Origin of the sequence: Streptomyces sp. NPDC004629, from assembly GCF_042873595.1 — a bacterium.
Classification (GTDB): domain Bacteria; phylum Actinomycetota; class Actinomycetes; order Streptomycetales; family Streptomycetaceae; genus Streptomyces.
This window is the reverse complement of sequence record NZ_JBIALO010000001.1, coordinates 171287-228017: the sequence shown is the minus strand read 5'-3', so window position 1 is coordinate 228017 and position 56731 is coordinate 171287. Positions and strand designations below refer to the sequence as shown.

52 protein-coding genes (1 of these 52 only partly in view) are annotated in these 56731 nt (G+C 72.4%); 24 read left to right on the top strand and 28 right to left on the bottom strand.

Features of this window, described 5'->3' with window-relative positions; genetic code table 11:
* Positions 1-1318: the 5' portion of a DUF6716 putative glycosyltransferase gene (locus ACFYTE_RS01035; protein ID WP_388703106.1), read on the bottom strand. The gene continues 56 nt to the left of window position 1, outside the view; the window shows 1318 of its 1374 coding nt (coding positions 1-1318); the start codon lies at positions 1316-1318; its stop codon lies off the left edge, out of view.
* Positions 1319-1516: 198 nt separating this feature from the next.
* Between ACFYTE_RS01035 and ACFYTE_RS01030 the strand changes: the two genes are divergently transcribed.
* Entirely contained in the window at positions 1517-2494 is a 978-nt protein-coding gene (locus ACFYTE_RS01030) for a glycosyltransferase family 2 protein (protein ID WP_388703103.1), read from the top strand.
* Positions 2491-3825: a polysialyltransferase family glycosyltransferase gene (locus ACFYTE_RS01025; protein WP_388703100.1), complete on the top strand. Its 1335-nt coding sequence runs from the start codon at positions 2491-2493 to the stop codon at positions 3823-3825. The genes ACFYTE_RS01030 and ACFYTE_RS01025 overlap by 4 nt, the downstream gene beginning before the upstream one ends.
* Positions 3826-3905: 80 nt before the next feature.
* On the opposite strand, the gene ACFYTE_RS01020 is transcribed toward ACFYTE_RS01025, so the two are convergent.
* Together ACFYTE_RS01020 and ACFYTE_RS01015 are read right to left on the bottom strand one after the other, a co-directional pair.
* The gene (locus ACFYTE_RS01020) at positions 3906-6239 is read right to left on the bottom strand and encodes a glycosyltransferase (RefSeq protein ID WP_388703098.1); all 2334 of its coding nucleotides are present in this window, start codon (positions 6237-6239) and stop codon (positions 3906-3908) included.
* Entirely contained in the window at positions 6236-7699 is a 1464-nt protein-coding gene (locus ACFYTE_RS01015) for a glycosyltransferase family 29 protein (protein ID WP_388703095.1), read from the bottom strand. The genes ACFYTE_RS01020 and ACFYTE_RS01015 overlap by 4 nt, the downstream gene beginning before the upstream one ends.
* 269 nt (positions 7700-7968) lie before the next feature.
* Between ACFYTE_RS01015 and ACFYTE_RS01010 the strand changes: the two genes are divergently transcribed.
* Positions 7969-9138: an acyltransferase family protein gene (locus tag ACFYTE_RS01010; protein WP_388703092.1), complete on the top strand. Its 1170-nt coding sequence runs from the start codon at positions 7969-7971 to the stop codon at positions 9136-9138.
* Between the two features lie 455 nt (positions 9139-9593).
* Here ACFYTE_RS01010 and ACFYTE_RS01005 read toward each other — a convergent pair whose 3' ends face one another.
* From ACFYTE_RS01005 to ACFYTE_RS00995, 3 genes are all read right to left on the bottom strand, one after another.
* A complete protein-coding gene (locus ACFYTE_RS01005; protein WP_388703089.1) occupies positions 9594-9779 on the bottom strand; it encodes a hypothetical protein in 186 nt (61 codons plus the stop codon).
* Between the two features lie 127 nt (positions 9780-9906).
* Entirely contained in the window at positions 9907-10557 is a 651-nt protein-coding gene (gene leuE / locus ACFYTE_RS01000) for a leucine efflux protein LeuE (protein WP_388703086.1), read from the bottom strand.
* Between the two features lie 58 nt (positions 10558-10615).
* Complete coding sequence (locus ACFYTE_RS00995; RefSeq protein WP_388703084.1) at positions 10616-12196, bottom strand: methylmalonyl-CoA mutase; 1581 nt, start codon at positions 12194-12196, stop codon at positions 10616-10618.
* A 79-nt stretch (positions 12197-12275) separates the two neighbouring features.
* On the opposite strand from ACFYTE_RS00995, the gene ACFYTE_RS00990 reads away from it, so the two are divergent.
* Entirely contained in the window at positions 12276-13130 is an 855-nt protein-coding gene (locus ACFYTE_RS00990; protein ID WP_388703082.1) for a L,D-transpeptidase family protein, read from the top strand.
* A gap of 243 nt (positions 13131-13373) precedes the next feature.
* Here ACFYTE_RS00990 and ACFYTE_RS00985 read toward each other — a convergent pair whose 3' ends face one another.
* The 7 genes from ACFYTE_RS00985 to ACFYTE_RS00955 form a co-directional block, all read right to left on the bottom strand.
* Positions 13374-14489: a hypothetical protein gene (locus ACFYTE_RS00985; RefSeq protein ID WP_388703080.1), complete on the bottom strand. Its 1116-nt coding sequence runs from the start codon at positions 14487-14489 to the stop codon at positions 13374-13376.
* Positions 14489-15151, bottom strand: a complete 663-nt coding sequence (locus tag ACFYTE_RS00980) for an RNA polymerase sigma factor (protein WP_388703077.1) — start codon at positions 15149-15151, stop codon at positions 14489-14491. The genes ACFYTE_RS00985 and ACFYTE_RS00980 overlap by 1 nt, the downstream gene beginning before the upstream one ends.
* 514 nt (positions 15152-15665) lie before the next feature.
* Positions 15666-16391, bottom strand: coding sequence for a hypothetical protein (locus ACFYTE_RS00975; protein WP_388703074.1), 726 nt, complete (start codon positions 16389-16391; stop codon positions 15666-15668).
* 139 nt (positions 16392-16530) lie between these two features.
* Positions 16531-17175, bottom strand: a complete 645-nt coding sequence (locus ACFYTE_RS00970) for an RNA polymerase sigma factor (protein ID WP_388703071.1) — start codon at positions 17173-17175, stop codon at positions 16531-16533.
* Positions 17176-17376: 201 nt separating this feature from the next.
* Entirely contained in the window at positions 17377-17766 is a 390-nt protein-coding gene (locus tag ACFYTE_RS00965) for a hypothetical protein (protein ID WP_388703993.1), read from the bottom strand.
* Between the two features lie 654 nt (positions 17767-18420).
* Positions 18421-18924, bottom strand: a complete 504-nt coding sequence (locus tag ACFYTE_RS00960; protein ID WP_388703068.1) for a hypothetical protein — start codon at positions 18922-18924, stop codon at positions 18421-18423.
* Between the two features lie 99 nt (positions 18925-19023).
* Positions 19024-20691: a family 20 glycosylhydrolase gene (locus tag ACFYTE_RS00955; RefSeq protein WP_388703066.1), complete on the bottom strand. Its 1668-nt coding sequence runs from the start codon at positions 20689-20691 to the stop codon at positions 19024-19026.
* A gap of 155 nt (positions 20692-20846) precedes the next feature.
* Here ACFYTE_RS00955 and ACFYTE_RS00950 point away from each other — a divergent pair, with 155 nt between their 5' ends.
* From ACFYTE_RS00950 to ACFYTE_RS00920, 7 genes are all read left to right on the top strand, one after another.
* Positions 20847-21485 carry a 2-oxo-4-hydroxy-4-carboxy-5-ureidoimidazoline decarboxylase gene (locus ACFYTE_RS00950; RefSeq protein ID WP_388703990.1) on the top strand — a complete coding sequence of 213 codons (639 nt, stop codon included), beginning with the start codon at positions 20847-20849 and terminating at the stop codon, positions 21483-21485.
* Between the two features lie 288 nt (positions 21486-21773).
* Positions 21774-22154, top strand: coding sequence for a succinate dehydrogenase, cytochrome b556 subunit (gene sdhC, locus ACFYTE_RS00945; RefSeq protein ID WP_351745517.1), 381 nt, complete (start codon positions 21774-21776; stop codon positions 22152-22154).
* Positions 22155-22159: 5 nt separating this feature from the next.
* Positions 22160-22642: a succinate dehydrogenase hydrophobic membrane anchor subunit gene (locus ACFYTE_RS00940; protein WP_388703062.1), complete on the top strand. Its 483-nt coding sequence runs from the start codon at positions 22160-22162 to the stop codon at positions 22640-22642.
* A gap of 24 nt (positions 22643-22666) precedes the next feature.
* Entirely contained in the window at positions 22667-24421 is a 1755-nt protein-coding gene (gene sdhA / locus ACFYTE_RS00935) for a succinate dehydrogenase flavoprotein subunit (protein ID WP_388703060.1), read from the top strand.
* On the top strand, positions 24421-25182 hold the full coding sequence (locus ACFYTE_RS00930; RefSeq protein WP_351745525.1) for a succinate dehydrogenase iron-sulfur subunit: 762 nt from the start codon (positions 24421-24423) through the stop codon (positions 25180-25182). Before sdhA ends, ACFYTE_RS00930 begins: the two co-directional genes overlap by 1 nt.
* A 144-nt stretch (positions 25183-25326) precedes the next feature.
* Positions 25327-25701: a hypothetical protein gene (locus tag ACFYTE_RS00925; protein WP_388703057.1), complete on the top strand. Its 375-nt coding sequence runs from the start codon at positions 25327-25329 to the stop codon at positions 25699-25701.
* 12 nt (positions 25702-25713) lie between these two features.
* Complete coding sequence (locus tag ACFYTE_RS00920; protein WP_388703056.1) at positions 25714-26817, top strand: hypothetical protein; 1104 nt, start codon at positions 25714-25716, stop codon at positions 26815-26817.
* Here ACFYTE_RS00920 and ACFYTE_RS00915 read toward each other — a convergent pair.
* Positions 26809-27552: a hypothetical protein gene (locus ACFYTE_RS00915; RefSeq protein ID WP_388703054.1), complete on the bottom strand. Its 744-nt coding sequence runs from the start codon at positions 27550-27552 to the stop codon at positions 26809-26811. The two genes, ACFYTE_RS00920 and ACFYTE_RS00915, sit on opposite strands and share 9 nt — an antisense overlap.
* A gap of 150 nt (positions 27553-27702) precedes the next feature.
* Here ACFYTE_RS00915 and ACFYTE_RS00910 point away from each other — a divergent pair, with 150 nt between their 5' ends.
* Positions 27703-28113: a VOC family protein gene (locus tag ACFYTE_RS00910; protein WP_388703051.1), complete on the top strand. Its 411-nt coding sequence runs from the start codon at positions 27703-27705 to the stop codon at positions 28111-28113.
* Between the two features lie 106 nt (positions 28114-28219).
* On the opposite strand, the gene ACFYTE_RS00905 is transcribed toward ACFYTE_RS00910, so the two are convergent.
* A complete protein-coding gene (locus ACFYTE_RS00905; protein WP_388703987.1) occupies positions 28220-30634 on the bottom strand; it encodes an MMPL family transporter in 2415 nt (804 codons plus the stop codon).
* A gap of 169 nt (positions 30635-30803) precedes the next feature.
* Between ACFYTE_RS00905 and ACFYTE_RS00900 the strand changes: the two genes are divergently transcribed.
* Entirely contained in the window at positions 30804-31511 is a 708-nt protein-coding gene (locus ACFYTE_RS00900) for a response regulator transcription factor (RefSeq protein WP_388703049.1), read from the top strand.
* A 143-nt stretch (positions 31512-31654) separates the two neighbouring features.
* A complete protein-coding gene (locus ACFYTE_RS00895) occupies positions 31655-33076 on the top strand; it encodes a sensor histidine kinase (protein WP_388703047.1) in 1422 nt (473 codons plus the stop codon).
* Between the two features lie 3 nt (positions 33077-33079).
* On the opposite strand, the gene ACFYTE_RS00890 is transcribed toward ACFYTE_RS00895, so the two are convergent.
* From ACFYTE_RS00890 to ACFYTE_RS00880, 3 genes are all read right to left on the bottom strand, one after another.
* A complete protein-coding gene (locus ACFYTE_RS00890) occupies positions 33080-34624 on the bottom strand; it encodes an ABC transporter substrate-binding protein (RefSeq protein ID WP_388703044.1) in 1545 nt (514 codons plus the stop codon).
* 299 nt (positions 34625-34923) lie between these two features.
* Entirely contained in the window at positions 34924-36201 is a 1278-nt protein-coding gene (locus tag ACFYTE_RS00885) for a metallophosphoesterase (RefSeq protein ID WP_388703042.1), read from the bottom strand.
* A gap of 63 nt (positions 36202-36264) precedes the next feature.
* Entirely contained in the window at positions 36265-36504 is a 240-nt protein-coding gene (locus ACFYTE_RS00880) for an SCO4848 family membrane protein (protein ID WP_388703039.1), read from the bottom strand.
* A gap of 91 nt (positions 36505-36595) precedes the next feature.
* On the opposite strand from ACFYTE_RS00880, the gene ACFYTE_RS00875 reads away from it, so the two are divergent.
* The gene (locus ACFYTE_RS00875; protein ID WP_388703036.1) at positions 36596-37939 is read left to right on the top strand and encodes a D-alanyl-D-alanine carboxypeptidase family protein; all 1344 of its coding nucleotides are present in this window, start codon (positions 36596-36598) and stop codon (positions 37937-37939) included.
* Here ACFYTE_RS00875 and ACFYTE_RS00870 read toward each other — a convergent pair.
* From ACFYTE_RS00870 to ACFYTE_RS00855, 4 genes are read right to left on the bottom strand one after another with little or no spacing between them, the layout of a single operon-like run.
* Complete coding sequence (locus ACFYTE_RS00870) at positions 37884-38795, bottom strand: YihY/virulence factor BrkB family protein (protein ID WP_388703034.1); 912 nt, start codon at positions 38793-38795, stop codon at positions 37884-37886. The genes ACFYTE_RS00875 and ACFYTE_RS00870 overlap by 56 nt on opposite strands.
* Positions 38783-39208 carry a GtrA family protein gene (locus tag ACFYTE_RS00865; RefSeq protein ID WP_388703032.1) on the bottom strand — a complete coding sequence of 142 codons (426 nt, stop codon included), beginning with the start codon at positions 39206-39208 and terminating at the stop codon, positions 38783-38785. The genes ACFYTE_RS00870 and ACFYTE_RS00865 overlap by 13 nt, the downstream gene beginning before the upstream one ends.
* Positions 39205-40134, bottom strand: coding sequence for a decaprenyl-phosphate phosphoribosyltransferase (locus ACFYTE_RS00860; RefSeq protein ID WP_388703984.1), 930 nt, complete (start codon positions 40132-40134; stop codon positions 39205-39207). The genes ACFYTE_RS00865 and ACFYTE_RS00860 overlap by 4 nt, the downstream gene beginning before the upstream one ends.
* 43 nt (positions 40135-40177) lie before the next feature.
* A complete protein-coding gene (locus tag ACFYTE_RS00855; RefSeq protein WP_388703029.1) occupies positions 40178-40678 on the bottom strand; it encodes a phosphatase PAP2 family protein in 501 nt (166 codons plus the stop codon).
* A gap of 133 nt (positions 40679-40811) precedes the next feature.
* Between ACFYTE_RS00855 and ACFYTE_RS00850 the strand changes: the two genes are divergently transcribed.
* The gene (locus ACFYTE_RS00850; protein WP_388703026.1) at positions 40812-42167 is read left to right on the top strand and encodes an FAD-binding protein; all 1356 of its coding nucleotides are present in this window, start codon (positions 40812-40814) and stop codon (positions 42165-42167) included.
* A gap of 26 nt (positions 42168-42193) precedes the next feature.
* Positions 42194-42949 carry a decaprenylphospho-beta-D-erythro-pentofuranosid-2-ulose 2-reductase gene (locus tag ACFYTE_RS00845; protein WP_388703023.1) on the top strand — a complete coding sequence of 252 codons (756 nt, stop codon included), beginning with the start codon at positions 42194-42196 and terminating at the stop codon, positions 42947-42949.
* Positions 42950-43124: 175 nt separating this feature from the next.
* On the opposite strand, the gene ACFYTE_RS00840 is transcribed toward ACFYTE_RS00845, so the two are convergent.
* On the bottom strand, positions 43125-43697 hold the full coding sequence (locus ACFYTE_RS00840) for a 2'-5' RNA ligase family protein (RefSeq protein WP_388703021.1): 573 nt from the start codon (positions 43695-43697) through the stop codon (positions 43125-43127).
* 148 nt (positions 43698-43845) lie between these two features.
* Positions 43846-44859, bottom strand: coding sequence for a tryptophan--tRNA ligase (gene trpS, locus ACFYTE_RS00835; protein WP_388703019.1), 1014 nt, complete (start codon positions 44857-44859; stop codon positions 43846-43848).
* Positions 44860-44948: 89 nt separating this feature from the next.
* Between trpS and ACFYTE_RS00830 the strand changes: the two genes are divergently transcribed.
* From ACFYTE_RS00830 to ACFYTE_RS00820, 3 genes are all read left to right on the top strand, one after another.
* The gene (locus tag ACFYTE_RS00830; RefSeq protein WP_388703017.1) at positions 44949-45551 is read left to right on the top strand and encodes an RNA polymerase sigma factor; all 603 of its coding nucleotides are present in this window, start codon (positions 44949-44951) and stop codon (positions 45549-45551) included.
* Positions 45552-45597: 46 nt separating this feature from the next.
* Positions 45598-46662, top strand: coding sequence for a hypothetical protein (locus tag ACFYTE_RS00825; protein ID WP_388703982.1), 1065 nt, complete (start codon positions 45598-45600; stop codon positions 46660-46662).
* Positions 46663-46760: 98 nt separating this feature from the next.
* A complete protein-coding gene (locus ACFYTE_RS00820) occupies positions 46761-47480 on the top strand; it encodes a hypothetical protein (RefSeq protein ID WP_388703013.1) in 720 nt (239 codons plus the stop codon).
* 183 nt (positions 47481-47663) lie between these two features.
* Here ACFYTE_RS00820 and ACFYTE_RS00815 read toward each other — a convergent pair whose 3' ends face one another.
* Positions 47664-49133, bottom strand: a complete 1470-nt coding sequence (locus ACFYTE_RS00815; protein WP_388703010.1) for a glycine hydroxymethyltransferase — start codon at positions 49131-49133, stop codon at positions 47664-47666.
* Between the two features lie 252 nt (positions 49134-49385).
* Here ACFYTE_RS00815 and rocD point away from each other — a divergent pair, with 252 nt between their 5' ends.
* Together rocD and ACFYTE_RS00805 are read left to right on the top strand one after the other, a co-directional pair.
* Positions 49386-50591, top strand: a complete 1206-nt coding sequence (gene rocD / locus ACFYTE_RS00810) for an ornithine--oxo-acid transaminase (RefSeq protein WP_388703007.1) — start codon at positions 49386-49388, stop codon at positions 50589-50591.
* A 106-nt stretch (positions 50592-50697) separates the two neighbouring features.
* Positions 50698-51537 carry a DMT family transporter gene (locus ACFYTE_RS00805; RefSeq protein WP_388703979.1) on the top strand — a complete coding sequence of 280 codons (840 nt, stop codon included), beginning with the start codon at positions 50698-50700 and terminating at the stop codon, positions 51535-51537.
* A gap of 76 nt (positions 51538-51613) precedes the next feature.
* On the opposite strand, the gene ACFYTE_RS00800 is transcribed toward ACFYTE_RS00805, so the two are convergent.
* Positions 51614-53020: a PLP-dependent aminotransferase family protein gene (locus ACFYTE_RS00800; RefSeq protein WP_388703006.1), complete on the bottom strand. Its 1407-nt coding sequence runs from the start codon at positions 53018-53020 to the stop codon at positions 51614-51616.
* Between the two features lie 47 nt (positions 53021-53067).
* On the opposite strand from ACFYTE_RS00800, the gene ACFYTE_RS00795 reads away from it, so the two are divergent.
* Entirely contained in the window at positions 53068-53565 is a 498-nt protein-coding gene (locus ACFYTE_RS00795; RefSeq protein ID WP_388703003.1) for a carboxymuconolactone decarboxylase family protein, read from the top strand.
* Positions 53562-53723 carry a hypothetical protein gene (locus tag ACFYTE_RS00790; protein WP_388703000.1) on the top strand — a complete coding sequence of 54 codons (162 nt, stop codon included), beginning with the start codon at positions 53562-53564 and terminating at the stop codon, positions 53721-53723. Before ACFYTE_RS00795 ends, ACFYTE_RS00790 begins: the two co-directional genes overlap by 4 nt.
* Positions 53724-53962: 239 nt before the next feature.
* On the opposite strand, the gene ACFYTE_RS00785 is transcribed toward ACFYTE_RS00790, so the two are convergent.
* Both ACFYTE_RS00785 and ACFYTE_RS00780 read right to left on the bottom strand, forming a co-directional pair.
* Positions 53963-54952: a malate dehydrogenase gene (locus ACFYTE_RS00785; RefSeq protein ID WP_388702998.1), complete on the bottom strand. Its 990-nt coding sequence runs from the start codon at positions 54950-54952 to the stop codon at positions 53963-53965.
* A 400-nt stretch (positions 54953-55352) separates the two neighbouring features.
* On the bottom strand, positions 55353-56588 hold the full coding sequence (locus ACFYTE_RS00780) for a helix-turn-helix domain-containing protein (RefSeq protein WP_388702995.1): 1236 nt from the start codon (positions 56586-56588) through the stop codon (positions 55353-55355).
* Between the last annotated feature and the right edge of the window lie 143 nt (positions 56589-56731).

Genomic DNA, 56731 nt, shown 5'->3' with positions numbered 1-56731 from the left:
AGGCGCCGCGCGCCGCCCGGCGCACGATCTGCCGGACCGGGCCCGGCGCCCTGTCGGCGGCGGGCGCGCCGGGCAGCGGGGAGCCGTCCGGGCCGAGGTGGTGGCGGGCGAGGATCCCCGGCAGATAGCCGGGCGCGGTCTCGGTCGTGTAGTAGGGGTTCAGGGGCGGCAGCCCGCCGGGCCGGCCCAGCAGCCGGGTGATGCGGTGCCGGGCGGCGTCGAAGGCCGTGCCGTACGTGCCGTCGGCGGCGACGCCCTGCCGGGCCACCCACTCGGGCTCGGGCTCGGGGCGGTGACCGGCGTCCAGCTGGTCCCAGGAGGCGAGGCAGCCGGAGCCGACGAAGTGGTGGTTGCCGAGTACCTCGCGGACCCCGAGGTCGGTCAGGACGACCGTGGGGATGCGGCGGTGCAGCGATTCGAGGGCGGCCGTCGAACTGATGGTGACCAGCAGGTCGGTGCGGTCCAGGACCTCGCCCATGTGTCCGTACACCAGGCGGAGGTTGGCGGGCAGCTCGCGGCTCTGCGCCAGCTTCTGGTAGGGCAGCTCCTCGATGTGCGTGGTGTGCTCGCCCGGCCGGGAGCGCAGCTTCAGCAGCACCTCGCGGTCGGGGAACGCCTGCGCGTGCCGGATCAGCCGGTCCAGCAGGTACGTACGGTCCTTACGGCTCTCCGGGACCGAGGGCTGGGCCGCGAACACGACCGTGTAGGGCCTGCCCTCCGGCTGCGTGGCGGGCGCGGGCTCGCCGGAGTAGGGGGCGCCGCCGAGGAACGGCAGTGCCACCTCGGTCACGCCGGAGGCGTCGGCGCCCACGCCCTCGTAGACGGCGCGGAAACGGTCAGCGTCCTGGCGGGAGTTGGCGAGGACGAGGTCCGCTCCGTGCCGCAGCAGCAGGCCGTCGGCGAGCTTCTCGTAGACGACGCCGACATAGCCGGTGACGACGACGGGCCGCTCGGTGCGGTCCTCCCAGACCCGCTTCAGGCCGTGCAGCATGGCCTGGACGCCACCGCCCACGAGGGCGAGGACGAGGACGTCGTACGACTCGTCATTCATGGCGTTCATGGCGTTCATGGCGCGCAGGAACTCGACGGCGGTCACCTCGCGCAGGGAGTCGGCGTGCACGCCGACCTCGCGCAGCTGACGGGCGGTGGGGGTGGCGCGGCCCCGCAGCAGATAGCCGTCGAGCCGGATACCCGACTCGACGGGCTCGGCCCGGCCGCCGCCCGCGATGCGGCTCGCGGTGAGGGCGCCCCACTTCCACCGGGTGTCGGAATCCGCGAGCACGGCGACCCGTAGGGACTTCGTTGCACTTACTGGCACGCCGAAGACGCTAGGAAGCCTTTCCTAGGATCCGCCCAACCCGAATACAACAAACGGTTAACAGCACATCGACGGATGGCGAATCAGCCCGGGAACCAGCGGGAAAAGACCCTGGTTCACGGCTTCGCCACACGTCGTTCACCTGATATCAAGGTGGCGGTCAAGACGAATGACGGGCCCCGTCCTAACGTCCACTGTGTGGTCAAGCTCTCCGTCATCGTGCCGTTCTACAACGTGCAGCAATACGCGCCAGACACGCTCAGAAGCCTGCGTGCGAACGCCCGTGAGGACTTCGAATTCATTCTCGTCGACGACTGCTCGAACGACGGGACGCCAGAGATCCTTGCGCGCGCCGAGCGCGAGCTGCCAGGCGCGGTACATGTCAGACACGAGAAGAACGGGGGGCTGGCGACCGCGCGCAACACCGGAATCGACCGGGCCCGCGGCGAGTACCTGACGTTCCTGGACGGCGACGACTGGCTCGCCCCCGGCTACTACCCCCGGCTCGTCGCCGCCATGGACGACCTGGGCTGCGACTTCCTGCGCACCGACCATGTGCAGTGCACGGGGCGGGCGCGCACGGTGCATCTGGTGCCGCACGGCCGGCGCAATGTGGTGATGCGCCCCCGCGACGCCATCCTGCCCACCCACCGGACCACGTCCGTCGACTACGCCTACGCCTGGGCCGGGATCTACCACCGGCGGCTGGTGGACCGCGGGCTGCTGCACTTCACCGACGGGCTGCGCACGGCCGAGGACCGGCCGTGGATCTGGAAGCTGCACCGGGAGGCTGAGTCGTTCGCCGCGGTGAACCTGCTCGGTGTCTTCTACCGGCGCGGGGTGGCCTCGTCCCTCACCCAGATCGGTGACGTCCGGCAGCTCGACTTCATTCGCGCGTTCGATCAGGTCATCGAGGAAACCGCCCAGGACCCGGAGGCGGACGCGCTGCTGCCGAAGGCCGTTCGCACCTACTGCGCCATCATTTCCCATCATCTGGGATCCATCGAAAGGTTCGAGCCCGCGGTGGCGAAGAAGCTGAAGACACTGAGCGCCGCCGCGTTGCGGCGCATGCCGCAGGGCGTCCTGGACGACGCCCTGGACTCCATGGACCTGCAACGCGCCACGAAGCTGCGCCGGTTGCGCCGCCGCCCCGCCGCCTCGGGGGCCGCCGCGTGACCACGCAGATCTTCCAGGTGTCGACGCTGTACGGCACCGCCACGCTGGCCGCCGCCCTGGACTCCGGCTCCTTCCGCCCCGCCGACCGGCGCATCCTGCTGGTCTGCAACAACGCCGCGACGCCCGAGACGACGCCGGGCCCGGACGGGATGCCGGGCTTCGAGCGGCTGCGGGAGCGGTTCGACGACGTGATCTCGTACAACGAGACGATCTTCCCGTTCCACCCGGGCGGCTGGGCCCCGCGGCCCGAGGACCTGCCGCTGTGGGAACGCCACCTGCGGCTCGCCTGGGACCTCGGCGACGACGACGTCGAACTCGCCGTCGAGTCGATCCAGGTCAACCCGTCGCTCAGCCTCGCGCAGATGTTCACCGGCGCGCCCGTGACGGTCTACGCGGACGGCCTGATGAGCTACGGCCCCACCCGCAACAAGATCGACCCGCTGGTCGGCACCCGGGTGGACCGGCTGCTCCACCTCGACCTGGTGCCGGGGCTCAGGCCGCTGCTGCTCACCGAGTTCGACGTGCCGGCCCAGATCGTGCCGACGGCCGCGTTCACCAAGGTGCTGGCCGAACTCGCCGGCGGCGGTGCGGGACTGCCGGACATCGAGGAGCCCGCGCTGCTGCTCGGGCAGTACCTGTCGGCGCTCGGCATCCTCAGCGCGGAGCAGGAGGAGGACCTTCATGTGCGGATGCTGAAGGGCGCCGTCGAACTCGGCCACGAGCGGGTCGTGTTCAAGCCGCACCCGTCGGCCCCGGCGCGCTTCACGAGCACGCTGGAGCGGGCGGCCGAGCGGCTCGGCGTCGACCTCACGGTCCTCGACACGCCGATCCTCGCGGAGGTGCTGTACCAGCGGATGCGCCCGGCGCTGGTCGTCGGCTGCTTCTCCACGGCGCTGCTGACCGCGTCCGCGCTGTACGGCCTGCCCACCGCCCGGGTGGGCACGGACACCCTGCTGGACCGGCTGTCCCCGTTCGAGAACAGCAACCGCATCCCGGTCACCGTCGTCGACGCGCTGCTGCCCGATCTGACGGACCGCGCCGCGGTCACCGAGCAGCGGCCCGGCATGGACGTGTCGGCGCTCGGCGAACTCGTCCGGGCGGTCGGCTTCACCATGCAGCCGAAGATCTACCCGGAGCTGCGTACCGCGGCCGAGGGCTATCTGACGGAGCATCTGAACCCGCACACGCTGCGCTACTTCAAGCGCAAGCGGCTGACCTCGCTGGCACTGCCCGGCGGGGTCCCGGCGCAGCTGTCGTTCATCCCGCGCAACGCGACCGTACGCCGCGTGGCCCGCAAGGCCCGCAACCTGCGCCGGGCGGTACGCCGCTGAACAGGCCGGCCGCGCTGCGCGTGGGCGTCTTCCGGGCGTGGGGCGGGGTCCTTGACGGGCCCCGCCCCACGCCCTTCGGGTCAGCGGGCCAGGATCTGCTGGATCCGGGCCGCGTTCTCCTGCGTGACCTTCCACAGCAGTTCCTGCCGGTCGTGCACGTCGGCGACGGTGCGGCTGTGGTTGTCCAGCATGTGCAGGGCCCGCTCGGTGAGCACCGCGCCCAGCTCCCGCTCGTGGACCGAGACACCCCACTCGGGGCGCTCGATGTCGTTGAGGAAGTACGCCATCTTCGGGTGCGAGATCAGGCTGATGATGGGCGTGCCGACCCCGAAGGGGATCATCCCGGCGTGCCCGCGCATCCCGATGACCAGCCGGGTCTTGGCGTAGGTCTCGCGGATCTCGTCGTTGGAGAAGTCGTACATCGGGATCACCGGCAGTGAGATCCCGTGCTCGCGGCGCAGGTCGAAGGCGATCCGCTCGTCGTCCAGGGAGTGCGCGACGCACTTGACCTCGGTGTGCGCGCCGATCTTGCGGACCGCCTCGGCCATCTGGCCGAGGAAGTGCCCGTAGTCGTGTCCGAACCGCAGCCCGGCCCGGTCGTAGGCGGCGTTCAGCATCACCGTGTCGTCGCGGTACAGCGGGTCGCTCCAGCCGGCGATCAGCTGGCGGCTGACCGTGGTCGGACAGGGCTGGAAGACCACCTTGTCGCGCAGCTCCGGCGGGAGCAGCGCGCGGACCTTCGCGATGGAGCCGTGGTTGCGCAGCCCGAAGAAGGCGGCCTTCTCCACCAGCAGGCGCAGGCTCTCGTTGAACCGGGTGGCCCGGTAGGACTGGCCGTCGAAGGCGTTGAAGCCCACCGCGTAGACCATGATCGGCACGTCGATGGCGCGCAGGTGCTCGTCCGGGACGTTCCACTGCCAGGCGCTGTTGCCGTTGGGCATGGTGTCCGGGATGAACAGCCCGCCGCCGCCGATGACCAGTCCGCGCCGGGCGTTGACCCGCTCCAGGGCGGCGGCGTCGAACAGCCGGTGGGCGTGCACGGAGTGCCAGCGGCGCGAGGTGGTGTCGGGGCCGAAGCCGAGCCGGACGGTCTCCGGCAGCAGCTTGTCACCGGCGTTGCCCTGCCGGTCCATGTAGAAGGCGACGTGCGCGAGCTGGTCGTCGGGCGCGCCCTGGTCCTGCGGGGGCACGGTGGTGGCGCGCTGCGCCCACAGCCGGTTGGAGCGGTGGGTGGGGTCGACGGACAGACCGGCGGTGGCGTACCGCAGCGACTCGGCGTTGTCGCCGTGCACCCAGGCCATCTGGGCGAGCCGGGCGTAGGCGGTGGCGGCCCGGTTGGGGGCGGCCGTGGCCATCAGCAGCTGAGTCTTCGCCTCCGGGTAGCGGGAGACGCTCATCAGGGCGTGGCCCAGCACCTCGTGCGGCCAGGCCGCGTCCAGCGGTATCCGCACCGAGGACAGGATGTCCACGGCCTCCTGGTACTCGCCGGCCGCGATGTGGGTGGCGGCCAGCTTGCGGGCGATCTCCACATCGCCGGTGCGCCGGACGTGCGGGGTGCCGAAGTGCACGAGCAGGTCGTGGTGGGCGCCGCCGAGCGCCACGTACGCGGCGTGGAACTCCGCGTCGTTCATCTCGAACTCGCGCCAGCGCTCCTCCGCCAGGGAGTACCCGGACTCGCCGCCCTGCCACGGCTTGTGGCGGCCGGTGAAGTGCAGGATCGCGGTGTCCTCGGGCACCGGCAGATCGCCGGACAGCCGCCGCTTGACGAAGTTGTAGCGGGCGTCGAGGCGGACGAAGTCGCCGTCGAGGACGGCGTTCAGGATGCCCTGGTCGTGCTTGTCCAGCTCGTACTCGCCGCTGCGCCCGGTCTGGTCGATCTTCGCGCAGAACTCGTCGGACAGGTACTCGCGCTGGATGACCAGCAGCCCGGAGTTGAGCTTGTGCTGCCCGTAGAAGAACTGCGGGACGGCGGCCAGCCCCTCGCGCAGTTTGAGCAGTTCGCCGAGGTCACCGAGGACGACCATGTCGGTGTCCAGGGTGATGACCGTGTCGTAGTCGCGCAGCCGGAAGATGTCGAGGATGAAGTACGCCTTGCGCACCAGGTAGTTGTCCTGGTCGCCCTTGACGTAGGAGTCGTAGCGCTCGTCCTCGACCCGGCGCAGCACGATGCGCGGGTGCAGGGCGCGGATCCGGGCGATGGAGGAGGGTCGCAGATCGTCGTAGAGGACGACGAAGTCCTCGCAGACACCCGGGTTGGACAGGGCGAGGCTGCGCAGCAGGACGAGGAACCCGGGCAGGTAGTTCTCGTCGACGTAGCTCGCGAAGGCGATGCGCCGCTTGCCGGTGAGGGCGTGGGCGGACGCCGAGGCCGCCGGGCTGACGGCGGCGGCGCCGGTGGGGGAGGTCGTGGTCATCGCAGGGATATCCTCATGTCGGTCACGCTCTGGGCCCGCTGCATGACCCATGCCTTCTCGCTGGTGTACTCGTGCACGGACGTGATCGCGAGCTTCATGGCCTCCTGGACGCGGTAGGCGCCGCTCTCGTAGAAGTCGAAGCCGATCAGGTCGAGGGTGGGGCTGACGTCCAGGAAGTCCAGCAGCCACAGCATGTTGAAGCCGGTGGTCGGGATGCCGGACCAGGCGTCGGCGCCGATGTGCCCGATGTTGCGCAGCGGCCAGCGCAGCGACTCGTCGCCGAGGTACTGCTGGGCGCCGGGCACCAGGCGGTTGCGCAGCGAGTGCTTCCAGTCGCCGGAGATGCCGCCGAAGACCAGCCGCGTGGTCACCGGCTTGTCCCAGTTGAAACCGTGCTTGTGGATGGTGGCGTGGATGTCGGTCCGGGTGCCGGTGTGCTTCGGGTCGATCTTGTACGAGTTGAAGCGCACCACCAGGTCGTAGTCGTCGATCTCCTTGCCCAGCGAACTGGCTCCGACCCGGCCGGAGTTGGCGATCAGGCAGATGGACTTGCCGGCGACCAGGTTGCGGAACTCGCCGAGGGTGATCCACTGCACGCCGCCGATCGTCGGATCGGCGACCGGACCGCGCATCCGGATGCGGCGCTGCTCGGCGTAGAGCGCGACGGCCTCGCCGAGGGCGGCGGGGTCGGCGTCGGCCAGGCCGGTACGCAGGTCGAGGTACTGGCCGAGCAGTTCCTGCCGGTCGGCGACCGGGGCCTCGTCGGCGGCGAGCACGAGCAGGGCGCCGACCAGCCGGGGCTCGGCCTCGGCCCAGTCGCCGAGGGCGTGCAGGGCCAGGCCCTCGGCCCAGATGTCGGTGGCGGGGCCGCGGGTGTGGTCGGCGGCGCGCGGGCACTGCCGCTTCAGCAGGTCGAGCAGTTCACGCTCGCGCTCCCCGGCCCGGCGCATCCCGGCGATCCGGGCCGCCACGCCGAAGCCGTCCTCGTTGGTCAGCTCCAGGTAGCGCTCGTAGGCCTCGATGGCCTCGCGCTCCTCGCCGGCCGCCTCCAGGGCGCGGGCGCGCAGCCGCCAGCCGGCGCGGGAGTTCTTCCGCTGGGCGAGGACGGTCTCGCTGATCACCAGGGCGAGGTTCAGCTCGTCGTCGTAGCCGCATTCGAGCGCCTTGTTGGCCACGGCCAGCAGGGCGTCCAGCAGCTCGTTGCCGATGCCGCCGGCGGGGGCGGTGGCGCCCTTGACGGCGCGCTTGAGCAGGGCGGTGGCGCCGCCTGCCGGGGCGGGTGCGGGGGCCGTGTCGACCATGGTGTGGACCACGAGCAGCTTGCGCAGCTGCTCGGCGAGTTCCGTGCGGCGACGGTCGAGGCTGCCGACGAGTTTGCCGCTGTGCACCGCACAGGCGCGCAGGCAGTCGTCCAGCTCCCCTCCGCGTGCTGGTGCCCGCCTGTTCTGGACCCTCGTCATAACTCTCCTGTTTTGCCAAGCAAAGACTGAATTTACCGCCGCATGCCGCGCGTTTGCCGACGCGTGGGGATGGATGGAGAAACTAGGAAGTAAAAACGACGTGCGGGTTAACGCACTGGGGACTGCGGAAGAATCGTTGGGCGGTGGACCGCGCTGGACCGCGGTGATCCTGTGATTCCCCCAGCTGCCGGTGGGAGCGCTCCTTCGTCCTGGGGACATCCGGACCCGAACCCGCGACGGACCCCCGGCACAGGGTAGGCGTGCCGCACGTGGCAGCTACATCCTCCACCCTCGTCTCCGTTCCCTCTCCCCCCGCCCCGGCCCCCGCCGCGGATCCGGCTCCCGCCCCCGGTCCCGCCGGCCGCCGGGAGCGGCTGCCCGCCCTGGACGGGCTGCGCCTGCTGGCCGCGCTGATGGTCTGCCTGTACCACTTCGCCGGACGCGGCGGCGACATCTCCCGCTCCTGGGGGCAGTCGCCGGCCCGGGTCTTCCCCGACCTCGCCACGGCGGCCGTCTACGGCTGTCTCGGCGTGCAGTTCTTCTTCGTCATCAGCGGCTTCGTCATCTGCATGAGCAGCTGGGGCCGCAGTCCGGGCGACTTCTTCCGGTCCCGCGTCGCCCGTCTCTACCCGGCGTACTGGGCGGCCGTGCTCCTGGTCACCGGCGCCGCCTTCGTCGTGCCCGCGGCCCTCCATCCGCTGCGCCTCGACCAGGTCCTGGTGAACCTGACGATGTTCCAGATGCCGACGGGCGTGCCCCGGGTGCTGGGCGTGTGCTGGACGCTGTGGGCCGAGGTCCGCTTCTACGCCCTGTTCGCGGTGTGCGTGGTGCTGCGGGGCGTCACCTACCGGCGGGTGGTGCTGTTCTGCTGCGTGTGGACGCTCGCCGCGGTGATCTGCAAGGGCGCCGGCAACGAGCTGACCGCGCAGCTGGTCATGCCCGAGCACGCGCCGTTCTTCGTGGGCGGGCTCGCGCTGTATCTGATCCACCGGTGCGGCGGGAACCCGACCCTGTGGGGCATCGTGGGCGTCTCCTGGCTGCTCGGCCAGGAGACCGTGACGACGGGGCTGTGGCGTCCGGGTGCCGCCGGCGACTTCCACCGCAGCCCGTATGTGATCCTGCTGGTGCTGACGCTCGGCTTCGCCGCGGTCGCGGCCGTCGCGCTGGGCTGGACACGGTGGGCCTCGTGGCCCTGGCTGACCACGGCAGGCGTGCTGACGTACCCCTTCTACCTGGTCCATGAGCACCTGGGCTGGTGCGTCATCCGGGTGCTGCACCGCGGCCTCGGCCTGCCGCCGTGGCCGACGCTCACGGTCACGGTGCTCGGCATGCTGGGCCTCGCCTGGCTGATCCACCGCCATGTGGAGCGCCCCCTCGGCCCCCGCCTCAAGAAGGCGGGCACCGCCCGGAACGACACCTCGATCCCCGCCCCCTCCTAGAAGTGCCGCGCGGCGGTCTACGACGCGGGGTCCTGGAACCGGGGGCGCGCGCCGGGGCCGTGGGCGGCGTAAGGCTCGTCGCGGCGGACCGCACTGGGTCCCGCGCACGGCGAAAGCGGACGCCCCACCGCCACCACTCACCGCACCCACCGGCGTACGACACCGGTGCCCGCCCCGCCCGCCTGGGCGCCCCGGACGACGGCCTTACGCGTACGCGGCCCGGGGCCGGCGGCGAGGGGCGCGGGTCGGTGTCACCCTCCGCCGCGACGGGACCCCTGTCCGAGCCAAGCCGAAGACGCGCGGACCCCGATCGCCCACGACGCCGTCGCAGCCGACCGGACCCTCGCATTCCCGCCCGCCCCGGCGAGATCCCGACCCCTGCACGCAGCCACAGGGTGGGCCGGCGGTGAAGGGCACGATGTCGTCGCAGTCGGCGGGGCTCACGCGCGGAGCGCTCAGCCGCTTGCCAGGGAGAGCTTCGCTGCGAAGCCGGAGAACGGCGGGTCCGCCGCCGCGGTCGCCCCCATCGCCTGGGGCAGCAGGCAGCCGGGGAAGCGGGCGACGGCAGTCTTCCCGTCCACCCCGGCGGGGCCCGCGCGCACCTGGACCGGGTCGGCGCCGTGGCCCGGGGTCAGCCGCACGGCCGGCACGCGGCCGGGCCCGCGGCGAAGAGCGCGGGGCGCTACCGCCCCGCGGCTCCGCCATGACGGGTTCCCCTTGGCGGCGCAGCCGGCCGACGATGCGGCAACGGGCTCACACGCGGAGCGCTCAGCCGCTTGCCAGGGACAGCTTCGCTGCGAAGCCGAAGAACAGGGCGCCTGCTGCCGAGGTCGCCGTCGCCGACAGGCGCTTGCGGCGGCGGAAGGCGGCCGACAGCTTCGTGCCGCCGAATATCAGCGCGCTGAGGTAGAGGACGCTGGCCACCTGGGCGAAGGCACCGAGGACGACGAAGGACAGGGCCGGGTAGGCGTAGCCCGGGTCGACGAACTGCACGAAGAAGGCGACGAAGAACAGGATCGCCTTCGGGTTGAAGAGGCTGACGATCAGGGCGCGGCGGAACGGCCGCTCCCCGGCGGCCGGAGCCGGGGCCGCCTCCCCCGCGGTCTGTTCCCGCCGGGTCCGCCACATGCCCCACGCGGCCCGCAGCATCCCGACGGCCAGCCAGGTCAGATAGCCGGCGCCCGCGTACTTCACGATGCCGAAGAGCACGGCGTTCGCCTTGAGCAGCGAGGCGACCCCCGCGGCGGACAGCGTCATCAGCGCGGCGTCCCCGCACCAGACCCCGGCCGCGGCGGTGTACCCCGCCCGGATCCCGCGGCGGGCGGCCACCGAGAGCACGTACAGGGAGTTGGGGCCGGGCAGCAGGATGATCAGGACGAGCCCTGCCAGATAGGTGGGGAGATCGATGACACCGAACACGGAAGGGAGTGTCGCACAGGGGTACGACAACGCCGCACGCCCCCTGATCCGGTGGGTCTCAGAAGGTGTCCGACGGGACGTGGGTGCCCCACACCTCCCGCAGCGCGTCGCACACCTCGCCGACCGTCGCCCGAGCCCGCAGCGCCTCTTTCATCGGGTACAGGACGTTGTCCTCGCCCACGGCCGCCTTCCGCAGCGCGGCCAGCGCCGAGTCCACCGCGCCCCGGTCCCGCCCGGCCCGCAGCGCCGCAAGCCGCTCGGCCTGTCGTGTCTCGATGGCGGGGTCGACGCGGAGCGGTGCGTAGGGTTCTTCCTCGTCGAGCCGGAACCGGTTGACGCCGACGACGGTCCGGGTGCCGGTGTCGGTCTCCTGGGCGATGCGGTAGGCGTTGCGTTCGATCTCGCGTTTCTGGAAGCCGGTTTCGATCGCCGCGACCGCGCCGCCCAGCTCCTCGACCTTGCGCATCAGTTCCACGGCGGCGGCCTCCAGGTCGTCGGTCATGCGCTCGATGGCGTACGAGCCGGCGAAGGGGTCCACGGTCGCGGTCACGTCCGTCTCGTGGGCGAGTACCTGCTGGGTACGCAGGGCCAGCCGCGCGGACTTGTCGGTGGGCAGCGCGATCGCCTCGTCGAAGGCGTTGGTGTGCAGCGACTGGGTGCCGCCCAGCACCGCGGCCAGCGCCTGGACGGCGACCCGGACCAGGTTCACCTCCGGCTGCTGCGCCGTCAGCTGCACCCCCGCGGTCTGGGTGTGGAACCGCAGCATCATCGACCGCGGGTCGCGCGCCCCGAACTCCTGACGCATCACCCGCGCCCAGATCCGGCGCGCGGCACGGAACTTGGCGACCTCCTCCAGCAGGGTGGTCCGGGCGACGAAGAAGAACGACAGGCGGGGCGCGAAGTCGTCGACGTCCATGCCGGCCGCCACCGCGGCCCGCACATAGGCGACGGCGTCGGCCAGCGTGAAGGCGATCTCCTGCACGGGGGAGGCGCCCGCCTCGGCCATGTGATAACCGGAGACCGAGATGGTGTTCCACCGGGGCAGCTCGGCCCGGCAGTAGCGGAAGATGTCCGCGGTCAGCCGCAGCGACGGCCGCGGCGGGAAGATGTACGTGCCCCGCGCGATGTACTCCTTGAGGACGTCGTTCTGGACGGTGCCGGCGAGCCGGCCGGCCGCCACGCCCTGTTCCTCGGCGACCAGTTGGTACAGCAGCAACAGCAGCGCGGCGGGGGCGTTGATCGTCATGGAGGTGGAGACCTCGCCGAGCGGGATCCCGCCGAACAGGACCCGCATGTCGTCGATCGAGTCGATCGCCACGCCGACCCGGCCGACCTCGCCGTGCGCGAGGGGCGCGTCGGAGTCGTGGCCCATCTGGGTGGGCAGGTCGAAGGCGACGGACAGGCCCGTGGTGCCGTGGGCGATCAGCTGCCGGTAGCGGGCATTGGACTCGGCGGCCGTACCGAAGCCCGCGTACTGGCGCATCGTCCAGGGACGGCCGGTGTACATCGTCGGGTACACGCCCCGGGTGAAGGGGTACGCCCCGGGTTCGCCCAGCCGCTCGGCCGGGTCCCAGCCCGCCAACGCGGCGGGCCCGTAGACCGGCTCCACGGGCAGTCCGGACTCCGACTCACGCGTCATGGGGTGCCTCCGCAGTACGTCGACTACTCCCCACCATGCCTCCTAGTTCGGCGGCGGTCACCCGGGGAAACATCCCGGCATGGGGTTCAGGGGGATCGAACGGATCGCGGGGCGGCCCGCCGCGCTCGCCTCGGCCGCCGCGCTCACCGTGCTCGCCGTGCTCTGCGGGTGCACCGTGCAGCCCGCGGACACGGACGGGAAGAACCGATCGCCGGTGCACATCCGGCTGCCGAGCACCCGGCCACCGGACCGGCCCGCTCCCGGCGGCGGTCCCACGACGGCCCGGCCGGCGCCAGCGCCGCCCCGCGTCCTGTGGTCCCGCGGCGACACCGGCCCGAGCGTGCGCGAACTGCAGGCCCGGCTGCGCCAGGTCGCCTGGCTGTTCGACGGGCCGACGGGGACGTACGACGACCTGACGGAGGAGGCGGTCAGCGGCTTCCAGGGCAAGCGCGGGCTGCCGCGGACCGGGCGGACGGACACGGTCACCTGGCGGCGGCTGCTCGGCATGACGCACCGGCCGGGCACGTGGGACCTGTATCTGATGGGCGGTCAGCCGGTCGCCGCGCCCGACCCGCGCTGTCTGACCGGCCGGGTGCTGTGCATCGACAAGACAAGCCGGACGCTGCGCTGGATGATCGACGGACGCACGGTGTCGACGATGGCGGTGCGGTTCGGCACGCAGTACACCCCGACCCGTGAGGGTGTGTTCCGCATCTACTGGAAGTCACGGCACCATGTGTCGACGCTCTACGACTCCCCGATGCCGTACGCCCTGTTCTTCAGTGGCGGTCAAGCGGTGCACTACTCGTACGACTTCGCGGCGCGGGGTTACGCGGGCGGCTCGCACGGCTGTGTCAACGTGCGCGACGAGGCGGCGATCGCGGCGCTGTTCGCACAGGTGCGGACGGGCGACAAGGTCGTCGTCTCCTGGTGAGGCGCCGCTCGCCGGGGCGCTCCGCTCGCCGGGACGGGGCGCGGGCGGGACCGGGGGAACGGATCCCGCCCGCGCCAAGGTGCACGAGCCCTGGGTACGGGGGGAACCCCGGCTCGGTGCGACGGCCGATGACCAGTCGGCTCACTCTGTACTGCGCCACCGTCGCCGAAAACGTCACACCCTACGTGCGCGACCGCTCCCGCGCCGTGAAGCCGCAGGTCAAAGCCTTGGCTCGGGGCAGCGTCAGAGCGCGGTGTACGTCGGGCTCGGTGCGGGGTCCGGGGACTGCGCGGGGCTGTCGGGCCGCTGCGGGGCGACAGCGGAGGGGACGGACGTGGTCCCGCCGTCCCGGCGGTGGTCGTTGCCGCGGCCCTCGCGAGAGGTGCGGCCATGGCCGCCGTGGCCACCGCCTCGGTCGTCCCGGTCGCCGTGGCCGCCTCGACCGGCAGGGTCGTCCTGGTCGTCCTGATCGCCCTGATCGCCCTGGCCGGACTGCTCGTTATTGCCGTCGCCGGACTTCCCGTGCTCGTGGCCCTGGGTGCTCCCGGTGCTCCCGGTGCTTTCCAGGATGCCTTTGCAGTACGTCCACACGCGCGCGGGGCCGCCCGCCGTCTGCTCCAGACGGTACTCGCGGCCAGGACCGAGTTCCTTGCCGTCACGGAGGTCACGGCAGGCCGCGGGCGCGCCCGCCCACGGCCCATGGGCCCGCCCGGCGGAGTCAGCGGACCCGGTGGCGCCGCCCCGGTCCGTATCGGGACCTGAGTTCTCCCGCGCGGAGCCGGTGGCGGGGGCGCTCGGCGCCGGCGGGCCCGACGTACCGCCCTGTGTGGCCTCCGCGGACGGCGAGGCGAGCGGCTGGTCGGGCGTACCGGCGGCGGTGACGGAGGCGGCGGGCCCCGGATCGTCGTCGCCGAAGGGCACCGGCAGGACTCCGGTTCCGGCGGCCACCGCGACCCCGCCGACGGTGCCCACGGCCAGTGCGGCGGCGAGCGCCAGGCGCACGGGGCGGGCCCGGCGGGGACGGCCGCGGGCGGGGGCGGGACGGCCGCCGATGCGGATGAGACCCGCGTCGGACGGCCGGGCCGCCGCGCCGGTGCGTCGCGCCTGCGAACCGTCGCCGTGCGCAGCGGCGGCCTGTTCTGCGGCGGCCTCGCGGGCCTTCCGGAAGGCCGCGAGCGCACCCTCCTCACCGGGGAGTTCGACCCCGGCCGGGGTGGCCTCGACGGCGAGCGCGCCCAGTGCCCCGGCGAGTCGTTCGGCCTGTCCGCGGGCGGACGCGTCGACGGCTTCGAGTGGCTCACCGCGCAGCAGACGTTCCGCCGTTTCCCGGTTCAGCCACTTGTCCTGCTCGTCGGCCATCACATGTCCTTCTGCGTCCGCGAACGCGTATGCGTCACAGTGGCGGACGTCACCGCGCTGCCGCGCGGTTCTCGCTGGGTCGGCAGGGCGCCGGGCCGGCCGGCTGATTCCGGATCCTCGGCGAGCAGTTCGGCGAGCCGTTTCAGACCACGGTGCGCGGCGGTGCGGACGGCGCCCGCGCGTTTGCCGAGGGTCTCGGCGGCGGTCTTGGCGTCGAGGCCGACGACCACGCGCAGGACGACCGCCTCGGCCTGGTCCTGCGGGAGCCGCGCGATCAGGGAGAGGGCGCGGTCGGTGGCCAGAGCCTCGATGGCCTCGCCCGCGGTATCCGACTCGGCGGCCCTGGCGGTCAGTTCGGTCTCGTCTCCGCCGATCACGGGGCGGCGGCCGCGCATGCGTATGTGGTCGAGGGCGCGGTTGCGGGCGATACGGGCCGCCCAGCCGCGGAAGCGGTCCGCGTCACCGCTGAAGCGTTCCAGGTCACGGGCTATCTGCAGCCACGCCTCGGATGCGACGTCCTCGGCGTCCGGATCGCCGACCAGTGTCCGTACGTACCCCAGCAGCCGCGGGTGCACCGCGCGGTAGACGGTCCGGAACGCGGTCTCGTCCCCGTCCTGTGCCGCGCGCACCGCGGCGGTCAGCTCCGCATCGTCCCCCAGCACCCGTGGTGTCCCTACTTTGCGCCTAAACCGGCGCCGCTCTCGCGGACGTGGTCCTCGCCGTCGTGGTTCCTCAATTGATGGTTGCGGTGTTCGAGGTCACAGGTGGTTGCCCTGGTCGTGCGTCCCCCGCGCCTCGGCGCGAAAGGCACGTTACGGCCTGAATCCGCTCCCGTCCACGTCCGTACAAGATGCAACCAGCTCGTGACGCGGGCGGGTGTGACAGAAAACGCACCCCTGACGCTGAAGGAAGTACGGGCCGCCGCGCGGCCCGTGCCGCGCGACGGCCGGGGCCTCTCCTGTGGGGGGTGGCGGCCCCGGCCGTCTCCGCGGTTCCCCGTCCGCCGCTGCGACTTCGCCGGTTCTGGGGCGACGTCCCATTCGACAGCGAGACCACGCCGGTCAGCACCGCGCGGGCAGCCGTGGCGTCCCGCCGGGCTCGGCAAACGCGAAGGCGGGGAGACCGTACAGCTCCTCAAGGTGGCGTTCCTTGTTTCTCACCCAGGCTGCTCCGGCCTCAGTCGGGCGGGGCGGGCTTTTCGGATGGTGGCGGTAGTCGGGCGGCGCAGTACGCGGCCACCTTGTCCGCTCCGCCCGCGGCCGCGACGAGCCGCTGCCAGGCCGTCGCGTCCAGCGCCTTGCCCCGGTCCTTGACCTGCTCGTACGCACGGCAGTGGGCGAGGGTGTCCGTGGCCGGGCGGTCCGGGCGGGCCGCCGCGGGCCCGGTGGCCGCCGGGTCCGCGGGAGCGGGGCTCGCGGGCGCGGGCCTCGTGGCGCCGGGGCTGGTGACGGGCCGGCGGGCGGACGGGGCCGGTCGGGAGGCCGGCCGTTCGTGGGTCTCCGTCGTCGGGTGCGGGGTGCCTGGGCCTGGCTCGCCGTGGGGCGCCGGGGACCCGGCCGAGGCGATCGCCGCGACGGCGAGGCCGCCCAGCGCGACGCTCGCGAGGAACACGGACAGCGTTGCCTTCACCGAGAACCGGGCGCGCCGCGGCGCGCCCGGCCGCCAGTCGTCCCGGCGCCGCGTCCGCGCCCGGTGCGCCCCGGTGTCCCGCGCGGCGCGGAACGCGGCCACGGCCCGCCGCTCGGCCTCCGGGTCCAGGCCGGCGCCCTCCGGCCGGAGGGCCGTGCCGAACCGCGCCTCCAGCGCCGCGTCCTGATCGGCCGGCCGCGGGCCGGGCACGGCGCCGACGGGGTGCGCGCGCCGACGGCCGGGCGGCCCGTCGTCGCTGTGCCGTTCACCCATGTCCGTTCCCCGTCCTAGCCCGGTCCGCCCGGTCCGCCCGATCCACCGGAGCCGTCCGCTCCGTCACGCCGCGGGGCCGCCGGGCTCTGCTCGAACCGCCCGCCCCGCCGACTCCGTACGTGCCGCGCCCGGCCGCCGTTCATGTCGCATCCCCCAGCGTGCCAGGGCCCTCTTCCGTCACACCGTCGTGCGCGTCGCCGTCCGCCGACGACCGGCCGCCCAGTTGCCGGGCGAGACGTTTCAGCCCGCGGTACGCGGCCGTGCGCACCGCGCCGGGGCGCTTGTCGAGGACGCGCGCGGCGGCGGGGCCGTCGAGACCGACGACGACCCGCAGCAGCACGGCCTCGGCCTGGTCGCGCGGCAGCCCCCGGACCAGAGCGAGGGCGCGTTCCGTGGAGATGGACTCCAGCGCCTGGTCGTGCGTGCTGTGCGGTCCGGGCAGTTCCAGTACGTCCTGTTCCAGTGCCGTGGCCCGGGGCCGCACCCGCTGCCTGCGCAGATGGTCGAGGGCCCGGTGCCGGGCGATGGTCGCGGTCCAGCCGCGGAACCCGGCGCCGTCGCCCTTGAACCGGCCCAGGTCCCGGGCGATCTCCAGCCAGGCGTCGGATGCCACGTCCTCCGCGTCGTCGCCGACGAGGCCGCGGAGATAGCCGAGCAGGCCCGGCTGCACCATCCGGTAGGCCGCGGCGAAGGCGGTCTCGTCGCCGTCCTGGGCCCGCGCGACGGCCGCGCCCAGCTCGCCGTCGTACGCCTCAAGGCGGCGACGTTCCCCTCCCTGGCCCAAGAACCGTCCTCGTCCGTACGAGCCGTGCCCGTGCTCGTGCCGCTGCTCGTCCGCGCAGCGCATCGGCATCGAGCGACACGGCGACCCGCATCCCCACGATGATCAGCGCCGCGGTTCACAGATTTGTCACAGGGCACGGCCGGGCCCGGCCGCGGCGGGCGCCCCGCCGGGCGTCCGCGCGGGCCGCGTCCGGGGCGGCGGTCAGGGCACCGACACCGTCGCGTCCCGGCACAGCAGCCGCAGCGAGCCGTGCCCGGTGAAGCAGCGCCGGGCCTCGTCGACGGGATCCCACAGCCGGCCGTCGGGCGTGCGGATCCAGTGGTCGCCGCCGCTCGCCCACCACTCGGCGCCGGTCTGCCGGACGATCACCTCGCCGGCGTAGGCACCGAAGCCACGCAGTACGTCCTGTACGGCGGCGTACGGCGCACCTTCGCGGCGTATGTCGTCGATCATCCGGTCCACCCGCCACAGGCTCTGCGCCGAGTAGTCGAGCCGTACCCGCGCGCCCTCGCGCATCGTCGCCACGACGTCCGCCGCCCATCGCACGGGCTTGGTCGCGGCCTGCGGCCTGGTCTGCTGCTGTGCTGTCACCTGCTGCGCTGTCACATACTCAAGAGCGAGACGGGCGTGGCTTTCGTCACCCGGATCCGGGCCGGATCCGCATCCGGCGCAGGACCGCCCCACCTCCCCCGCACGACGACCACAGCACCGCCCCGGCAGCCCGCCCCACCCGCTCCCGCCACCGAACGGGCTGAGCCCGGCCGCGGCCGGGCTCAGCCCGGCCGCGGCCCGGCCCGAGGCCACCGCGCCCAGCACCAGGCGCCCCTCGCTCGTCATCCAGCGCCCACCGCAACCCACCCGTCCCGGGCCGGCGAGCAGTTCCAGGACGCTGACCTGGCGCCGCAGTTCGGCGGCGACCAGCGGCGACATGACCTCCGTACGGCCCTCGCCCGCCGTTCCCGCGGCGCGCACGGCAGCCGGGGGCCGAGGGCCGGGGGCGGGGGCGGCGGACGACCGGAGCACCGCCCGCGCCGGGGCCGGACTTCGGCGGGTTCGAGGAGCCGTGGGCGCGCAGCGCGGCGACCGAGCAGGCGTCGGCCCACGCCCGTACGGCGGCCCCGGCGCGCTCGGCCGGGGTCGCGTCGAGCGTCTGGTGGGCGAGTCGCGCGGCCGGGGCCTGCGGCCGAGGGCGGCGCGCCTGCTCCTGTCGCACACCCCTTTACTGCGCGGCGGGACGGCGGGGTGTCACAGGGGTGGCGTGCCCAGCAGGTCGAGCAGGCGGAAGAGCAGTGTCTCGGCCGTGCCGTCGGGGTCGGCGGTCAGCACCTCGAACACCGCGTCCGCGGTGACCGTGTGCCCGGCCTCGGCGGCCCAGGCGACCGCGCGTTCGGCGGCGTCGCGGGGGTCGAGGAAGTAGTCCTCCAGGGTCAGGCCCTGCCGGTCGGCGCCGAGCCGAGCGGCCATCGCGGTGCGGGCCAGACACGTGGTCCAGCCGCCGCTGTCCGGCGCCGCCCCCTCGACGACCACGCAGGCGCTGTCCATCACGTAACCGAACAGCGCGGGCGCGCCGGTCTGCTCGGCGAGGGCGTTCATGCTCCCGATCTCGCCCTCGGGGCCCGGGTACTCCCACACCTGCCAGCCCTCGGGTCCGGCCGCCCGCCGGGTCAGGCCCTCGGCACCGGCCAGCGCGTCCAGTTCGGCGAGCGGCCGCGCGGCCCGGCCCACGACGAAATACCCCCAGTAGCCCATGTCCGTCCCCCCTGACTGTTCGGCTCGGCTCCGGGCGAATACACCACAGCCGCAGGGGAGTTCGCAGCCGTATCCGCAAACGGACACCAGGGGCGCGGGTCAGCCCAGCCGGTCGGCCAGCTTCTCGAAGTCGGCCCAGGGCAGGGCAGGCGGGCCCGGGTCCCACAGCTTCTGCACGGTGGCCCGCAGCGGCATCCGGATCCCGGCCGCCACCTGGTCCTGGGTCTGGGCGTTCGGCACATCGCCCCAGACGGCGAAGGAGCCGCCGAGGATCTGCCCGTCGTAGCGGGCGGGCACGGCCGTGGTGCCGCGCAGCACCCGCGGGTTCCACTGTTCGTAGATCCGCTGCCCGGTGGGGTAGACGAAGGTCTGCGGCTGGCCGAGGACGTAGTACAGGAACTCGTCGTTGTAGTTGATGACCTTGCGTCCCGCGCCCAGGTACTCGGCCGGCGGCCGGGCGCCGATCTCCTTGCCCGTCCAGTAGGCGACCTCCAGGTCCTTGGCGGGCTGTACGGAGGTCCCCCGGTAGAAGCCGTCGTTCCAGGCCCGCATCGTGCGGGCGTGGGCGCGGACGGTGTCGGCGCGGGCGTTGAGCCAGCCGGTCGCCAGGTCGGCGACGGTACCGCCGGAGCCGTACGCCTTCTGGGCGGCGGCGGCCAGCTGCGGGTAGGAGGCGGCCGGATCGGAGACCGCGAGCGCACGGTACTCGTCGCCGCCCAGGTGCCAGTACGAGCCCGGGAACACACCGGTGAACTCGCCCAGCAGGTCGTCGACGATGCGGGCCGCCGCGGGCTTGGAGATGTCGACGGCACCGCGCGTGGCGACGCCCTGGGCGTTGCGCAGCTGAAGATCGGGGTGGGCGGCGATGACCGCGCCTAGGTGTCCGGGCGAGTCGATCTCGGGGACGACGGCGATGTGCCGGCCGGCCGCGAGGTCGACGATCCGCTTGACCTGCGCCTGGGTGAGATGGTCCTTGGAGACGATCTCGGGGTGGGTCCTGGACTCGATCCGGAACCCCTGGTCGTCGGAGAAGTGCAGGCCCAGCTCGTTGTACTTCAGGTCCGCCAGCTCGCGGATCCGGTCCTCTATCCAGGTCTCGCTGAACGGCTTGCGCGCTATGTCCAGCATGAAGCCGCGCCGCGGCTTGGCGGGCTCGTCGCGCACGACGCCCTCCGGGGCGGTGCCGCCGCCGTGGACCTCCTGCTTGAGGGTGCGGGTGCCGTAGAAGACGCCGGTGTCGGCGGGCCCGCTGATGGTCACGGCGCCGCCGCGCACGGTCATGGTGTACGACTCCGGGTTCGCGGCCTTGTCGCCGTTCAGCTCCAGCCGCAGGTCACCGGCGCGCCGGTCGCGTTGCTCGCCCGCGTAGGTGAGGCCAAGCTCGCCGGCTATCAGGCGGCCCTCGTCGGCCAGGGCCGGGGCGCCCACCACGACCCGCTCGCCGCCGGCCGGGTGCCAGCCGGGGCCGCGCTCGGGGGTGTGCGAGCGCACGGCGGGAATGGTGCGGGGTGCCTGGGACAGCGGGTAGGAACGGCTGGGTGACGGGCTCGCCGTGCTCGGGGTGGCCGAACCGGGGGCCGCGCCCACCGCGGTGTTGCCCGCGGACTGCCGCGCGGTCGCGGTGGGCCGCGCTCCGCTGCCGCCGTCCGCGGCGGCCCAGACGCCCAGTCCGACACCGAGGGCGATCGTGCCGACGAACGCGCCGCCGACCGCCGCGCGCCGCCGCCTGACCTGCTGCGCCGGCGTGCGGCGCCTGTGCTGGCTCACACCGCCAAGCTAAGGCCAATGCCGAAGCCGTGCGTCCACGAACGGTTCCGAAACTCTGCCGTCCGGGTGAAATTCGGGCATCCGTCGGACGCGCCGTGACCACTCTCGATAACGTGACGGCACATCTCTCACAGCATCCGCTGCCGCCCCACCATGTGACGCGAGGACCCACGCTGCCTGCGCACCGTCTCCCGTACCCGTCCGGGTCCCTGGACCGAGTGACCATACCGGCGCTCCCCGAGCAGACCCGCGTCCCGCCCGTCTCCGGCCGACTGGCGGGATTCAACGCCGCGACCGCCGACGAGGCCCGCGCGGCACTCCTCGCCTGCCTGCACAGCCCGCGCTGGGCCCAGCGCGTCGCCGCCCACCGCCCCTACCCCGACCTGGACGCCCTGCTGGCCGCGGCGGACGAGGCGGCGTACGACCTGACCCCGGCCGAGCTGGCCGAGGCCCTGGCCGGCGAGACCCTGCCGCCCCTGCCGGAGGACACGTACTCCGCGGCCCACACCGCCCTCAGCGCCGCGCACGCCGCCTACGAGGCCCGCTTCGGCCATGTATTCGTCATCCACCTCGGCGGCACCCCACCCGGAGAGGCCCTGGACCGCACCCTCGAAGGCATCCGCTCCCGCCTGACGAACGACCCCGACGAGGAACGCGCGGTAACAGCGGACGAACTCCGCCGCCTGGCAAGAGCCCGCTTGACAACCCACCTGACCAGCACAACGCCCCAAAGGGGCGCGGGGAACGGCGCGCCCAGCCACACCCAACCCACACCCGGCACCCCACCCCTCTAGCCGCCAGACAGTCCGCGATAATCAGGCCGTGCCCCAAAGGGGCGCGGGGAACGGCGCACCCAGCCACACCCAACCCGCACCCGGCACCTTCCCAGAACCCCCCACCCCCCTGGCCGCCCCCGCCCAGCTAATCCGTCCGGTGCCAGTTTGATCACACAGTCAAGACCCCCCGCTGAGCGCCGCAGGCACCCCGCTACGATGCTGGGGGCCGGTGGACCGTACCCGGCCGGGCCCGACCGACACCGAAGCCGGCGCGGCCCTCAGTCCCCGCTCCCGGAGGGTTCTTCCGTGCCGGCTGGAACGCTGTACCGCGGCCGGGAAGGAATGTGGTCCTGGGTGGCTCACCGAGTCACCGGCGTCCTCATCTTCTTCTTCCTGTTCGTTCACGTGCTGGACACCGCTCTCGTGCGTGTCTCCCCCGAGGACTACGACAAGGTCGTAGCCACGTACAAGACGCCGATCGTCGCGCTGCTGGAGTACGGCCTCGTCGCCGCCATCCTCTTCCACGCGCTCAACGGCCTGCGCGTCATCGCCGTCGACTTCTGGTCGAAGGGCCCGCGCTACCAGAAGCAGATGCTGTGGACCGTCGTCGGCGTCTGGGTCGTCCTGATGGCCGGCTCGATCTACCCGGTCCTCGGCCACGCCGCTCGTGTCCTGTTCGGGAGCTGACGCCGATGTCCACCACTGAAACCACCGCTTCCGGGATCGGCCCCGTCGAGGGCGAGGCCCTGTACGACGTCGACAACCCCGCGCCGCTCATCGAGGCGCCGCGCCGGCGCACCAAGAAGACCCCGCGCAGCACCCGGGGCAACTTCGAGATGGCCGCCTGGCTGTTCATGCGCCTGTCCGGCATCGTGCTGGTCGTCCTGGTCCTCGGCCACCTGCTGATCCAGCTGTTCCTGGACGGCGGCGTCTCCAAGATCGGCTTCGCCTTCGTGGCCGGCCGCTGGGCCAACCCGTTCTGGCAGGTCTGGGACCTCGCCATGCTGTGGCTCGCGATGCTGCACGGCGCGAACGGTCTGCGCACGATCATCAACGACTACGCGGAACGCGCGAACACCCGGCTGTGGCTCAAGGGCCTGCTCTACACCGCCACGGTGTTCACCATCCTGCTGGGCACGCTGGTGATCTTCACCTTCGACCCGAACATCCGCTAGGCCCGGGACCGAGGTATTCCCCTGATGAAGATCCACAAGTACGACACCGTCATCGTCGGCGCCGGTGGCGCCGGCATGCGCGCGGCCATCGAGGCGACGAAGCGCAGCCGCACCGCGGTCCTGACCAAGCTCTACCCCACCCGCTCCCACACGGGCGCCGCGCAGGGCGGCATGGCCGCCGCGCTCGCCAACGTGGAGGAGGACAACTGGGAGTGGCACACCTTCGACACGGTCAAGGGCGGTGACTACCTCGTCGACCAGGACGCCGCGGAGATCCTGGCGAAGGAGGCCATCGACTCCGTCCTCGACCTGGAGAAGATGGGCCTGCCGTTCAACCGCACCCCGAACGGCACCATCGACCAGCGCCGCTTCGGCGGTCACTCCCGCAACCACGGCGAGGCCCCGGTCCGCCGCTCCTGCTACGCGGCCGACCGCACCGGCCACATGATCCTCCAGACGCTGTACCAGAACTGCGTCAAGGAGGGCGTGGAGTTCTTCAACGAGTTCTACGTCCTGGACCAGTTGATCACCGAGGTCGACGGCATCAAGAGGTCGTCCGGCGTGGTCGCGTACGAGCTGGCGACCGGCGAGATCCACATCTTCCAGGCGAAGGCCGTGATCTACGCGTCCGGCGGCTGCGGCAAGTTCTTCAAGGTGACGTCGAACGCGCACACCCTGACCGGTGACGGCCAGGCGGCGGTCTACCGGCGCGGTCTGCCGCTGGAGGACATGGAGTTCTTCCAGTTCCACCCGACGGGCATCTGGCGCATGGGCATCCTGCTCACCGAGGGCGCCCGCGGTGAGGGCGGCATCCTGCGCAACAAGGACGGCGAGCGCTTCATGGAGAAGTACGCGCCGGTGATGAAGGACCTGGCGTCCCGTGACGTCGTCTCCCGCTCCATCTACACGGAGATCCGCGAGGGCCGCGGCTGCGGCCCCGAGGGCGACCACGTCTACCTGGACCTGACGCACCTGCCGCCGGAGCAGCTGGACGCCAAGCTGCCCGACATCACGGAGTTCGCCCGCACCTACCTGGGCATCGAGCCGTACACCGACCCGATCCCGATCCAGCCGACCGCGCACTACGCGATGGGCGGCATCCCGACGAACGTCGAGGGCGAGGTCCTGTCGGACAACACCACCGTCGTGCCGGGTCTGTACGCGGCCGGCGAGGTGGCCTGCGTGTCGGTGCACGGCGCCAACCGCCTGGGCACCAACTCACTGCTGGACATCAACGTGTTCGGCCGCCGGGCGGGCATCGCGGCGGCGGAGTACAGCCAGCGGGCGGACTTCGTCGAGCTGCCGGAGAACCCGGAGTCCGTCGTCATCGAGCAGATCGAGCGGCTGCGCACGTCCACGGGCACCGAGCGGGTGGCGACCCTGCGCCGCGAGCTGCAGGAGACCATGGACGCCAACGTCATGGTGTTCCGCACCGAGCAGACCATCAAGACGGCGGTCGAGAAGATCGCGGAGCTGCGCGAGCGCTACAAGAACGTGGCGATCCAGGACAAGGGCAAGCGGTTCAACACGGACCTGCTGGAGGCCGTCGAGCTGGGCAACCTGCTGGACCTCGCCGAGGTCATGGCGGTGTCCGCGCTGGCCCGCAAGGAGTCCCGCGGCGGTCACTACCGCGAGGACTACCCGAACCGCGACGACGTCAACTTCATGCGCCACACCATGGCGTACCGCGAGGTGGGCGACGACGGCACCGAGTCCGTCCGTCTCGACTACAAGCCGGTCGTCCAGACCCGCTACCAGCCGATGGAGCGTAAGTACTGATGGCAACCCCTGTTCTGGACAAGGTGGAGGCGGAGGCCGCGTCCTCTCCCTACATCACGGTCACCTTCCGCATCCGCCGCTTCAACCCGGAGGTCTCGGCGGAGCCCACGTGGGAGGACTTCCAGCTGGAGATCGACCCGAAGGAACGGGTCCTCGACGGTCTCCACAAGATCAAGTGGGACGTGGACGGCACGCTCACCTTCCGCCGCTCCTGCGCCCACGGCATCTGCGGCTCGGACGCGATGCGGATCAACGGCAGGAACCGCCTCGCCTGCAAGACGCTGATCAAGGACATCAACCCCGAGAAGCCGATCACGGTCGAGCCCATCAAGGGCCTCACGGTCCTCAAGGACCTGGTCGTGGACATGGAGCCGTTCTTCCAGGCGTACCGGGACGTCATGCCGTTCCTCGTGACGAAGGACACGAACGAGCCGACGCGCGAGCGGCTGCAGTCCGCCGAGGACCGCGCCCGCTTCGACGACACCACGAAGTGCATCCTGTGCGCCGCGTGCACGTCCTCCTGCCCGGTGTTCTGGAACGACGGCCAGTACTTCGGCCCGGCGGCGATCGTCAACGCGCACCGCTTCATCTTCGACTCGCGTGACGAGGCCGGCGAGCAGCGGCTGGAGATCCTCAACGACCGCGACGGCGTCTGGCGCTGCCGCACCACCTTCAACTGCACGGACGCCTGCCCGCGCGGCATCGAGGTGACGAAGGCGATCCAGGAGGTGAAGCGAGCGCTGATCACGCGCCGCTTCTGACGTTCCGCACCCCGCACCGCCGAAGACCCCGTTCCCCTCCGGGAGCGGGGTCTTCCTCGCGGACACGCTGTGCAGGCAAGGGAGTTCGCTGCATACTCGGGGGACGGCCCGACCGGGGGAGGCGAGGTGACGGGCGGACGGAGGATGCGCGTCGGCCTACTGGGCCTGTGGGGCGCGGTGTGGGCAGTGCGCCGGGTGCTGCTGCTCAGCGACCAGATCCTCGGGCCGTACGGCAGGAGCCGCGCAGCCGCGTACTACCACGTGTGCGAGGAGGAGCGCTGCACGGCGGCGGCCTTCCGCTCCCGGTCGTCCACCGCGCAGACCTGCCGCCACGGGCACCGCACGGTCGCGGCGGCGGTGCGCGAGGGCGCCCCGAGTCCCGCGCACGCGACCGGCGGGCGGTACGTGTACGTCTGCCTGGACTGTCTGGGCCCGCCCGTTCGGCAGGGCTCGGAGGGGGCCCCACCGTGCGACCGCCACCGTCCGCCGCGGGCCATGACGCTGCTGGCGAAGCCGTGAGGACGGACTGCCGTGTTCGGTGACCTGGTCAAGGCCGGTACGAAGGCCATGGGCGGCGCCCGCTTCGGCCTCCTGAACGTGCTGCCGGGCGCCCTGGTGGTGACCGTGACCACGGTGCTGGCGCGCGCCCACGCCTACGACCTGGACCGCCCGGTGGACCTCGGCGCGGTGCTCGCCGGAACCGGTACGGCGACGGTGGTCGTCTTCGCGCTGGCCGCCCTGGTGGGCGGCATCCTGCTGCGTCCCTTCGAACGGGTCCTGGTGCAGCAGCTCGAAGGGTACTGGGACCCGCCGTCCCCCTTGGCCCGCCTGCGCGGGGCCGCCATGGAACTGCACCGGCGACGCCGGGACAACGCGGCGGCCCGGCTGCTGCACGCCGACCAGTCGCTGCTCAGGTACGAGCCCGGGGCGACCGACCTGGCATCGCTGGTCGACCTTGAGCGGCGCATGGACCGGCAGACCCGCGGCATGGAACGGGACGAGCGGATCCGCAGCGGCTATCCCGACGACAGATACGTCGCGACACCGCCGCGGGAGCGCCGGGTCACCGATCTGATGCCCACCCGGCTGGGCAACGTGCTGCGCCGCGCCGAGCGCACGGCCGGCGGCCGCTACGGTCTGGAATCACTGCTCGTGTACCCGCGCATCTACCCCTACCTCTCCGAGCGGCTGGCGGACGCGATGGCCCGGCAGCTGGAACTCCTGGCCGCCACCGCCTCGTTGAGCGTCTGCTTCGGTCTGCTGTCCGCGATCACGCTGCCGCTGCTGGGCCGGCTCGACCTCTGGTCGCTGACGCCCCTGGCCGCCGCGGTCCTGTCGGTGCTGGCCTACCGGGGCGCCGTCGTCACCGCCGGCTACACCGGGGTGGTGTTCAGCACGGTCTTCGATCTGCACCGGTTCGACCTCACCGCCGCCCTGCGCTACAAGCTGCCGGAGAATCCCGCCGAGGAGTACGCGCTGAACCAGCAGCTGTCGGACTATCTGCGCGACCGGGACGCCCGACCGCTGGTGGAGGACCCCGACCTCGGCGGCCGGGCCTTCTCGCATCCGGAGGCCGCACCCCCGGCGGCCGGGCCGCCCGTCGCTCCGGCCGGGGACGACGGCGGGTCAGCGTGAGCGTATGGCGACGGTGCCGCCGACGCCGATCACATTCAGCTGGATCCTGCGGGGCAGTTCGCTCCGGGCCTCGTCGGCATAGATGTCCGTGGTGGCGTAGACCCGTACCTGGTCGGCGAAGTGCACCGCCAGTGCGTTGGCGACGTCTCCCTTCACCACGGCACAGCGGTGGTCGAGTTCGATGGTCACGCTGCCGAAGAGCAGGGTGACGTCGAGTTCGAGCACTTCGACGGCCGTGTCCAGCACGGTCTCCGGCTGGAAGGGCACGTCGGCCAGGCGCAGCCGGACATCCCCGAGGTAGGAGGCGACGGTGACCCGGCGCAGCCGGGTGTCCGGCCCCGTGACGAGTTCGGGGCGCACGGGCAGCACGACGCTGCGGTAGTGCCGCAGCGGCCCGTCGTTCCCGGTGCCGGTCGCCACGGGTACGCCGCCCAGGGCGATCGCCGCGCCCAGCAGCACGATGAGCGCCGGCCAGAACCTCGCCACACCGCCCAGGTAGCCGGCCGCGTGCGCCGCCCACAGCGCGCCGCCCAGGATGAGCGCCAGGGGCGCGGCCAGCAGGCCGCGGGGCACCGCGGCCCGCAGCAGGAGCAGCAGCCCCAGGCCGAGCAGCACATAGGGCAGCAGTGTCAGCGTCCAGCGCCCGCCCGAGCGTACGGCGGCCGGGCCGCCGAGCAGCCATGCCGTGCCCACGGCCACGACCAGCAGCCCGAACGCGACCCGCACCCGGCCCATGGACTCCCCCCTACGGCGACCTGGCCGGAAGGGTAACCGACGCCCCCGACCCACCGGAGGCCCGGCCGCCTCGCCTCATCGAGTGATCGCGGTGCGGTCCCCCGGGCCGGTCCCCGCAGGCGTCGGATCCGGGGCGGCTAATCTGACGACATGTCAGACGAAGAGTCGTACGAACTGCTCGGTTTTGACAACGTACTGGTGCCCGTCGGGGATCTCGGCGAGGCCGTCGGGTTCTACGAGCGGGCCGGGTTCGCCGTCGGGTTCCGGTTCGACGAGGGCGGGATCGCGCTGCTGAACGTCGGCGGCGAGACGCCGGGCATCCTGCTGCGGGCCGAGGAGGGGTTCGGTCACCGGCCACCGCCGTGGCCCTCGCCACGGATCTGGCTGGAGGTGCCGAACGCGCGCGTGGCGGCGCGCGCGCTCGCCGACGCCGGGATCGGGACGCTCGACGAGCCGTTCGCCGTGGCCACCGGGTGGACCGTGGAGTTCGCCGACCCGTGGGGGAACGTCCTCGGGTTCACGGACTACTCGAAACGGCCGGAACTCGCCCGACGAACCTGAGGACGGACACCACCTGCGGCCGGGTCCAGGGCGCTGCCCGGCCCCGCGAGAGGACCGGACCCTCAGGGTTCGGACTCCGCGCGCGGGGCCGGGCAAGGGCCGGTGGTCAGCTGACCGCGTCCACCTCGTCGTCCGCCAGTTCCAGGTCGTACACGAGCGGGCCGCCGTCGACGACGACATGCCGTGCGCGGGTGCCGTACGAGGCGGAGGTCGCCGCGAGGAGGTAGGTGCCGGGACCGGGGACCGCCACGATGTACGAGCCGTCGGCCAGGGAGTCGACGCGGTCGAGCTGACGGCCGCCCTTGGACATCAGCGTCACGGTCGCGCCCTGCACCGGGTCGCCGTCGACGGAACGGATGAAGCCGTGCACGACCGATGCCGGGCCGTCGGCCGCGGGCGGCTCGGCGTCCGGCGGCCCGGCGTCCATCGGCTCCACCGCCAGGTGCGGCAGCCGCTTGTCCAGCCACTGCGGCAGCCACCAGTTCGACCGGCCCAGCAGATGCATCACCGCCGGTACCAGGGCCGTCCGCAGGACGAACGCGTCCAGGGCGACCGCGGCGGCGAGCCCCACGCCCGCCATCGCCGCCCCCGAGTCGCCGCTGAGCACGAAGGCCAGGAAGACACACACCATGATCAGGGCCGCCGAGTTGATCACCCGGCTGGTCTCGGCCAGGCCGACGCGCACCGCGCGCGCGTTGTCCCTGGTGTGCACCCACTCCTCGTGCATCCGGCTGACCAGGAACACCTGGTAGTCCATGGACAGGCCGAAGAGCAGGGACAGCATGATGACCGGCAGGAAGGCGTTGATCGGGCCCTCCTTGCCGAGGCCCAGCAGGTCCAGGCCCCAGCCCCACTGGAAGACCGCGACCAGGACACCGAAGGAGGCTGCCGCCGCGAACAGGTTCATCACCGCGGCCGTGAGCGGCACCACCAGGGAGCGGAAGGCGATCAGCAGCAGCAGGAAGCCCAGGCCGATGATGGTCGCGACGAAGAGCGGCAGCCGGTCGCCGGTGACCGACGCGAAGTCCTTGGAAACCGCGGTGACCCCGCCGACGTGGGCCTGCGCGCCCGCCTGAGGGATCACCCGGTCCCGCAGGGTGTCGATGAGGTCGTCCGTCTCCTTGGACTGCGGTGAGGTGGTCGGCACGACCTGGATGACGGTGACGCCCCGCGCGGGCGGCAGTGCGATCGCCCGAGCCACCCCCGAGGTCGTCTCGATGCCCTCGACCAGGGCCTTTGTGTCACCGCCCGAGGCGACCACCTGGAGGGGCCCGTTGAAGCCGGGGCCGAAGCCCTCCGCGAGCAGGTCGTACGCCTTCCTGGTCGTCGTCGACGCCTCGTCGTTGCCCTGGTCGGTGGCGCCGAGCCGCAGCGACAGCACGGGCAGGGCGAGGACGGCCATGACGACCACCGCGAGCGCGGCGACCGTACGGGGTCGCCGCTGCACCCCGCCCGACCAGCGGGCGGCGAGCCCACTCGCCCGCTCCGGATCGGGCCCGCGCTCGGCGAGGCGGCGGCGCTGGCGGCGGCTGAGCACCCGCGGGCCGAGGAGGCCGAGGAACGCCGGCAGCAGCGTCGTCGCGGCGAGCACGCTCAGCACGACCGTCAGCGAGGTGCCGATCACCACGCCGTCCAGGAAGCGCAGATTGGTCACCAGCATGCCCGCCAGCGCGATGCACACCGTGCCGCCCGCGAACAGCACCGCGCGGCCCGAGGTGTTGAGGGCGGTGACCGCGGACTCCTCGGGGTCGGTGCCGCGCAGGATGCCGCGCCGGTGCCGGGTGACGATGAACAGCGCGTAGTCGATGCCGACGCCCAGCCCGATCAGGGTCGCAAGGAGCGGGGCCAGGTCGGGGACGTCGGTGACATGGCTGATCAACTGGGTGGAGAACAGGCCGGTGCCGACGCCGAAGACGGCGACGCCGATGGGCAGCAGCATCCCGAAGAGCGAGCCGAAGGCCAGGAAGAGCACCACGGCCGCGGCGATGATCCCGACCAGCTCGGCGAGACCGGTCGGCGGCTCCTGCACCCGCTGGATCGCCTGCCCGCCCAACTGGACCTGGAGTCCGTCGCGTTCCGCGGCCTGCGCGGTGTCGACGACGTCCTGCACCAGCTCCTTGGGCACGGACTGGGCGGGCTCGGTGAAGGTGATCTGCGCGTACGCGATCCGTCCGTCGCGGCTGATCTGCGCGGCGCCCCGCTCCCCGGTGTAGGGGCCGGTGACGGCTCCGATGCCGTCCATCCCGGCGATCTTCTCCAGTGCGGGCTCGATCCGGGACCGTACGTCCTGGTCCCGGACCGTGCCCGTGCCGGCCTTCCACACCACCGTGTCGGTGTCGCCGGACGTCTCCGGGAAGGCCTTCTCCATCAGGTCGTACGCGCGCTTGGAGTCCGTGTTCGGGAGGGAGAACACATTCGCGTAGTCCGTGCCCGCCGTCGAGGCCGAAAAGCCCAGCCCGCACAGCGCCCCCACCCACAACAGCAGGACCACCAGCCGGTGCCGAAAGCACCACCGTGCCAATGCCGCCACGTTCAAGGCTCCTTAACTGTTTCGGTCGGTCGGTCCCCCAGGTCCTGGGCAACAGGATTGGCGCCGGCACCCGCGTGTGCACACGACGCGCCCATGACTCTCAAGGAACTCCAAAGAGCGAACGAGCCCGGCTGTCAGTGGTCCCGCCGATACTGGGGGCATGACGACGGCTCCAGGCACCGTGCTGGTCGTGGAGGACGAGCCGAGCATCGCGGACGTCCTCGCCATCGCCCTGCGCTACCACGGCTTCGAGGTGATGATCGCGGGCACCGTCCGCGAGGCGCTTGCCGCCGCCGGGCGCACCCGGCCCGACGTGGCCCTGCTCGACGTCATGCTGCCGGACGGGGACGGCCGCGCGCTGGGCCGTGAACTGCGCGCCGGGCGGCCCGATCTGGCGCTGGTCTTCCTCACCGCACGGGACTCGCCCGCGGAGATCGTCGGCGCCCTCGGCTTCGGCGACGACTACATCACCAAGCCGTTCAACATCGACGAGGTGGTCGCCCGGATCGGCGCGGTGCTGCGCCGCACCCGGCCCGCCGACGTCATCCCGCAGCGCCCGCCGCTGCGCTACGGCGACCTGGAACTGGACGAGACGACGTACTCGGTGCGCCGCGCGGGCCGCTCGGTGGAGCTGACCCCCACCGAGTACGCGCTGCTGCGTTTCCTGGTGCGCAACGGCGGCCGGATCGTGCCCAAGGAGCAACTTCTGCGTCACGTCTGGCAGTACGAGCACACCCCGGCCGAGTCGACCGTCGTCGAGACCTACATCAGCTATCTGCGCCGCAAGCTGGACACCCTGGGGCCGCCGTTGATCACCACCCGGCGCGGTGTCGGATACGGGCTGGGCGCCGCGCGGAAGGGGCCGTGATGCGCCGTCGGCCGGCCGCGTGGCCGGCCGCCCTCGCACGACGCATCAGCACGTCGGTACTCTCCCGTGCCGCTTCGGGGAGCGGAGCAGCACAGCGGACCCGGCTCGGCCCGCTGGGCACGAGGCGCCGCCCGTCCCGTGGGATGCGTTCCCTGCGCGGCAAGCTGACCCTCGCCAACGTCCTGCTGCTGGCCCTCGGCATCGCCGCGGCCACCGCGGTGAGCCTGATGGGCATGCGGCACTATCTGCTCCAGCAGATCGACGCCGGACTGGACAAGTCCCGCCGGTCGCTGACCGATTCCCATGTGACGCTGCGGCAGATCGACTCGCTGGCCGCGCTGGCGATCGTCCGGGACCGGTTCGTGCGGCCGCCGATGAGCGCGCAGCCCCGGCCGGATTCGCTGTTCGCGGTCGTCGACGCCCGGGGCGGGGTCCTGCGCCTCGCCGGGTTCCCGCCCACCGAGAGCCAGCGCGCGCTGGCCGACGCGATCGGCGTGCCGGCCCCGCTCGCCGCCCAGCCCGAGCCGCGTGAGATCACCGTCCGCGACGCCTCGTACCGGGCGATCGGCGTCCGGCTCGCCGACGGCAACTACGTCCTGGTCGCCAACTCGACCGACGCCCTGCACAAGGGCATAGCCAAGGCGCTCAGGCTCGACCTGGCCATGGGCACGCTACTGCTGGCGCTGCTGGCCTGTCTGACCCTGTTCAATGTGCGGCGCCGGATGCGGCCGCTGGAGGACATGGTGGAGACGTCCTCGGCGATCGCGGAGGGCGACCTCGCCCGCCGGGTGCCCTCCAGCCGGGAGACCACCCTGGAGGTGGAGCAGCTGCGGCTCGCCCTCAACTCCATGCTTCACCAGGTGGAGTCGGCGTACCGCACGCGCGAGCGCAGCGCGGCCCAGCTGCGCCGTTTCGTCGCCGACGCCTCGCACGAGCTGCGCACCCCGCTGTCGGCGATACGCGGCTACCTCCAGCTGTACGACAAGGGCATGCTGCGCGAGCCGGAAGAGCGCAAGCGGGCCTGGGACCGGATGAACGGCGAGGTGGACCGGATGGGGCGGCTGGTCGACGAACTGCTCACCCTGGCCCGCCTCGACCAGCGGCCCGAACTGCGCCTGCGGAACGTGGACGTGAGCCGGCTGGTGCGGGACGCGGCGCAGGACCTGCGGGCCCAGCAGCCGGACCGTCCGGTCACCGTGGCCGCGGACGGCTCCGTGCTGGTGCGCGCCGACGAGTCGGGCCTGCGCCAGGTGCTGGGCAACCTGGTGGCCAACGTCCGTACGCACACGCCCGCGGGCGTGCCGGTGCGGCTGGGCGTGGAGCGGGCGGACGGGCTGGTGCGGCTGTGTGTCGCGGACGAGGGTCCGGGGCTGGCCGAGGAGGACGCGATGCGCATCTTCGACCGCTTCTTCCGCGCGGGCGGCGGAGCGGGCAGCGGGCTGGGGATGGCGATCGTGCAGGGCGTGGTGCGGGCGCACGGCGGGGAAGTGGCGGTACGGACGGCCCCCGGGCAGGGGCTGGCCGTGACGGTCACGCTGCCGTCCCGGGCGCCCGTACCGCCGTGAGGATCAGATCCAGTTCAGCTGCCAGAGCCGGAACACGCCGGTGCCGTCCGAGAGGTACTGGCCGCCGCCGACGTCCTCGCTGCTGACCACGTACTCCTTGCGCTGCCACAGCGGGATCAGTGGCACGTCGGTGGCGATGTGCGCCTGCACGTCACGGAAGTCCTGGGCGACCCGGCTGCGGTCGGCGTACTGCTGGCTTTCCTGGATGAGGGTGTCGACCGCCTTGTTGGCGTAGCCGGTGTTCATGGTGGAGCCGGTGCCGACGAGCGGGGAGCCGAAGGTGTCCGGGTCGGGGTAGTCGGCGACCCAGCCGACCGCCCAGGCGTCCATCTTCCCGGCGGCCCAGCGCTTTTGGAAGTCGGTCCACTCGTATCCCTTGACGTCCACCTTGAACAGGCCGCCCGCCTCCAGCTGCTTCTTCAGCGCGGCGGACTCCTCGGCGCCCGCGCCGCGGCCCTTGCCGTAGCCGAAGGTGAAGCGCACCGGCAGGCTCACCCCGGCCTCGGTGAGCAGTTCCCTCGCCTTCGCGGTGCTCTGCCTCGGGTAGGTGTCGAAGAACGACGTGGTGTGGCCGGTCAGGCCGGTCGGGATCAGCGAGTACAGCGGGTCGACGGTGCCCTCGTACACGGTGGCGGCGAGTTCCTCGCGGTTGACCAGCCAGGCCATGGCCTGGCGCACACGCGCATCGTGCAGCGGCGAGCCCGCGCGGGTGTTGAGGTACAGGTTGCGGGTCTCGGAGCTGTCGGACTCGGTGACGCGATGGTTCGGGTCGCTCGGGTTGAGGCCGGACAGGACGTTCGGCGGCAGCGTGCGGGTGGCCACGTCGATCTGTTTGCCCTGCCACGCCTTGTCGAGGGCCTGCGAGTCGGCGTAGTACCGCAGCTCGATGGGCTTGCCGGTGCCGTTCAGATTGCCCTTGTAGTGGGTGTTCGGCGCGAGGGCGGCCCGCTGGTCCTTCGTGTACGCGGTCAGCTTGTAGGGGCCGGTGCCGTCGGCCCCGGAGCCGGTGCGCAGGCTGTCCGCCGGGTACTTGTCCTTGTCGACGATCGCGCCGGCGCCGGTGGCCACCTTGAACGGGAAGGTGGCGTCGGGCGAGGCCAGGTGGAAGGTGACGGTGGTGGCGCTGTCGGCGCTCACCGAGCCCAGGGTGGAGAACAGCGACGCCGGACCGACATCGGAGTTGATCTTCTTGACCCGGTCGAAGGAGTACTTCACGTCCTCGGCCGTCATCGCCCGCCCGCTCGGGAAAACGATCCCGTCGCGCAGCGTGCACCGGTATGTCTTCAGGTCGCTGCCCTTGAACGTGCAGCTCTGCGCCGCGTCCGGCACGGGCTGTACGCCGCCGGGTTCGAACGTCAGCAGCGACTGGAAGAGGTTGCTGAACAGGGCCCAGGAGCCGGCGTCGTAGGCGCCTGCCGGGTCGAGTGATGTGACGGCGTCCGTCGTACCGACCGTGATGGACTTGTTCTTGTCCCCTTGCGACGGCAGCAGTTGCCAGCCGCCTACTCCCACGATCGCCAGCACGAGCAGCGTCACGAGAATCCGCATGCGAACCGATCGCACGGTGGTGCCCTCCCCAGGCCTTCCACGGCCCTACCCCTGGCCTTGCATATATGCCACTTCCCCTTCGTGGCGGGGCTCACCTAATCACACGTGTTTCACCTGGGGGAAGAGCAATCGGGCGAGATGTGCGAGAACTAACCTCGCGACGGTTACCGCCCGGTTTCACAAGGTGTTCGCAGAGCCTGGGCCCGGCGCTGCCCGCGCCGCCCCCGCACCGCCATGACCTGCACGTTTCCCCATGCCCTCGCGCGCTCAAGAGGGGTCGGCGGCACCGGCGGCCGTGCTCAGGCGTGCCGGGACGCCAGTTGCACGACTGTGATGTCCGAGGGCGCCCCCACCCGGGTGGGCGGCCCCCATGCGCCCGCTCCGCGACTGACGTACAGCTGGGTGTCGCCGTAGCGCTCCAGACCCGCCACCGTCGGATTGGCCGCCGCCGCGAGCAGGTTGCCGGGCCACAACTGCCCGCCATGGGTGTGGCCGGAGAGCTGGAGGTCGACACCATGGCGTACGGCCTGATGGATCTGCACGGGCTGGTGGGCGAGGAGCACACACGCGCGTGCGGGGTCGCGGTCACCGAGGGCTCTCTCGTAGTCCGGGCCCTGGCCCTCGCTCTCGCCCTGTACGTCGTTGACCCCGGCGAGGTCGAAGCCGGGCAGTTCGGTGCGGGCGTTCTCCAGCGGGCGCAGCCCGAGCCGGCGCACCTCCTCGACCCACTGCTCGGCACCGGAGAAGTACTCGTGGTTGCCGGTGACGAAGTAGGCCCCTTGCCGGGCCGAGAGCTGCGCGAGCGGCGCCGCCGCCGGGCCCAGGTCGGGGACGCTGCCGTCCACCAGGTCGCCGACGACCGCGATCAGATCGGGCTGGGTCGCGTTGATCGTGTCGACGACCCGCTGCGCGAAGCCCCGGCCGAGGACCGGCCCGAGGTGGATGTCGCTGACGACGGCGATGCGGAACCCGTGTGCGGAACGCGGGAGTTTGGCCAGCGGGACCGTGACGCGTTTCACGTTCGGTCCGTTCAGCACGCCGTAGGTGCCGTAGCCGACGGTCGCCACGGCAGCCGTGGCCGCCGCCCCGCCCACGACCCGCGACACGAAGAGCCGGCGCGACGGGTCCTGCCGGGCGGTCTTGGGGCCGGGTTCCGGCCCGGCCTCCGGTAGCGGCCCCGGCGCCGCCTCCTGCGCCTGCGGGGCCGGTGCCGTGCCCGCCGGTACGGCCACCGGGACGGGCACGGGCCGGTGTTCGCGTCCGCGTGTCAGCCGGCGCAGCAAGGGCCGCACCGCCTCGCCCGCCACCACCGCCATCAGCAGGTAGAGCGCCAGCGCCATCCACAGGAAGCCCGGCCAGGCCAGGGCGCGCTGGAGCCAGAACGGCGCTCCGGAGCGCTCGGCGACCAGCGCGGCGACCATGAGGAACGGGCCCGCCACGAACACCGCCGTACCGGCCCGGCGGGCGCGCCCGGGCGCCGCCGTGGTGTCGCGGACCAGGCGCCGCCAGACGTACCAGTGCAGCCCGGTCACGACGGCCAGCACGGCCAGGGCGACGAGCACTAAGACGATGACCACGGTGCGGTGTCCTCAGTCTTCCGTTATGAGTGTTCGGTCATGACGTCCGGCCATGAGTGTTCGTCATGACGTCCGGCGCAGTGCGCGCAGCCCGCGCAACCCGATGCCCCCGATGACCGTCCCCCATACGAAGGAGACGACCGCCAGCAGCAGATGCACCCAGAAATAGGCCGTCGGATGCCCGTCGTCGAAGGCGAGTCCGCTGCTGTCCTTGACGAGGTTCTTGACGAAAGTGACCCAGATGACCCAGCTCCACACCCCGAAGGCGAGCAGGAACCAGGACAGCGGGCGGCTGAGCTTCATACGCCCAGTATCGCCGCCGGCTGTCCGGATCCCTGCCCGGGGTGGGACGGGCGGCGGGACTTCACGGCCCGCGACAGGTACGTTCTCGACCGTGCCCGCACCCAATAAGATCGCCAGACGATCCCTTCTGGCCGGTTCTGCCGCATTTTTGAACGTTTCTCTCGCGACTCCTCTCGCGACTCCTCTCGCAGCTTCTCTCGTGGCTTCTCTCGTGACGTTCCTCGCGACGCCGGTCGCCGTGGCGGCCCCGCGCCCGTCCGCCACACCCCCGGCGCAGATGTCGACGGTGGGCGGCGCCCGCCTCGGCCAGGCCGGCACCCAGGTCGACCTGGGTGCCGGCGCGCCCGTGCTGCCCAAGGGACTGACCGCGCGCTCCTGGATCGTCGCCGACGCCGAGACCGGCGATGTGCTCGCCGCCCACAACGCACACTGGCGCCTGCCCCCGGCGAGCACGCTGAAGATGCTGTTCGCCGACACCGTGCTGCCGAAGTTCCCCAAGTCGACCGAGCACAAGGTGGTGCGCTCCGATCTTGCGGGCGTCGGCGCAGGCTCCAGCATGGTCGGGGTGAAGGAGAACGAGACCTACAGCGTCCATGACCTGTGGCTCGGCGTCTTCCTGCGCTCCGGCAACGACGCCGTGCACGTACTGTCCGCGATGAACGACGGCGTCGAGGAGACCGTCAAGGACATGCAGGCGCACGCCGAGGAGTTGCAGGCCCTCGACACGCAGGTGGTCAGCCCCGACGGCTACGACGCGCCGGAACAGGTCTCGTCGGCGTACGACCTGACGCTGTTCGCCCGCTCCGGGCTCCAGAAGAAGGACTTCCGCGAGTACTGCTCCACGGTCCGGGCGAAATTCCCGGGCGAGACCAAGAAGGTCAAGGGCAAGAAGGTCCGCGGGACCTTCGAGATCCAGAACACCAACCGGCTGCTGAGCGGCGACACCGACGTTTCGGTCTACGACGGGATCGCGGGCGTCAAGAACGGCAACACCACCAAGGCGGGCGCCACCTTCACCGGCGTCGCGGAACGCGGCGGCAGGGTGCTGCTGGTCACCGTCATGAACCCGCAGAAGAACGAGCACAACGAGGTCTACAAGGAGACCGGGAAGCTCTTCGACTGGGGCTTCGCGGCGGCTGGCAAGGTGCGGCCGGTGGGCGAGCTGGTGCCGCCGAAGAGCGCGGCACCGGCCGGCGGGCAGCCGGGCGCCACGGCGCCCGCCGCGGAGGCGGGCGGCGGCACCGCGCAGGGCGCGGCCGACGGCGGGTCCTCGGCGAAGCCGGCCGGCGCCTCCGCCACGGGCGGTTCGAGCGGAGCGGGCATCGCGCTGGCCATCACCGGCGGGCTGTTGGTGCTGCTGTCCGGCGGGGTGTTCCTGATCAATCGCCGCTGGCCGCTGCCGGACCTGGTGCGCCGTCGGACGCCCCGTCCGTGACCGGTCCTTCCTTGCTCTGCGTCGCCGTCCAGGCGGCGCAGAACAGCACCAGTTTCGAAGTGAAGTTGATCCACAGCAGCAGGGCCACGGGCACGCCGAAGGCCCCGTACATGCTCTTCGTGGCGACGCCCTGGATGTAGCCGCTGAGCAGCAGCTTGAGGAGTTCGAAGCCGACCGCGCCGATCAGCGCGGCCACCACCAGGCGGCGGCGCGGCGGATCGACACCGGGCAGCAGGGTGAGGACGTAGAGCAGCAGCAGGAAGTCGGCGAGCACGGCGACGGCGAACGCCGCGGCGCGCAGCAGCAGGCTGCCCCAGCTCGCCCGGCCGAGGCCCAACTCGTCGGAGATCCAGCCGACCAGGGCGGAGGCCACCGTCGAGATGACGATGGTCACGAGCACCGCGCCGCCGAGGCCGACGAGGACGCCCGCGTCGACGGCCTTGCGCACGATCGGGTTGCCCTCGCTGTCCGGCCGCTCCCACACCGCCCGCAGACAGTCACGCATCTGGCCGACCCAGCCGATGCCGGTGAACAACAGGACCGCACCGGCGATGAGTCCGACGGTGCCCGCGTTCTGCACCAGGGCGTTGATGTCCAACTGGGCGGAGATGCCGGGAACCTGCTCGGCGATCTTCTTCTGGAGCTGCTGCTGCTGCGCCGTGCTCAGGGTGGCGGCGGCGATCGCGGCGGCCACCGTCAGCAGCGGGAACAGCGAGATGAAGCTGATGAACGTCATCGCCGCCGCCAGCCGCGTCCATTTCACCCGGTCCAGGCGCTCGTACGCCTGCCACGCGTGCGTGGCCATGAGCCACGTGACGAGCGGTCCTATTCCGGGGAGCCTTTTCAGCCAGTCCATGATCCGACTCTGCCCTCGGCGGGGAACACCAATGTCCGGGTACCCCAGAAACGCAGGACCGTGGCGAGGGCCATGCCGATACCGGCACCGGAGACGGTGTCGGCGCACTGCGAGGTGAGTCCGAGGCCGTAGTGGCTGACGACGATGCACAGGAGCTGGACGAGCGCGCCGGCGAGGTTCACGGCGACGAAGACGGCGAACGGGCGCAGGCCCCGGGGGTGCGCCTGGCGGTAGGTGCCGCGCGCGTTGCCCACGTAGGCGACCGTGCAGCCCGCGACGAAGGACACGGTCTTCGCGGTGACCGGATCGAGCCCGGCGGGGCCGCGCAGGTAGCTGAAGACGGCCAGGTCGGTGACGTACGCGAGGAGCCCGGCGGCGGCGAAGCCGAACAGTTCGCGTCGGGCGACGCTCACCAGTTCGCCACCGCGAGCCCGTACATGGCGAGCCAGGCCAGTCCGATCAGGGCCAGCGCCCGGTCGCGCAGGACGACGTCCTCGGGCTCGCCCGCGGTGCCGCGGTCGGCGAAGACGGCGTAGCGGAGGATCGCGAGGATGAAGGCGACCATCGACAGCTGCCGCCAGGGCAGCACGCCCGCGTGTGGCGCACCGCCCTCCTCCAGGGCCCACATGCAGTACGCGAGGACGGCGACCCCGGCGGCCAGCTGCCAGACGAAGCGGAGATAGCCGGTGGTGTACTCGGTGAGCAACGCGCGCGTGGCGCCCGGCTTCCCGGCCATCTGGAGGGCTTCGGAGTAACGCTTGGCCGAGACCATGAACAGCGCCCCGAAAGCGGTCGTGATCAGGAACCAGCGGGACAGGGGGATGCCGAGCGCGACGCCGCCGATCATCGCGCGCATCACGAAGCCGGTGGTGACGACGGCGAGATCGGCGACCAGGACGTGCTTGAGGCTGACGCAGTACGCCAGCTGCATGACGACGTAGGCCGCCAGGAGGGCCGCGGTGAGGGGTGAGGTCAGCCAGGCCGCGGCGGCCGGCGCGAGCACGGCCAGCGCGGCTCCCACGCCGTACGCGACGGGTACGGGGACCTGTCCCGCGGCGACCGGGCGGCGGCACTTGGTCGGGTGGGCGCGGTCGGCCTCGGCGTCACGGGCGTCGTTGATCAGGTAGACGGCGGCGGCGCAGGCGGTGAACAGGACGAAGACGAGGGACACCTGGGTGAGCGCATGCCGGGAGAAGAGCTGCCCGGCGGCGGCCGGGGCGGCGGCGACGAGGCTGTTCTTCACCCACTGCTTGGGGCGGGTCGTCCTCAGCAGGCCGCCCAGGAGGGTGCCCTTGAGCGGGCGCGCGGCCGGCACGGCAGGCTTGCGCCGCTCCCGCAGCGTGGCGTCCCCGGCGTGCACGCCGTCCGTGAGGGGCGCGGTCTCAGTCACGGCCGCCCCCTGTCATCCAGCGCGCCCCGAGTCGCGCCGCGAGTGCCCCGAGCGCCGCGCCGGCGGCGACGTCGGAGGGGTAGTGGACGCCCACCACCAGGCGGGACAGGCACATGGCGGCGGCCAGCGGCGGGAGCCCGTACGCGCCCAGCGCCCCGAACGCCACCGCGGCGGCCGTCGCGGAGGCGGCGTGCGAACTCGGGAAGGAGTACCGGCCGACGGTGCGTACAAGGGGCTCGATGTGCCCGGGGCGCCCCCGGCGCACGAGGCGTTTGACGCCCGAACTGGTGAGGTGCGCGCCCGCGACGAGCGCCGTGCCGCGCAGCCAGGAGCCGCGCCGCGCGCCGTCCGCTGCGGCTCCGACGAGGCCCGCCGCGAGCCACAGCGCGCCGTGCTCACCGGCCAGGGACAGGCCGCGTGCGGCGGACGCGACGCGCGGATCGGCACCGCGGGCGCGGAGTGCAGAAAGGATCCGGTGGTCCATGTCGTCCATGTGGACCCACTGTTCACGCCCGAACCGCCAGAACTACGGCAATATTGAGCGACATCCCATTAATCACCCATTTCGGGGAGGGATGGGATGTTTCTAAATTAATCGCTCACATTGGGGAGATACGGTCACCGGCATGTCTGGAGCCATGGTTTCCGTCACCGGGTGGGGCCGCACCGCCCCCACCTCCGCCCGGCTGGTACGTCCGCGGACGTACGAGGAGGCCGTGACCGCCGTACGCAGCTGCGGAACCCGCGGCGGCATCGCGCGCGGCCTGGGCCGGGCCTACGGGGACGCGGCGCAGAACGCCGGCGGCGCCGTGCTCGACATGACCGGCCTCGACCGCATCCACGCCATCGACGCCGACGGCGGCACCGTGCTGTGCGACGCGGGCGTCTCCCTGCACCGGCTGATGGAGGTGCTGCTGCCGCTCGGCTGGTTCGTGCCGGTGACGCCCGGCACCCGCCAGGTGACGGTCGGCGGCGCGATCGGCGCCGACATCCACGGCAAGAACCACCACGTCTCCGGTTCCTTCTCGCGCCATGTGCTCGCGCTGGAACTGCTCACCGCCGACGGCGAGATCCGCGCGGTCGGCCGCGGCACCCCCCTGTTCGACGCGACCACCGGCGGAATGGGCCTGACCGGGGTGATCCTGACCGCCACCGTGCGGCTGCTGCCGGTGGAGACCTCGTACATGTCGGTCGACACCGAGCGCGCCGCCGACCTGGACGACCTGATGGCCCGCCTGACGGCCACCGACCACCGCTACCGCTACTCGGTCGCCTGGATCGACCTGCTGGCCCGGGGCGCGGCCACCGGCCGCGCCGTGCTCACCCGCGGCGACCACGCGCCCCTGGAGGCGCTGCGCGAGGGCACGCGCGCGTGGCGGCGCCCGCTGTCCTTCCGCCCCCGGGAGTTCCCGCCCGCCCCGGCCTTCGTCCCGGAGGGCCTGCTCAGCCGGGCCGGCGTGGGACTGTTCAACGAGATCTGGTACCGCAGAGCGCCACGCGCGCGTACCGGTGAACTCCAGCGGATCCCCGCCTTCTTCCACCCCCTGGACGGCGTGCCCCACTGGAACCGCATCTACGGCCGCGGCGGCTTCGTCCAGTACCAGTTCGTCGTCGGACACGGCCGGGAAGACGCCCTGCACCGGATCGTGCGCCGCATCTCCGAGCGCCGGTTCCCGTCCTTCCTGGCCGTCCTCAAGCGCTTCGGCGAGGCGGACCCCGGCTGGCTCTCCTTCCCGGTGCCCGGCTGGACGCTCGCCCTGGACATCCCGGCGAACCTGCCCCGGCTCGGCGCCTTCCTCGACGAGCTGGACGAGGAGGTCGCCGCCGCCGGCGGACGCGTCTACCTCGCCAAGGACTCCCGGCTGCGCCCGGACCTGCTCGACCCGATGTACCCCCGGCTCGCCGACTTCCGCGCGCTGCGCGCGGAACTGGACCCGCGCGGGGTGTTCGTCTCGGACCTCGCCCGCCGCCTGGACCTCTGAGAAGCCCCAACCACCAAGGAGCTGTCGTGAAGGACGCCTTCGGCCTCCCCCAGTCCCTGCTCGTCCTCGGCGGTACGTCGGACATCGCGCTGGCCACCGCGCGCCGGCTGATCGCCCGCCGTACCCGCACCGTGTGGCTCGCGGGCCGCCCGTCGCCCGCCCTGGACAAGGCCGCCGAGGAACTGCGCGGCCTGGGCGCGGACGCCCGTACCGTCGCCTTCGACGCGCTCGAACCCGAGTCGCACGAGGCGGTGCTCGGCAAGGTCTTCGCGGAGGGCGACATCGACATGGTGCTGCTCGCCTTCGGGATCCTCGGCGACCAGGCGCACGACGAGCGTGCACCGGTGAGCGCGGTCCGGGTCGCGCAGACCAACTACACGGGCGCGGTCTCGGCGGGCCTGGTGGCGGCCGCCGCGCTCCAGACGCAGGGCCACGGCTCCCTGGTGGTCCTCTCCTCGGTCGCCGGCGAGCGGGCCCGCCGCTCCAACTTCATCTACGGCTCCAGCAAGGCCGGCCTGGACGCCTTCGCCCAGGGCCTCGGCGACGCGCTGTACGGCACGGGCGTGCACGTCATGGTCGTACGTCCCGGATTCGTACGGTCCCGGATGACGGCCGGCCTCGACGAGGCACCCCTGGCGACCACACCGGAAGCCGTGGCCACGGCCATCGAACTGGGCCTGCGCCGCCGCACGGAAACGGTCTGGGTCCCGGGCCGGCTCCGCCTCATCATGACAGCCCTCCGCCACACCCCCCGCCCCCTGTTCCGCCGCCTACCCCTCTAACGTCGCGCTGGAAACCGCGCACCAAGCCCCACCCGAAAGCCGACGCCCACACCACCGCCCCGCAAGGGGCGCGGGGAACTGCGCAACAAGCCCCCACCGCCCCGCACCCGACCGACAACCCGCAAGCCCAGCCACAACGCGGCCGCACCCAAAAGACACCCCAGCCCCAGCCCAGCTACCGCCGCACGATAGACACCGCATGCCCGGCCTGCGGCGGCACCACCGCACCCCCGAAGGCAAACTCCCGCAACTTCCGCCACACACCGTCCGCCCCCTGCTCGTAGAGCGCGAACCCGGTGCACGGCCACTCCGCCTCGAACCCGGCCAGCTCCCGAAACGCCCGGTCCATCGCCGCGTCCTCGATGCCGTGCGCCACGGTGACATGCGGGTGGTACGGGAACTGCAACTCGCGGGCCAGCGGACCGGACCCGTCGCGGACCCGCTTCTGCAACCAGGAACAGGCCTCCGCGCCCTGGACGACCTGGACGTAGACCACCGGCGACAGCGGCCGGAAGGTGCCCGTGCCGGACAGCCGCATCGGGAACGGCCGGCCGGCCGCGGCGACCTGCGCCAGATGCGCCTCGACGGCCGGCAGCGCGAAGTCGTCCACCTCCGTCGGCGGCAGCAGCGTGACATGCGTGGGGATGCCGTGAGCCGCGGCGTCGCCGAAGCCCGCGCGCCGCTCCTGGAGCAGGCTGCCGTGAGGCTCCGGGACCGCGATCGACACGCCGATCGTTACGGTCCCCACGTCGTCTCCTGTCGTCGTCTCGGCTGGGCTGCCGGATTCGTACTCAGCCGTCCGGCTATCGACTGTACGGCCACGGCTGTGCCGTGGGCAGGCGCAGCCGAAGTGATGTGCGGCGCTCTGCCCGAAGGCCCGTGTGCGGTGGTGCGCCTCAGTGCTTCGCGGGCAGGAAGCCCACCCGGTCGTAGGCGCGGGCCAGGGTCTCCGCGGCGACGGCGCGCGCCTTCTCCGCGCCCTTGGCGAGGACCGAGTCGAGCGTCTCGGGGTCGTCCAGGTACTGCTGGGTGCGCTCCCTGAACGGCGTCACGAACTCCACCATGACCTCGGCGAGGTCGGTCTTGAGCGCCCCGTACCCCTTGCCCTCGTACTTCGCCTCCAGCTCGGCCACGCCCGTGCCGGTGAGCGTCGAGTAGATCGTGAGCAGATTGCTCACGCCCGGCTTGTTCCCGACGTCGTAGCGGATGACCGTGTCGGTGTCGGTGACCGCGCTCTTGACCTTCTTGGCGGTGGCCTTCGGATCGTCGAGGAGGTTGATGAGGCCCTTCGGCGTGGAGGCCGACTTGCTCATCTTGACGGACGGTTCCTGAAGGTCGTAGATCTTCGCCGTCTCCTTCAGGATGTACGGCTTCGGCACGGTGAAGGTCTCCCCGAAGCGGCCGTTGAAACGCGTGGCGAGGTCACGGGTCAGCTCGACGTGCTGGCGCTGGTCCTCGCCGACCGGGACCTCGTTGGCCTGGTAGAGCAGGATGTCGGCGACCTGAAGGATCGGGTAGGTGAACAGGCCGACGGAGGCGCGGTCGGCACCGTGCCTGGCGGACTTGTCCTTGAACTGGGTCATGCGGGAGGCCTCGCCGAAGCCGGTGAGGCAGTTCATGACCCACGCGAGCTGGGCGTGCTCGGGGACATGGCTCTGGACGAAGAGCGTGCAGCGCTCCGGGTCGAGGCCGGCCGCGAGGAGCTGGGCGGCGGCGAGCCGGGTGTTCGCGCGCAGTTCCTTCGGGTCCTGCGGGACCGTGATCGCGTGCAGGTCGACAACCATGTAGAACGCGTCGTGGGACTCCTGCAGGGCCACCCACTGACGAACGGCGCCGAGGTAGTTGCCGAGGTGGAACGAGCCTGCGGTGGGCTGGATCCCGGAGAGCACGCGGGGACGGTCTGAAGCCATGTTCACCATTCTCTCAGGTGTCGCGACCCGATCCCGAACCGATCGGAAACGGGTGGGAACCGATTCGTCTCCGGCGGTGTATCAAGAGCGTGAGGACGCGGGAGGGGGGCCGCATCGTCGATGAGGCCGCGGTGATCGCACGTGTACGCGCCGGGGAGCCGGAGGCGTACGCGGAGCTGGTGCGGGCCCACACGGGCATCGCCCTGCGGGCGGCGGCGGCACTCGGGGCGGGTGCGGACGCGGAGGACGTGGTGCAGCAGGCCTTCGTCAAGGCGTACTGCGCGCTGGGCCGCTTCAAGGACGGCGCGGCGTTCCGGCCCTGGCTGCTGTCGATCGTCGCCAATGAGACGAGGAACACAGTGCGGACGGCGGCGCGGCAGCGCACGCTCGCCGGCCGGGAGGCCGCCTTCGCGGAGGCCGAGCCGCTGATACCTGAAACGGCGGACCCGGCGGTCGCCACGCTCCGCACGGAGCGCCGGGCGGCCCTGCTGGCCGCCCTGGAGCAGCTGAGCGAGGAGCACCGTCTGGTCGTCACCTACCGCTATCTCCTGGAGATGGACGAGTCGGAGACCGCCCAGGCCCTCGGCTGGCCCCGGGGAACGGTGAAGTCCCGGCTGAACCGCGCCTTGCGGAAGCTGGGCCGGCTGCTGCCGGAATTCGAGCCTCGGGAAGGGGGTGAGGAGCGTGACTGAGCCGTACGACGACGAGGGCGGGCGAGCCTCCAAGGACGCCGGGGGCCTGGATCCGCGCGGCCGGGGCCGTGGGCGGTCCGGCGGGCCCGCCGCCCGGCTGCCGGAGGAGCTGCGGGCACTGGGCCGGTCACTGGGCGCGCCCGACGGCGACGGCGGTGACCGTGCCGCGGGGGCGATCGGCTCCGAGACGATGGCCGAGCGGGTGCTCGGGCAGATACTGGCCGAGCGGGTGCCGGTCCCGGTGGCCGAGCCCGCGGGCCCGAGGCAGCGGCTGTGCGCGGTCCGGCGCTGGACGCGGCTGCGGTGGCGTTCGCTGACGGCCACGCTGTGCGGTCTGCTGACGGTGCTCGCGCTCACGCCCCCGGTGCGTGCGGCGGTCTACGACTGGTTCGGCTTCGGCGGCGTCGAGGTGCGGTACGACCCGTCGGCGGTGCCCTCCCCCGGTTCCGAGGTGCCCGGCTGCGGCCGCTCGCTGTCCCTCGCGCAGGCGAGGCAGCGGGCGGGGTTCGAGCCGCTGGTGCCGGGCGTCCTCGGTGTGCCGGATGCGGTGACCGTGACCGGCGGGCCGGGCCGGCGTCCGGTGCTCGGCATGTGCTGGCGTGAGCGGGGTCGCATCGTCCGGCTCGATGCGTTCCCGGCGAGCCTGGACGCCGGCTTCTCCAAGACGGTGCGCGAGCGACCGGAGTGGATCGATCTGCGTCCGGCTTCGTCGGCACAGGACATACCGGACTACGCGCTGTGGTTCCCGCTGCCGCACCTGCTGAAGTTCTGGCTGGTGGACGCGGACGGCGACCGCTATCGGCGTCAGGTGCGCACGGCGGGGCCGACCCTGCTGTGGGTCCACCACGCTGGGGCGGGCACCGTGACGGGCGCCGACGGGGCCGAGGGCGGGGCGGGCGCCGACGGGGCCGAGGGCGGGGCGGGGGCCGGTGGGGCGCAGGACGGGGCGGTGACGCTGCGTCTGGAGGGCGTGGAGTCGCGGGCGAGGGCCGTGCAGATCGCCAGGTCGCTCATCGCGATGTCCCGGTTGTCCGCCGGGCAGGCCGAGCCCCGGGGGTCCGAGGGGGCCGCGACCTCCTCGGCACCCTCGGCATCGGGTTCCTCGAAATAGTGCGTGCGGGAGGGGAACCCCGGCGGCGCGGGCGGTGTACCAGAAGTGACACGCGGCTCGCGGGCGGGCCGCAGGACTTCGACTGGTTGAGGGATCGGATGGCGAGAGGCAGGATTCGTGAACTGACGGCGCTGAGCGGGATGGTGGCCGTCCTGCTCGGGCTGTTGCTGTGGGGAGCGTCGTCCGCGGTGGCGGGCGGTCCGACCAGCGTGCTGGTGACCTCGCCCCGGAGCGGAGAGGCCGCCGCGCGGTACTTCTCGGATGAGGAATACGGACAACTCCAGCGGCTGCTGGGCCCGGAGAACCGGGGATCGCGCGAGACGCCGCCGGAGGCGGAGCCGGACTCCGCCCGTCAGATCAATGTGACCTGGCTGGCGCACGACATATGGCCCTGGCGCATGGACCGGGTCTTCCCCGCGGACTCCAGGTCAGGGGCGGTGTGGATCCACACGGCGGCCCCTGTGTCCGAATCGCTGAACGGCTACTGGCACCGCGCCGAACACCCCGACCAACTGCGCGCTCTGCTCGGAAAGTTGGGCGTGATGAGCAACAAGAACAGTCAGGCGGGCTACACCGGCATCTTCCCGGGCCCATGGCAGTCGGAGAGCCCCGGCACGGCGGACCAGAACGAGCAGTCGACCACCACGGTCACGATCGGAACCAAGGGGGACGGCACCGACTGGTGGTGGGCGATACCGGGCGCGGCGGCCGGTGCTGTTCTCGCACTGGTGCTGCGGTCCCTGGTGCCACGGGCGGCACCGGCCCTGCGGCGCGGTGACCGGGAGCCGGGACCCAGGCAGGAACTGCGGGACATGTGAGAGCGGACACGGACACGGAGCCGGGCCGGTCGTCGGCGCCGGCTTCCCGATGCCGCCGCGCGGCGGCCCGGCGCCGGGCCGGGCCGCCAGGGGAGGGACCACGGAGGGAACTGATCGATCCCTGAGCGTCAGGAGACTCCCGACCGGCATGGGGACTCCCGGCGCCCGGTTCGGGTGCGGAGGTCAGCCGAGGTCGACCTGCGGGTACAGCGGGAACCCGGCCACGAGGTCGGAGGCGCGGTGCGAGATCTCGTCCGCGATCTTCGGGTCGAGGACGTGCTGGGCCTTGGAGGGGGCGCCCTTGCTCGTGGTGCCGGGCTCGGCGGTGGTCAGGACGCGGTCGATGAGGCCGGCGACCTCGTCCATCTCGGCGGTGCCCAGGCCACGCGTGGTCAGGGCCGGGGTACCGATGCGGATGCCGGAGGTGTACCAGGCGCCGTTGGGGTCGGCCGGGATCGCGTTGCGGTTGGTGACGATGCCGGACTCCAGCAGTGCGGCCTCGGCCTGGCGGCCGGTGAGGCCGTAGGAGGCGGCGACGTCGATCAGGTTGAGGTGGTTGTCGCTGCCGCCGGTGACCAGGGTGGCGCCGCGGCTCAGCAGACCCTCCGCCAGCGCCCGGGAGTTGTCGACGATCCGCTGGGCGTAGTCCCGGAAGGAGGGCTGGCGGGCCTCGGCGAGGGCCACGGCCTTGGCCGCCATGACATGCGGCAGGGGGCCGCCGAGCACCATGGGGCAGCCGCGGTCGACCTGGTCCTTGAGGGAGTCGTCGCACAGCACCATGCCGCCGCGCGGCCCGCGCAGCGACTTGTGCGTGGTGGTGGTGACGATCTGGGCGTGCGGGACCGGATCGAAGTCTCCGGTGAGGACCTTGCCGGCGACGAGACCGGCGAAGTGGGCCATGTCCACCATGAGCGTGGCGCCGACCTCGTCGGCGATCTCCCGCATGATCCGGAAGTTCACGAGACGGGGGTAGGCGGAGTAACCGGCGACGATGATCAGCGGCTTGAACTCACGGGCGGAGGCGCGCAGGGCCTCATAGTCGATGAGGCCGGTGCCCGGGTCGGTGCCGTAGGAACGCTGGTCGAACATCTTGCCGGAGATGTTCGGGCGGAAGCCGTGGGTGAGGTGGCCACCGGCGTCCAGGGACATGCCGAGCATGCGCTGGTTGCCGAAGGACTGGCGGAGTTCGGCCCAGTCCGCCTCGGAGAGGTCGTTGACCTGGCGGACGCCGGCCTTCTCCAGGGCGGGCGCCTCGACGCGCTGTGCGAGAACGGCCCAGAAGGCGACGAGGTTGGCGTCGATGCCGGAGTGCGGCTGGACATAGGCGTGCCGGGCGCCGAACAGTTCCTTGGCGTGCTCCGCGGCGATCGACTCCACGGTGTCGACATTGCGGCAGCCGGCGTAGAAGCGGCGGCCGACGGTGCCCTCGGCGTACTTGTCGCTGAGCCAGTTGCCCATCGCGAGGAGGGTGGCCGGGGAGGCGTAGTTCTCGGAGGCGATCAGCTTGAGCATCTCGCGCTGGTCGGCGACCTCCTGGCCGATGGCGTCGGCCACGCGCGGTTCGACGGCACGGATGACGTCGAGGGCGGCACGGAAGGCGGTGGACTCGGCGGAGAGAGACGAGGAGAGGGGGGACAGGGGCTGCTCTGGCATGGGGACCTCCGGACGGCGTATGTACAGCGTTCACGGCTCGGCCCAGGCGCACGGCACTCGGACTGGCTGGGCCGCTCCCCGATGGTCCATCCCATCCCAGCGCGCCAGTCACGGCCCGCCGGTCAGCCTACCGGGCGCATCGGACGGGCACGCGCGGCGGTGGTCGCATGTTGCTGACGGCTCCGGGTGCGGCCCGGGAGCGAGGATGGGAGAAGGGGGACGAACCCGACACTCTGGCCCACTGGAGTTCCCGTGAACGCTACGGAGAGGCTCATCGCCGCCGCCGACGCCCACAGTGCGCACACCTACCACCCGCTGCCGGTGGTCGTGGCCACCGCGGACGGGGCCTGGATGACGGATGTCGAGGGCCGGCGCTACCTCGATCTGCTCGCCGGCTACTCCGCGCTGAACTTCGGGCACGGTCACCGGCGGCTGGTGGCCGCGGCCAAGGCGCAGCTGGACCGGGTGACGCTGACGTCGCGGGCGTTCCACCACGACCGGTTCGCCGCGTTCTGCACCGAGCTGGCCGAGCTGTGCGGCATGGAGCTGGTGCTGCCGATGAACACCGGAGTGGAGGCGGTGGAAACCGCGGTGAAGACGGCCCGCAAGTGGGGCTACCGGGTGAAGGGGGTGCCCGCGGAGATGGCGAAGATCGTGGTCGCGGGGGGCAACTTCCATGGCCGTACGACGACGGTCATCAGCTTCTCCACGGAACCGGAGGCGCGGGCGGACTTCGGGCCGTACACGCCGGGCTTCGAGATCGTGCCGTACGGGGACCTGACCGCGATGCGGGCGGCGCTCACCGAGAACACCGTCGGGGTGCTGCTGGAGCCGATCCAGGGCGAGGCGGGTGTGATCGTGCCGCCGGCCGGTTATCTGCCGGCGGTGCGGGAGCTGACCCGGGAGCGGAATGTGCTGTTCATCGCGGATGAGATCCAGTCGGGGCTGGGCCGGACCGGGCGGACCTTCGCGTGCGAGCACGAGGGGGTGGTGCCGGATGTGTATCTGCTGGGGAAGGCGCTGGGCGGCGGGATCGTGCCGGTGTCGGCGGTGGTGTCGGGCGCGGAGGTGCTCGGGGTGTTCCGGCCGGGTCAGCACGGGTCGACGTTCGGCGGTAATCCGCTGGCCTGCGCGGTGGCGCTGGAAGTGATCGCGATGCTGCGGTCGGGCGAGTACCAGGCGCGCGCGGCGGAGCTGGGCGAGCATCTGCACCGTGAGCTGGGCGCGCTGCTCGGCACCGGCGCGGTGACGGCGGTGCGCGGGCGGGGGCTGTGGGCCGGGGTCGATGTGGCGCCGGCGCTCGGGACGGGACGGCAGGTCTCGGAGCGGCTCATGGACCGTGGGGTGCTGGTGAAGGACGCGCACGGCTCGACGATCCGGATCGCGCCGCCACTGGTGATCGAGAAGGAGGATCTGGACTGGGGGCTCGATCAGTTGCGGGCGGTTGTGGGCCGCTAGCCGTCCGAGGTCGAGGTCCGGTGCGAGGCGAGAGTCCGGTGAGAGGCGGGCTCGGATCAGGTCCCGGGTCCGGTGGCTCCCCTACAGTCGCCTCGTGCTCTTCGGAATGGTGTGCGCCCTGGGCGCGGCGGTCTGTTTCGGGACGGCGACCGTGTTGCAGGCGATGGCCGCGCGCCGGGCCGCGGACACCGGTGAGGGCGGGGACCCGGCGCTGTTGCTGCGGGCGCTGCGGCAGTGGCGGTACCTGGTCGGTCTGGGACTGGACGGTCTCGGGTTCCTGCTGCAGATCGCGGCGCTGCGGTCCATTCCGATCTATGCGGTCGGCGCGGCGCTGGCGTCGAGTCTGGCGGTGACCGCGGTGGTCGCGGCGCGCCTGCTGCGGGTGCGGCTGAGCGGGGCGGAGTGGGTCGCGGTGGCCGTGGTGTGCGCCGGGCTGGCGATGCTGGGGCTGGCCTCCGGGGCGGAGGGCCGCCGCGACGGCCCGGCGGCGTTGAGATACGCGATGTTGGCGGTGGCCGTGGCGGTGTTGCTGCTGGGGGCGGTCGGCGGGCGGCTGCGGGGGCGGGGCCGGGCGCTGTTGCTCGGGCTGGGGGCGGGTTTCGGGTTCGGGGTGGTGGAGGTGGCGGTGCGGCTGATCGACGGTCTGGCGCCGGCCGCCCTGGTCGCCGATCCGGCCGCCTATGCCCTGCTGCTCGCCGGGGTGGCCGCGTTCTTGCTGCTCACCTCGGCCCTCCAGCGCGGCTCGGTGACCACGGCCACCGCCGGGATGGTGATCGGCGAGACGATCGGCCCGGCGGCCGTGGGCGTGGTGTGGCTGGGCGACCACACCCGCGAGGGCCTGACCTGGCTCGCGGTACTGGGCTTCGCGGTGGCGATCACCGGGACCCTGACCCTGACCCGCTTCGGCGACCCCCCAGCCCCGGCCACCCACCCAGCAGACACCTAGCCCGGCAGGGACCCAACACCCCCACCCATCCCCCGGCCGCTACGCAACGCAACGCCCCGCAGGGAACGGCCGCGGGCTAGGGCAGGACGCGGCACAGGGCGTCGAGGGCTGCTGTCCAGGCGTGGTCCGGTGGGGTTCCGTAGCCGACGACCAGGGCGTCCAGGGGGGCGGTGACGGAGTGCTCGTGGCGGTATGTGGTCAGGCCGTGCAGGGCCAGTCCCTGCCAGGCGGCGGCCTGGAGCACCGACCGCTCGGTGCCGGGCGGCAGGCGCAGTACGGCGTGCAGGCCGGCCGCGATGCCGGTGACCCGGACCTCGGGGGCGCGGGCGGCGAGGGCCGCGACGAGGGTGTCGCGGCGGCGCCGGTAGCGCAGCCGGGCGGAGCGCACATGGCGGTCGTAGGCGCCGGAGGTGAGGAACTCGGCCAGGGTGAGCTGGTCCAGCACCCCGCAGCTGTCGCTGTGGCCCTTGGCGGCGGTGCATTCGTCGACGAGGGGCGGCGGCAGCACCATCCAGCCGAGCCGCAGGCCGGGGGCGAGGGACTTGCTGGCGGTGCCGAGGTGGACGACGTGGTCGGGGGCCATACCCTGGAGCGCGCCGACGGGCTGGCGGTCGTAGCGGAACTCGCCGTCGTAGTCGTCCTCCAGCACCAGGCCGCCGGTGCGCCGCGCCCAGTCCACCGCGGCGGCCCGCCGGTCGGGGTGCAGGGCCGTGCCCATCGGGAACTGATGGGCGGGCGTGAGCAGCACGGCGCCCGCGTCCGCGAGGGCGCGGGTGTCGGTGCCCAGGTCGTCGTACGGCAGCGGGCGCGTGGCCAGGCGGGCGGCGGCCAGCAGGTCCCAGTGGACGAAGAGGCCGTAGGGCTCGACGGCGACCGTGTGGACGCCGCGGGAGCGCAGCACCGCGGTGAGGATCTTCAGGCCCTGCCCGAACCCGGCGCACACCAGGATGTTCTCGGGGTCGGCACGGACGCCGCGGGCGCGGGCGAGATAGCCGGCGAGGGCGGTGCGCAGTTCGGGCCGGCCGCGGGGGTCGCCGTAGCCGAGAGCGTCGTTGGGGGCGGTGGCCAGGGCGCGGCGGGCGGCCTTGAGCCATGCGGTGCGCGGGAAGGCGGACAGGTCGGGAGTGCCGGGGGTCAGGTTGTGGGTGGGCCGGTCGACGGCGCGGCGGCGGGGTGCCCGGCCGGTCCCCGGGACGGCTGCGCCGGCCGGGGAGGACATCCCCGTGGCCACCCGGGTGCCCGAGCCCTGGCGGGCGGTGAGCCAGCCCTCGGCGACCAGGTCGGCGTAGGCGTCGGCGACGGTGTTGCGGGCGATGCCGAGGTCGGCGGCGAGGCTGCGGGAGGAGGGCAGCCGGGTGCCGGGGGCGAGACGGCCGGTGCGTACGGCGTCCCGCAGCGCGTCGGTGAGGCCGCGCCGCAGGCCGAGCGAGCCGGTCGGTTCCAGGTGCAGGTCGATGCCCAAAGTGGCCCAGGATTCCGCCATGGAAATGGACCATACTCCTGGGCTGCCCGGCTTCTAGGGTCGAGGACATGACCACACAGGAAAACGTTCAGTACGCACCCGAAATCGCACCCCGTCTGCGCATCGCCGAACTCGCCCCGGACGTGTACAAGGCGATGATCCGGCTGGACACCGCGGCCAAGCGGGGTCTGGACCCCAAGCTGTACGAGCTGGTGAAGATCCGGGCCTCGCAGATCAACCACTGCGCGTTCTGCCTCGACATGCACACCAAGGACGCCCTCGCGGCCGGGGAGAGCGTCGAGCGGATCGTGCAGCTGAGCGCGTGGGAGGAGTCGCGGCACTTCTACACGGAGAAGGAGTTGGCGGCGATCGAGCTGACCGAGGCGATCACGGTACTCACCGACGGCTTCGTGCCCGACGAGGTCTACGAGAAGGCCGCCAAGCTCTTCGAGGAGGCCGAGCTGGCGCAGCTGATCGCCGCGATCACGGTGATCAACGCCTGGAACCGGTTCGGGGTGACCGCCCGGATGACGCCGGGCCACTACCAGCCGGGGCAGTACGCGTGAACCGTACGCAGTTGCTCGACCCGGCGGTCGGCGCGGCCATGTCCGCGCTGTCCGCCGCCGCCGAGCGGGGGCTGGGCGACGAGGAGCGACGGCCCGTGGGGTGCGGGGCGCTGCGACGGCTGGAGCCGCGGGCGGGCGAGATCGCCCCCGCATCCTGACCGGTTCCGGGGCGCGCAACCGTAGGGAGGCGAACGGCGCCGACGACGAACGCGGGCCCGCTCCGGGGTGGTCGGACGCCGTTGGGCAAGGGCACCGGTCCCGGGTGGCGGCACCGGCCCGCCGCCGAACATGACGTCGGCCCGTACCACCCCGACGGGGTCGTACGGGCCGACGTCACGCGGGTTCCGGATCCGCCGAAGGGGGTCGGCGTGCCTCGTGGCGGGGTGTCGACGCGTGGTCAGACGAGGCCGAGGGCGCGGACCGCCTCGCGCTCCTCCTGGAGTTCCTTGACGGAGGCGTCGATGCGGGCGCGGGAGAAGTCGTTGATCTCCAGGCCCTGGACGATCTCGTAGCGGCCGTCCTTCGCGGTGACCGGGAAGGAGGAGATCAGACCCTCCGGGACCCCGTAGGAACCGTCCGACGGGATGCCCATGGAGGTCCAGTCGCCCTCGGCGGTGCCGTTGACCCAGGTGTGGATGTGGTCGACGGCGGCGTTGGCGGCGGAGGCCGCGGAGGAGGCGCCCCGGGCCTCGATGATCGCGGCGCCGCGCTTGGCGACGGTCGGGATGAACTCCTCGGCCAGCCACTTCTCGTCGCCCACGACCTCGGCGGCGTTCTTGCCGGCGACGGTGGCGTGGAAGATGTCCGGGTACTGGGTGGCGGAGTGGTTGCCCCAGATGGTCAGGCGCTTGATGTCGGCGACCGTCGAGCCCGTCTTCTTCGCGAGCTGGGTCAGCGCGCGGTTGTGGTCCAGGCGGGTCATCGCGGTGAAGCGCTCGGCCGGTACGTCCGGGGCGGCGGCCTGCGCGATGAGCGCGTTGGTGTTGGCCGGGTTGCCGACGACGAGGACCTTGATGTCGTCCGCGGCATGGTCGTTGATGGCCTTGCCCTGCGGCTTGAAGATGCCGCCGTTGGCCTCCAGGAGGTCACCGCGCTCCATGCCCTTGGTGCGCGGCCGGGCGCCGACGAGGAGGGCGACGTTCGCGCCGTCGAAGGCCACGTTCGGGTCGTCCGTGATGTCGATGCCCTGAAGGAGCGGGAACGCGCAGTCGTCCAGCTCCATGGCCGTGCCCTCGGCCGCCTTCAGCGCCGGGGTGATCTCCAGGAGGCGCAGCTTGACCGGCACGTCCGCGCCGAGCAGCTGGCCGGAGGCGATGCGGAAGAGCAGGGCGTAACCGATCTGGCCGGCCGCGCCGGTGACGGTGACGTTCACGGGAGTGCGGGTCATGGCGTTCTCCGTATGACAGCTGGCGGTGGGGCGTCCCTGCCCCGGGGGTACGGGATCCCGCCCGGCTTGTGACCGGCGCCCGCCGCGATGATCGATCACGGTTCGGTTGATCGATCTCTTGGCGTCAAGAGAGATCCAGCGGTCAGGCTATCGCGCATCCGGTATCCCGGACTGCCCGCCCCGTGTGGCCCACCCCACAGACCCCCGGAAGAGGCGGCCGCCCGTCCGGGAGAGCTGGGACGAGGGCGGCCGCCGCTCGGGGAGTCCGGAACCCGGATCCCGTGGGGGTAGGGTTCGCGTGCCCACGATGACGCGGACCATGCGCATCCGACGGCGATTCTTCGCAGCGGGGGCGTCGCCGGCCCGCGAAGCCACGGCGGGCGCACCACCCCCGCCGTCGCTACGGTGTGCAGCCCGTCTGGCCCGTGGACAGGGTCGCGCAGGCCTTGGCCTCCGCGGCGGTCTTCACGGCCACCATCGGCGTGTACGCGATGGTGTCGCCGGTCTCGGTGACCGTGCCGGTGCGGCTGGTGGTACCGGCGGCGATACGGACCTCGTCGCCCTGCCCGGCGCCGGTGATCCGCCCCCACGCCGCGCCGCAGGTCTTGCTGTAGCGGACCTCGACGGTGGTCGGACCGACGGCGGCGGTCTCGGCGGTGGTCACCAGGTCGCCGCTGCACCCCATGGTCTCGGCGTCCTTGCCCGTGCAGCCGCTGCCCACGCACTTGACCCCGGGGGGCAGGTCGGCCGCGGTGCTCGCGGACGGGGAGGGCGACTTGTCCGTGCCCTCGTTCTCCTTGTCACCGCCGCCGTCGGTCAGGAAGAAGACGGCCGCGATGACGACGAGCACTCCGACGAAGCCCGCCAGGAACATGGCCGCCCGCCGCTTGCCGCCCGCTCTCCGGGACGCGGGGGCGCCGCTGCCCGGCCCCTGCGGCGGCCGCCCGTACGGGCCCGGGGCACCCGGGGTCCAACCGGCACCGTTCGGGGATGCGGCGGCAGGGGATGCGGAGTGACGGGATGCGCCGGGAGAGGAGGCAGCGGAAGCGGGCGGCGCGGACGGCGACGGCGTACGGCCGCCCGCCCGCGAGGGACCCTGGTATCCGGCCATTCCCCAGGAGTTGACGCCCGTTCCGGGCGTACGCCCGGCCCCCTCGCGCGCGTCGGCGTCGGGCGCCGTCGGCTGGGGCGGGATCGTCGGGGACACGCCGGTGGGGCCCGCGACCCCCGGCGTCGCCGTCGCGCTGCCGCCCTTGCGGGCCTGGCCGCTCCCGCTCCCGCCCGGCTGAGGCCCGCCGAACTCCCCGAGCGCGGCGCGCGCCTGCGAGATGCGTATCGCCTCCATGGTCATGTCGTGCCGCATCTCCGAACGGCTCCAGGCGCGTTCGGCCAGCTCCCACATGGTGGTGAGGTGGAGGGGATTCGTGCCGGTGACCTCGGCGAGCGCGACGATCGCGCCCTTCGGCGCGAGGAGCCGTCCGTTGAGGTAACGCTCCCAGGACGTCTTGCTGTAGCCCGTGCGGTCGGCCAGCGCCGCGACGCTCAGCCCGCTGCGGTCCACGAGCCGCCGCAGCTGGCTCGCGAACTCCTTGATCTGCGGATCGAGTTCATCGGGCAAGGCTTTCCAGCGAGGCATGGGTTTCCCCCTCTTTCCCCCGGTCGGTGCTGTTGTGGTCCCGGCGTAGCCCCGCGCTTCCCCCGCGTGGCACCCCGTCGCCAGTCCCCGTTCTGGCTACCCACAGGGATGCGTCCCCTAAGGATCGCAGTTCCGTGAGAGGG

Excerpts from the sequence above, each read along its gene's own strand:
- ACFYTE_RS00960 (WP_388703068.1), bottom strand. The coding sequence starts at position 18,924 with ATGGGCTACTGGGGGTATTTCGTCGTGGGCCGGGCCGCGCGGCCGCTC.
- ACFYTE_RS00805 (WP_388703979.1), top strand. The coding sequence starts at position 50,698 with ATGGTGTGCGCCCTGGGCGCGGCGGTCTGTTTCGGGACGGCGACCGTG.
- ACFYTE_RS01015 (WP_388703095.1), bottom strand. The coding sequence starts at position 7,699 with ATGACGAGGGTCCAGAACAGGCGGGCACCAGCACGCGGAGGGGAGCTG.
- ACFYTE_RS00995 (WP_388703084.1), bottom strand. The coding sequence starts at position 12,196 with ATGACGCGTGAGTCGGAGTCCGGACTGCCCGTGGAGCCGGTCTACGGG.
- ACFYTE_RS00800 (WP_388703006.1), bottom strand. The coding sequence starts at position 53,020 with ATGGCGGAATCCTGGGCCACTTTGGGCATCGACCTGCACCTGGAACCG.
- ACFYTE_RS00855 (WP_388703029.1), bottom strand. The coding sequence starts at position 40,678 with ATGGACGACATGGACCACCGGATCCTTTCTGCACTCCGCGCCCGCGGT.
- ACFYTE_RS00890 (WP_388703044.1), bottom strand. The coding sequence starts at position 34,624 with ATGCGGATTCTCGTGACGCTGCTCGTGCTGGCGATCGTGGGAGTAGGC.
- ACFYTE_RS00820 (WP_388703013.1), top strand. The coding sequence starts at position 46,761 with ATGGCGAGAGGCAGGATTCGTGAACTGACGGCGCTGAGCGGGATGGTG.
- ACFYTE_RS00940 (WP_388703062.1), top strand. The coding sequence starts at position 22,160 with ATGTCCACCACTGAAACCACCGCTTCCGGGATCGGCCCCGTCGAGGGC.
- trpS (WP_388703019.1), bottom strand. The coding sequence starts at position 44,859 with ATGGCTTCAGACCGTCCCCGCGTGCTCTCCGGGATCCAGCCCACCGCA.
- ACFYTE_RS00795 (WP_388703003.1), top strand. The coding sequence starts at position 53,068 with ATGACCACACAGGAAAACGTTCAGTACGCACCCGAAATCGCACCCCGT.
- ACFYTE_RS00880 (WP_388703039.1), bottom strand. The coding sequence starts at position 36,504 with ATGAAGCTCAGCCGCCCGCTGTCCTGGTTCCTGCTCGCCTTCGGGGTG.
- ACFYTE_RS00895 (WP_388703047.1), top strand. The coding sequence starts at position 31,655 with ATGCGTTCCCTGCGCGGCAAGCTGACCCTCGCCAACGTCCTGCTGCTG.
- ACFYTE_RS00930 (WP_351745525.1), top strand. The coding sequence starts at position 24,421 with ATGGCAACCCCTGTTCTGGACAAGGTGGAGGCGGAGGCCGCGTCCTCT.
- ACFYTE_RS00780 (WP_388702995.1), bottom strand. The coding sequence starts at position 56,588 with ATGCCTCGCTGGAAAGCCTTGCCCGATGAACTCGATCCGCAGATCAAG.
- ACFYTE_RS00925 (WP_388703057.1), top strand. The coding sequence starts at position 25,327 with ATGCGCGTCGGCCTACTGGGCCTGTGGGGCGCGGTGTGGGCAGTGCGC.
- ACFYTE_RS00850 (WP_388703026.1), top strand. The coding sequence starts at position 40,812 with ATGTCTGGAGCCATGGTTTCCGTCACCGGGTGGGGCCGCACCGCCCCC.
- ACFYTE_RS00990 (WP_388703082.1), top strand. The coding sequence starts at position 12,276 with ATGGGGTTCAGGGGGATCGAACGGATCGCGGGGCGGCCCGCCGCGCTC.
- ACFYTE_RS00975 (WP_388703074.1), bottom strand. The coding sequence starts at position 16,391 with ATGGGTGAACGGCACAGCGACGACGGGCCGCCCGGCCGTCGGCGCGCG.
- ACFYTE_RS00900 (WP_388703049.1), top strand. The coding sequence starts at position 30,804 with ATGACGACGGCTCCAGGCACCGTGCTGGTCGTGGAGGACGAGCCGAGC.
- ACFYTE_RS00785 (WP_388702998.1), bottom strand. The coding sequence starts at position 54,952 with ATGACCCGCACTCCCGTGAACGTCACCGTCACCGGCGCGGCCGGCCAG.
- ACFYTE_RS00910 (WP_388703051.1), top strand. The coding sequence starts at position 27,703 with ATGTCAGACGAAGAGTCGTACGAACTGCTCGGTTTTGACAACGTACTG.
- ACFYTE_RS01020 (WP_388703098.1), bottom strand. The coding sequence starts at position 6,239 with ATGACCACGACCTCCCCCACCGGCGCCGCCGCCGTCAGCCCGGCGGCC.
- ACFYTE_RS00985 (WP_388703080.1), bottom strand. The coding sequence starts at position 14,489 with ATGGCCGACGAGCAGGACAAGTGGCTGAACCGGGAAACGGCGGAACGT.
- sdhA (WP_388703060.1), top strand. The coding sequence starts at position 22,667 with ATGAAGATCCACAAGTACGACACCGTCATCGTCGGCGCCGGTGGCGCC.
- ACFYTE_RS00815 (WP_388703010.1), bottom strand. The coding sequence starts at position 49,133 with ATGCCAGAGCAGCCCCTGTCCCCCCTCTCCTCGTCTCTCTCCGCCGAG.
- ACFYTE_RS00915 (WP_388703054.1), bottom strand. The coding sequence starts at position 27,552 with ATGGGCCGGGTGCGGGTCGCGTTCGGGCTGCTGGTCGTGGCCGTGGGC.
- ACFYTE_RS00870 (WP_388703034.1), bottom strand. The coding sequence starts at position 38,795 with ATGGACTGGCTGAAAAGGCTCCCCGGAATAGGACCGCTCGTCACGTGG.